We start from the raw sequence: 57,671 nt of genomic DNA on the forward strand, positions 1-57,671 counted from the left end.
AAATGGCTTGCATTCTCGATTTAATGAGTATAATCGTCGCGTCGTTAGGATTCGAGCTGGTAGTGCGGTTCTTCGCTGTCATTCCTCCCGAGTAACGATAAAGAGCCGGGCGCAAGCCCCAATCAATTAAATTTAGGAGTCCGTAATGGCAACTGGTACCGTCAAGTGGTTCAACGATGCAAAGGGTTTTGGTTTCATCACCCCCGATGAAGGCGGCGAAGATCTGTTCGCTCACTTCTCGGCTATTCAATCGAATGGTTTCAAGTCCCTGAAGGAAAACCAACGCGTTTCCTTCGAAGTGACCACCGGCCCGAAGGGCAAGCAAGCTTCGAACATCGTTCCGGCTGCTTAAGCTTTTCAAGCTGATAAAAAATCCCCGACACGTCGGGGATTTTTTTCGTCTGCAGCTTTCACAGTGTGAAGAAACAGACCTGAAAGAGACCTCAAAAAAATCCCCGCCCTCTTGCGAGAGGCGGGGATTTTCATTTCTGCTCAAGCAGAGCTGAATCAGATTTCTTCGTACAGCGGCAGCGTCAGGAACTCGGCGAAGGTCTCGGAGGTGGACATTTCTTCAAAGATCTTGGCCGCGCGGTCATAGGTCGGGCCATCACCTGCCACTTGCTTCACCTTGGCCAGCTCTTCCGGAATCATGGCGCGTACCATGTCGGCAGTGACCTTGCGACCGTCTTCCAGATTGCCCTTGGCACTGCGGATCCACTGCCACACCTGGGCACGGCTGATCTCGGCGGTAGCCGCATCTTCCATCAGGTTGTGGATGGGCACGCAGCCATTGCCGGCCAGCCAGGCGCCCAGGTAATGGATGCCGACGTTGATGTTGTAGCGCAGGCCGGCCTCGGTGATCGGAGTTTCCGGCTGGAAGTTGAGCAGGTCAGCGGCTTTCACTTCCACGTCCGGACGCTGCTTTTCGAACTGGTTGGGCTTGTCGCCCAGCACGGCCACGAATTCCTTCATGGAGGCTTCGACCAGGCCCGGGTGAGCCACCCAGCCGCCGTCGTAACCGTCGGTCGCATCGCGGCGCTTGTCGTTGATGATGCCCTGCATGGCGATGGCGTTCTTTTCCGGATCGTTCTTGATCGGGATCAGCGCGCTCATGCCGCCGATGGCCGGCGCGCCGCGCTTGTGGCAGGTCTTCAGCAGCAGCAGTGCGTAGGCGCGCATGAAGGGCGAGGTCATGGTGACCTTGGCGCGATCGGCCAGGCAGAAGTCCTTGTCGTTCTTGAACTTCTTGATGCAGGAGAAGATGTAGTCCCAACGACCGGCGTTCAGACCGGCGCTGTGCTCACGCAGTTCGTACAGGATTTCTTCCATCTCGAAGGCGGCGGTGATGGTTTCGATCAGCACGGTGGCCTTGATGGTGCCTTGCGGCAGGCCGATCTCGTTCTGCGCCATCACGAAGATGTCGTTCCACAGACGCGCTTCCAGATGCGATTCCATCTTCGGCAGGTAGAAGTAAGGACCGGCGCCGCGCGCCAGCTGTTCCTTGGCGTTGTGGAACAGGAACAGAGCGAAGTCGAAGATGCCGCCGGAGATGCGCTTGCCATCGATGGTGACGTGCTTCTCGTCCAGGTGCCAGCCACGCGGACGCACCACCAGGGTGGCGATCTTGTCGTTGAGCTTGTAGCTCTTGCCGTTCGATTCCAGCGAAATGGTGCGGCGGATCGCGTCGTAGAGGTTGATCTGTCCGCTGATCTGGTTGTCCCACACCGGCGAGTTGGAATCCTCGAAGTCGGTCATGTAGCTGTCGGCGCCCGAGTTGAAGGCGTTGATGACCATCTTGCGCTCGACCGGACCGGTGATTTCCACCCGGCGGCACTTCAGGGCTTCGGGGATGGGAGCGATCTTCCAGTCGCCGGTGCGGATGGATTCGGTTTCCTTCAGGAAGTCGGGGCGTTCGCCGGCATCCAGGCGCTTGACGCGCTCGGCACGGGCGGCCAGCAGTTCCTGGCGACGCGCTTCGAAGGCGCGCGAGAGCTTGGCGACCAGTGACAGGGCGTCAAAGGTCAGGACGTTCTCGTAACCCGGCTTGATCTCGCCGGAGATTTCCATGCCGGTGGGCAGCTTCAGTTGCGTCATGCTGGACTCCTCAAAAAGAAAAATGGACTGGTGAATCTTGTTTTCATGATTGTGCCTGAGACTATGCAGCTTTTTGCATCGCATCAGACACTTTATGTACGCAGTATATTTAAACCAAATCGATAGTAGTGAAAGCTTTTATCAATTTATCTTTGCGTTTTAGTCATAAGTGAGCAGATAATCGCCGCAGCACGTCGGCGCAGGGCCGGCGCGGCTTTGCCGCCCGTTTCCGGGTCTTTTGAAGAGGACAGCATGGACCAGTTCAAGCAGATTTCGACCTTTGCCGAGGTCGCCGCCCGTGGCAGCCTGTCGGCGGCGGCCCGTGCCGAGGGCATCGCCCCGGCCATGATAGGGCGGCGACTGGATGCGCTGGAGGAGCGCCTGGGCGTGAAGCTGTTGCAGCGAACCACGCGCAAGATCGTGCTCACCAACGAAGGCGCAGCCTTTCTGGAAGACTGCCAGCGCATCCTGGCTGACCTGGAAGATGCCGAATCGGCGGTGTCCGAACGCAGCGCGCGTGCCAGTGGTCAGTTGCTGATTTCGGCCCCGGCCGGGTTCGGTCGCCAGCACGTGGCCCCCCTGGTGCCCTCCTTTCTGGCAGAGCACCGCGATGTCACCCTCACGCTGAACCTCAATGACCGCATTGCCGACGTCATCGGGGAAGGCATCGACGTCGCCATCCGCATTGCCACCCTGACCGACTCCAACCTGGTGAGCGTGAAACTGGCCGAGAATCATCGGGTCATCGTCGCCGCTCCCTCCTACCTGCGCCGCCACGGCACCCCGCAGATCCCGGACGAACTGGTACGCCACAATTGCCTGGCCATGAGCAGCGAAGGCAGCCAGCGTGGCTGGACACTCAAGCAGTCCGGCAAGGTGAGCGTCTACAAGGTCGGGGGCAACATGGTCTGCAATGACGGTGAAGTGCTGCACAACTGGGCGCTGGCCGGACGCGGCCTGGCCTGGCGGTCGATGTGGGAAGTAGGCGCAGCCATCGAAGCTGGCGAGCTGGTGACGGTGCTGGACAAGTTTGCCGCTCCGGCACCATCGATCTACGCAGTGTTTGCGCAGCGACGCCACCTGCCCTTGCGCATCCGCACCTTCGTGGATTTTCTGCGTCATGCCTATGCGCAGCCGGATTACTGGAAGCAGCGTCGCTGAGGCTGCCGCAGCCGCAGCCGCAGAAAAGACAAAACGGCCCCCGCGGGGCCGTCCTGGCAAGTCCAGTCAGTGAGCTCAGTGCGGCAGCGTCGGGCCGGCCGGGGTCACGTCGATCTCCCGCCTGACCGGCGCCTCGCCTTCATTGACCCGGAACACGCTGACCATCTGCGCCAGCCGTCCCGCCTGGTTCTGCATCGAGGCAGCAGCAGCAGCTGCCTGCTCGACCAGGGCCGCATTCTGCTGGGTCACCTGATCCATCTGCGTAATGGCCAGGTTGATCTGCTCGATGCCGCTGGTCTGCTCGGCACTGGCTGCACTGATCTCGGCCACGATATCGGTAACGTGGCGCACGCTGCTGACCACTTCCTGCATGGTGGCACCGGCCTGCTCGACCAGGCGACTGCCGTCGCCGACCTTCGCGACCGAATCATTGATCAGCTCCTTGATCTCCTTGGCCGCCGAGGCCGAACGCTGGGCCAGCGAACGCACTTCCGAGGCCACCACGGCAAACCCGCGTCCCTGCTCACCGGCACGCGCTGCTTCCACGGCGGCATTGAGCGCAAGGATATTGGTCTGGAAGGCGATCCCGTCGATCACGCTGATAATGTCCACGATCTTGCGCGAAGAAGCATTGATGGCGCCCATGGTATCGACCACCTGACTGACCACGCCGCCACCCTGCTCGGCCACGCTGGAGGCCGATTGCGCCAGCTGGCTGGCCTGGCGCGCGTTGTCGGCGTTCTGGCGCACGGTGGAAATCAGCTCTTCCATGGCCGAGGCGGTTTCTTCCAGTGAACTGGCCTGCTGCTCGGTACGACTGGAGAGATCCAGATTGCCGGCGGCGATCTCGGCCGAGGCCGTGCTGATGGTATCGGTGCCGTTACGGACATTGGAGACGATGCTGCGCAGGCTGTCATTCATCTCCTTGAGCGATTGCAGCAGTTGGCCGGTCTCGTCGCGCGAATTGACCTGTACCTGGGTGGCCAGGTCGCCCTCGGCCACCTTGCGCGAGACCACCACCGCCGTCTGCAGCGGCCGGGTGATGCCCAGCGTGAGCAGACGCGCCAGCACGATGCCCAGGAGCAGGATCAGCCCCTCCAGCACCAGGATCAGGATGCGGCTCTGGACGGCGATGTGGTCGATTTCCTTGGCGGTCTCATCGATATCCAGGCGCTGGATATCCACCATGTCGCGCATCAGTTTCTGATAGGTCGCGGCCGCCGGGACGAAGACCTTGTCGAGCAGGCGCATGGCCTCCTCCACGTTGCCCGCGGCCTTGAGCTTGACGATCTCGTCGCGCGAAGACAGATAGACCTTGCGCTGCTCCCCGATTTTCTGGAACAGAGCCTTTTCCTCCGGGGTGACCAGCAAGGGTTCGACCTGTTTCTGGTACTCGGTGGAACTCTTGGTGGAGGCAGCGGCTTCCTCCGCGAAGTAGGTCGCCAGCGACGGGTCGCTGCTCTTGGCGATGGCCAGCGTGCGGCGGATACCCGCCGTCAGATTGGTATACCAGTCGCCCATGAGGCGCTCGGTCTTGATGGGGTCGCTCATCATCTCGCGCGTGGCGGACGCGACCTGCTCCAGTCGCCACAGGCTGATGCCCGCCACGATCGCGGAAAACGCCAGTATCACGGCAAAGCCCAGCGTGAGGCGTTTGCCAATGTTCATATTGCCAAGGATATTCATCTCTGCTCCATCCCCAGCGGAGCGTCCGGGCGGAGGCTCCGCAGTGTCATCTTGATTATTGTTGTCACCCCGGCAGTCCCCGACTGCCGTCCCTCAGCACTATGGCATGCGAGCGCAGGCAGGACAAGAAAGCTAAGCCTCGAACAGACGGGCAATGGCGGCTCTCTTCCTGCCTGAACGGAAAACCCGATAGTGCCCCCAGCAGACGGGAATTCAGCTTGCCTGCTCCAGCAAGCTGGCCATGGCGGCGGTAAATCGCGGGTCCGACAGCAGGCCGACATTGAAGCGCGACCACGGGACGCTGTGCTCGGGATCGACGTGGAAGATGCTGCCCGGCGCCAGCACCACATGATGCGCCATGAGGCCCCGGGCCAGTTGCCTGGCATCGGCAAAGCCGGGAAATCTCGCCCACAGGTACATCGATTGCTGGGGCGTACAAAACAGTTGTGCCCCAAGCTGCTGCAACTGATGGCCGGCCGCTTCGGTGGCCTGCGCCAGACGGTCGCGCAGGCGGGCGGTGTGGCGGCTGAAGTGGCCATCGGACAGGATCACGTCCAGCGTGCGCTCGCAGTATTCGGAACTGCTCATGTGCACCAGCATCTTGATATCGGCCAGGTCGCTGGCCAGATCCCGATGGCAGGCAATGAAGCCCACCCGCAGCGCCGCCGAGACCGACTTGGAAAAGCTGCCGATATAGAGCGTTCGGCGCAACTGGTCCAGCGTGGCCACGCGCGGTGCGGTGGCCGGTTTGAAGTCGGCGAAGGCATCGTTCTCCACGATCAGGGCATCGTAGCGGTCGGCCAGTTGCAGGATCTTGTGAGCCTTGTGGGGCGAGGTGTCCGAGGCCGTGGGATTGTGCCCCAGCGACTGGGTGAAGAACAGCAAGGGCTTGCCCGCCACCTGCAGTTCACGCTCCAGGGCCTCAATGTCCGGCCCGTCCGGGTGGCGCGGGATGCCGATGATGCGGGCACCGGAAAGCTTGAGCTTGCCGTACAACATGTAGTAGCCCGGTTCATCGACCAGCACCCGGTCCCCCGGGCCAATGAAGTTGCGGATCACGATATCGAGCGCCTGGTTGGCACCGTGGGTCAGCACGATCTGGCTGGTCGCGGCCTCGATCCCATGCTGCGCGAGCTTGTGCACCAGGTGCTGGCGCAGCGGCAGGTAGCCGAAGCGGCTGCCGTAGCCGAACAGCGCGCCCATGCCGGTGCGCACTACCTTCTGGTGGAACTTGTCCAGCCGCACGTCATGCAGCCATTCCACCGGCGGAAAGCCATCCCCCAGGCGCAGATGACCGGGGTCGTGCTTCAACTGCTCACGCATGAGCCAGACCACGTCCATGGCACGGCTGAGACTGCCCTCCTCCTCTTCCTTGGGGCGCGGCGGCGTGGCGCACACGAAGAAGCCCGAGCCGCGCCGGGGCTCGACCACGCCCTGCGCCGTCAACTCCTCGAAGACATTGACGATGGTGTTCTTGGCGCAGTCATGCTGCGCCGACAGCGCGCGGATCGACGGCAGACGGCTGCCGGGCGCATAGGCGCCCTCGGCGATCTGGCGGCGGATCAGTTCCACCAGTGTCCGGGTCAGGGTGAGGGTCTGGGCTGGGGCCATGGGTGATCGAATCTTGCTGCAATGCAAAGGGATTGTCCTGGGTACAGTTGCACCACTGTTGGCGCCAACTGTACCCATGCGCAATGGTACACCCTTGTTATTCTGCCAGCGCTGGAGAGGGCCGCTGCAAGCGGTGCCCTTTCACAAGCCTTCATATCACGACCAAAAGAGAGACAAGCGCATGCACAGTGACACCCACTCCGCCAGCGATTCGCGACTGCCCGGATTCCGCACCCTGACCCCGCCCCAACGCCTGGCCGAAATCGCCCGACTGGCCGGACTGGGAGAGGGCGAGCAAGCCTTGCTGGGCCAACCTGGCGGCCTGCCGCTGGGCACGGCCGATGGCATGATCGAGAACGTGGTCGGCACCTTCCAGCTGCCGCTGGGCGTGGCGGGCTACTTCCAGCTCAACGGCCGCGACGTGCTGGTGCCGATGGCCGTCGAGGAACCCTCGGTGGTGGCCGCTGCCTCCTTCATGGCCAAGCTGGTGCGCGCCTGCGGCGGCTTCCAGACCTCCAGCAGTACACCCCTCATGCGCGCCCAGATCCAGTTGCTCGGCGTGACCGATCCGCACGGAGCGCGGCTGGCCATCCTCAAGGACCGCCAGGCCATCATCGACATCGCCAACAGCCGTGACAAGTTGCTCAACGACCTGGGCGGCGGGTGCCGGGACATTGAAGTCCACGTCTTCCCGGATACACGGCGTGGCGCCATGGTGGTGACCCACCTGATCGTGGACGTGCGCGACGCCATGGGCGCCAATACCGTCAACACCATGGCCGAGGCGGTGGCCGGGCATATCGAGGAGATCACCGGCGGCAAGGTGCGGCTGCGCATCCTCTCCAACCTGGCCGACCTGCGCCTGGCGCGAGCCAGGGTGAAGGTTTCTGCAGAGGTCCTCGCCACCAGCGCTTATAGCGGCGAGGAGGTCATCGATGGCATCGTCGATGCGTATGAATTTGCTGCCGTCGACCCCTACCGCGCGGCCACCCACAACAAGGGCATCATGAACGGCATCGATCCGGTCATCGTCGCCACCGGCAATGACTGGCGCGCGGTGGAAGCCGGCGCCCACGCCTACGCCTGCCGTCATGGCCGCTACACTTCGCTGACGCACTGGGAAATTGCTGCCGATGGCGACCTGGTCGGCACCCTGGAGATTCCCATGCCGGTCGGTCTGGTAGGGGGCGCCACCAAGACCCATCCGGCGGCGCGCACCGCGCTCAAGATCCTGGGCGTGCAATCCGCACAGGAACTGGCCGAGGTCGCGGTGGCCGTGGGCCTGGCGCAGAACATGGCGGCCCTGCGCGCGCTGGCCACCGAAGGCATACAGCGCGGCCACATGGCCCTGCATGCACGCAACATCGCGCTGGCCGCCGGCGCCGAAGCGCACGAGATGGACTGGCTGGTCCAGCAGATGGTGGCGCGCCACGATGTGCGCGTGGATTACGCCAAATCCTTGCTGGCCGAACGCCGCGGCTGAAGCAATGACACAACTCAAGCAACTCAAGCAAATCAAGCAACTCAAGCAACTCAAGCAGCGACAAGCGCATGACCCCGAGCCGCCCAGCGGCCAATCAAGACGAGGAGACAAACGCATGATCCCATCGAGCAAGCTGCGCAAGCTGGCAGCCGCCTGTGCCATCGCAGGCATGTTTTCGGGCCCGGCCTGGGCCCAGGTATCCGATGACGTGGTACGCATCGGTTTCATCACCGACATGTCCGGCCCCTATGCCGACACCGACGGCCTGGGCGGACTGGAAGCGATCCGCATGGCGGTGGCCGACCATGGCGGCAAGGTGCTGGGCAAGCCCATCGAGATCCTCTCGGCGGACCACCAGAACAAGGCCGACATCGCTGCCACCCGCGCCCGCGAATGGGCCGACGAACGCGGCCTGGACATGCTCATCGGCGGCGTCAATTCGGCCACGGCCTTGTCGATGAACAAGGTGATGGCCGAGAAGAAGCGCGTCTACATCAACATCGGAGCCGGCACCGCGCGCCTGACCAACGAGGAATGCACCCCCTACACCGTGCACTACGAATATGACACCGTGGCCCTGGCCAAGGGTACGGCCAGCGCGGTGATCAAGCAGGGCGGGAAGTCCTGGTTCTTCCTGGTGGCGGACTATGCCTTCGGCCATTCGCTGGCCAATGACACCAGCGCGGTGGTCAAGGCCAGCGGCGGGACGGTGGTCGGTTCGATCAAGCATCCGCCGCAGTCCTCGGACCTGTCGTCCTTCCTGCTGCAGGCGCAGGCCTCCAAGGCACAGATTCTGGGTCTGGCCAATGCGGGCGAGGACACTGTCAATTCGATCAAGGCCGCCAAGGAATTCGGCGTGACCAAGACCATGAAGCTGGTGGGTCTGCTCATGGTCATCAACGATATCCACGCCCTGGGACTGGCCAATGCCGAGGGTCTGATGATGACCGACAGCTGGTACTGGGACAAGGACGAACCTTCGCGCAAGTTTGCCGAGCGTTTCTTCCAGAAGATGAAGAAAATGCCCAGTACCCACCAGGCGGCGGCCTATTCGGCCACCATGACCTATCTGAAGGCGGTGGAGGCGGTCGGCACCGATGATTCCACCAAGGTGATGGCGCAATTGAAGAAGGCCCGCATCGATGATTTCTACAACAAGGGCTATATCCGCGCCGATGGACGCAACATCCACGACATGTACCTGTACCAGGTGAAGTCACCGGCCGAGTCCAAGAAGCCCTGGGATTACCTGAAATTGCTGGAAACCATCCCAGGTGAACAAGCCTTCACCAGCGTGGCGGATTCCAAGTGCAGTCTGCTCAAGCAATGATGGCAAGGTGAAGTTTCAGAGCAAAACCTGCGGGCCCTGGCCGGCCGGCAGGTTCAGCAGTTGGAGGGCGGGACCTGCGGAGCGGGTCTCGCCCTTCATGCTTGATCTGCCGGGTGGACGACCTGGCGCTTCCTTGACGATCCGTGCGCTCTTTACATCAACGACTTGCCTTGACCGGGTCTTGCACCTACTCTTGCAAGCGCCCTGCTCGTCTGGCACATCGATCCGGATGCCTCAACGGTGACAGGGCACACAATATTGCACACGGTCATCCGTCAGCGCAGACACAGCGCCCGGCCATCGGTACATCGGTACCCGTGCGGCGACGAACCCGCTGACCAGCCGGTCAGATCCCTACGCCAAGGAGCCCCTTTGAGTCAGTCCCCTCCCCGCCCACCCGCCAGCACCGCCGCCCCGGCGGGTTTCACACGCTACCAGAAGACCGTGGTCGGGCTCCTGGCCTTTCTGCAATTTGCGGTCATTCTCGATTTCATGCTGATGTCACCGCTGGGTGCGGTGATCATGCCGGCCATGCAGATCACGCCGCAACAGTTCGGGCTGGTGGTCTCCGCCTACGCCTTCAGCGCCGGCGCCTCCGGCCTGCTCACGGCCGGCTTTGCCGATCGCTTTGATCGCAAGCGGCTGCTGCTGTTCTTCTATGGCGGTTTCGTGCTGGGTACGGTCTGGTGCGGCCTGGCGCAGAGTTTCGAAAGCCTGCTGCTCGCGCGCATCGTCACGGGCCTGTTCGGCGGCGTGATCGGCTCCATCACGCTGGCCATTGCCACCGACCTGTTTGCACCGCAGCTGCGCGGGCGCGTCATGGGGGTCATCCAGACTTCCTTTGCGGCCAGCCAGGTGCTGGGCATTCCGATCGGGCTCTATCTGTCCAATCGCTGGAACTGGCATGTGCCGTTCCTGGCCATGGCTGCTCTGGGCGCCGTGGGCGGCATCGTGGTCGGCGTCAAGATGCAGCCGGTGGATGGCCACCTCAAACTCAAGCAGGAGCACACGGCCTGGATGCACCTGTATCACACCCTCACCGAGCCCCGCTACCTGTTCGCCTTTGCCACCACTGCCCTGCTGATGACGGGCGGCTTCATGCTCATGCCCTTCAGCAGCGCCTATCTGGTCGGCAACCTGGGCATCGATCTGCACCACCTGCCCACGGTCTACCTGGTGACCGGACTGTGCACCATCGCCTTCGGTCCGCTCATCGGTCGGGCCGCCGACAAGGTCGGCAAGTTCCGGGTCTTCGTCTTCGGTGCCGTACTGTCCATCATCATGGTGCTGATCTACACGCACCTGGGGCCGGTCACGGTCCCCATGATCGTGCTGGTCAATGCGGTCTTGTTCCTGGGGATCTTTTCACGCATGATCCCGTTCCAGGCGCTGGTCGCCTCGGTGCCGGTGCCGCAGCAGCGCGGCTCCTTCAACGCCATCAGCGCATCGATCCAGCAACTCTCGGGCGGGGTGGCCTCGGTCGTGGCGGGCCATATCGTCACACTCGGCCCACAGGGCCAGTTGCAGCATTTTGATGTGGTGGGCTATGTCATCGTGGGAACCACGCTGCTGGCGTCAGCCCTGGTGTGGCGCCTGAACCGCGAGGTGCAGGCAGGTACTGTCAACGTGGCGGCCAGTGCGCCTGCCACGGGACGCTGAAGGCGCTCAGATCGCGCTGCGGCCGGCATAGCTGGCCAGGATGCGGATGATCTCGCGCCCCTGGACATCGATACGGCAATAGTGATCGACCAGTTGTCGGACGTCGTTATCGCTCTCCCGGGGCAGTACCTCGGGTTCGTTGCCGGTAAGCAGCCAGTTGATGTCGACCGCAAATTCGCGATAGAGCTGCAGCAACAGTTCTCCCCCGGGCATGGCCTTGCCGGCTTCCAGCCAGCTGATGTGACCGGTGGACGTATTGAGGCGCTGCCCCAGCTCACGCTGGCTCAGGCCATGTGCGAGCCGGATTTCCTTGATCCGCCCACCGATTTCTTCACTGTACATATGCTCTCCTCTGTACGGGCGAGCCCGTTTGCGCTGCCCGTATCCCCGTATGCCGGGCAGTTGCCCGCAGCGGCAAGCAGCCGCGGCGGGCCCACCTGGACCTTGGTCTTCAACCGCTCCTGCTCACCAGGAAATTGGCCACCGCCATCACCAGGGATTTGCCACGCTCCGAGGCGCGGACATAATCCCCGATCAACACCTTGACGTGGAAGCCATGACGGGGCGGCATCTCCTTCTCCAGCCCGGTCAGCAGCCAGTTGATGTTGACGTCGAACTCCCGGTGCAGCGAGCGCAAAAAGCGCCCGCCCGGCATGCTGTGCCCCAGTTCCACGCAGCTGATGTAGGCACCCGAAGTCCCCAGGCGGCTGGCGAAGTCGCGCTGGTTCAGGCCACTCAACATGCGCGTGGACTTGAGACGCTCACCGATGGCCTGCTTGCAGCACTGCATGGCATCCACCACGGGCGCTGCAGCGGGCGCTTCGGTCAGCGTCGACAGATCAGCAGGTTCATCCATCCTCAGCCTCCCAATGGAAATGCCGCACCGTGATCCCACTGCGGCAGCGGCCTGTCGTGCGCATGAGCCACATACAGATGCGCGGCGACACCGGAACCGGACTGGTTCAGGAAGTCGAACTGTTCACTCTGCATGAAGATCTGCTGAAGAGTCAGTACGCCATCACTGAACTCCAGGCGCCGGTTCGGGTTGACCAGCGCATCCAGCGCACCTTCCCGCAACAGGATCTGGCCGCCGCTGCGCAGCACCAGCAAGAGATCGATGCCCAGGCTGCGCACATCGCTGATGGTTTCGATGGAAATCTTGCGCAGGGCGGTGCCGGCCTGGGTCACATCCAGCGTATAGGTGGTCTTGCCGACCAGGGCGTCCTCGATGGAACTTGCGGCATCAGACATCGGGCCTCCTCACTCGGTCTTCTGGATGCGGATTTCCAGCCCTTCCGTGCCACTCTGGCGCGCCGCAGATACGGGTTCGATGCGCTGGCGGATACGGGCCGCCGGCACACCGATGGACAGCAGGTGATTGCGCACCGCCACCACGCGATAGAAGGCCATGCGGTTGGACTCCGACAAGCCCTCCACGGCCGCCGAAGAAATGGTGAAGTTCTGTTCCACGCCGGGGTTCCATTCGAAGTGCTTGACGAAGGTCTCGTTCATGCGCCTGGCTTCGTCCGGATTCAGGTCCACGGTGCCTGGACGGAAGCGCACGATCAGCACGCTGGGCCGCAAGGCAAACTGCTCCACGCCGGTGGGTAACGCTCCGGCCGTGCCGGTGGCGTTGAGCACGCGTTCGGAGGCTCCTTCCTTGGCCAGATCGGCTTCAGGCGTGGACTTCATGTTGTTGCCGCGTTCCTTCTGGTTGGGCTTCTCGACCTTGGCCAGGCCCGATGCCTTGAAACGCTGGTCGCTCTCGCGCAGCTTTTCCTTCAGCTCGGCCACGTCGGCCTTGTAGCGAACCTCGTTGTTGTTGAGCGTCTGGCGCATCTGCTCAATCTGGGCATGCAGCTCCTCGGCACTGGGGGTGACCGGGGTGAGCGCGTTGGGCCCCGGCAAGGCCTGGGGGAAAGGCTTGCCCGGCATTTCGATCTCGGTAGCCTTGCTGTCCTTGGCTTCGTCGCGCGCGCGCATGGAAAAATACATCACGGCCATGGCCAGGATGGCGATCAGAAGCAACAGGTACATGACCATGTTGACCATGGAATCGACGTAGCCTGGCCAGAAATTCTGCTCATCGGAATCTGCGGATTGCGCTGCCATTTTTTTCTCCTTCATCTGGTTTGAAAAACGCTGGACACGGCCTGCGGCCGGTCCGTCTGTGGGGCGCAGGCATCGGCCCCTCGAGGAGCCGATGCGCGTGCGTGTCAACGATCTCGGTCTAGGTCAGGGCCATCACACACCGAAGATCGTATGGGTATTACTTGGGTTGTAGGCCACGTTCTGCAGGTACAAGGTGTAACTGGTCGTCCCCGCCCCGGCTCCGTCCAGGTCCACCACCAGCTTGGTGGAACTGGTGCTGTAGGCGGAGGCCTTGACGAAGGTATCGAGGTTGTCCTTGGTGACGGACTGTGCGAATACCGTCACCTTGTCCTGTCCCAAGGTGAAGTCGGAAACCGTGGCCACCAGCCTGGAGGAGTCGCTGATGCCGAATCCGCCCAGCATCAACGTGTCCTTGCCCTGGCCGGTCTGCACCACGGTATTGATGCCACCGGAGGTGACGGACAAGGGAATCTGATCATCGCCGGCACCTCCGCTCAAGCTGTCCAGCTTCTGCGGCACCCAGTACCAGCCCAGCGTCTGGTTCTGGAGAATGGTGGTCTGGCCATTGTTGACACCGTTACTGATATTGGTGGCCGTGATGGTCAGGTCGTGGTACATGCCCGGCGCCAGGATGTTGGCCGGCGTGGTCAGCGAGAAGTCGCCCGCCATCACCTCGCTGAACGCGATCACCTTGCCGCCCATGCTCACCGAGATCAGGTAGCTGTCGCCGGAACCTGCGCCACCGACATTGCCGGAGAAGGTCAGATTCTGGTCCAGACGCATGAGGGTCACCGGACTGGCAGGCGTGTCCGCGATCACGGCGTACTTGCTCGCCGAGGCATTGATGGGCTGAGTATCCGGCGTTTCACCATTGACCCGCAGATTGCTCAGAACCGGTGCTACCGCATCGCCTGTGAGCGTGAGACGGATCTCATTGCCTGCCACCACATTGCCCGCCGTGTCGGTGAACTTGGGCGTGATCACATGCTCGCCGGCGCCCAGACTGCCAGCGACCGTCACCTCCAGTGTCGCTGCGGCATTGCCCACATCGGCCGCACCCAAGGTGCGGCTACCCAGCAACTTGTTGCCCTCGTACAGACCAATGACGTCACCAACGCTGGCCCTGGTGCCGTCATAGCGGACATTGACGGTCGGCTGCGAATTGGCGTTGTCCGTGGTGATCTGGTAAAGCAGACGGACATTGCCGATGTCGTAATTCTGCGCAGCGGTAGGGGTTGTGAAGGCGTATACATCCGTAAGGGCGCTATAGAAGCCACTCACGGCTTTGAGCAAGAGCTGCCTGCCATCGGGAGAAGCGAACGTGAAGTTTTCACCCTTCACATAGTCGCCGCCCTGGTGTGCCATGCTAAACATCGTATCCAAGCCAAACCCTCTCGGGAAAGAGAACACGCTGTTGTAGTGCTTGTCGGTCGTGTTCGCATCATTGGTAATAGGGACTCCACCCCATTCTGCGAAGAAGCCCTTGAGCGAAGAAACGAAGGTTGCCGCCGTCATCCCGGCCGGCAACAGGCTGGTGATATCCGCGCTCTCGCCGGAGTGCAGGTTGTGCTTGTTGGTGTCGCCCATGATGTCCGGAATGCTCAGCATCTTGTAGCTGATCTGCTTGTTGTTCACCAGCGTGCCGGTGATGCTGGCCGGTGCCGTCATGTCCACCGACAGTGTCACGCCAGTGTTGCTGCTGTTGCCCGCCACATCGGTGAGCGTGATGGTGGCACTGAGGTCACCTGCGCTCGGCGTGGCATTCTGGTACTGGATGGCCTTCAGGATGGCGCGCGTATCCAGTCCGCTCATGGGTACACCGGAGCTCTTGCTGATGATCAGTACCTGGGTGCTGCCGTCGTAGCCATAGCTCAAGTCGCTGACGCCGCCGATGCTCTTGCCGCTCACCGTAGCCAGGCTGGCATTGAGCGCCAGCGGCACGTCCAGGACCAACTTGTCCTTCTGCAGGTCCAATTGCGGGCCATCCAGCCGGATGCGGATGCTGCTGATGTCATTGGTCGGCCAGACCGCAATGTCGTGCGCGAACAGTCCTTCTCCCGCCGCCGCCCTGGCCGCCGTGAACGCCTTGCGCGAGCTCGTTTGCAGATTGACCAGGGTGGCATCGGCATCCAGCGTCGGTGCGTGGGTGTCGAAGAGGATGCCCGCCGTCGAGGCGTTACCGGTCTCGCCGGTGCTGGAAACCAGGCGGAAACTGGCCGTGCGCACCCCATCGTGGGTACTGCTGCCCCCCAGTTTGATGGCCTGCAAGACCGACTGCACCTCGCTACCGCTCCAGCTCGCACCGCCGGTCTTGCTCAGGGTCAGCGTACGGCTGGCACTGTCGTAGCCATAGCTCAGACCAGCCACGCCACCGACCGTCTTGCCGCCGCTGACGGGCAGGTCGGTATTGAGGGCCAGCGCCGTGTCGAGGATCAGACGATCGTTGAGTACATCCAGACCAGCCCCACCCAGCACCACCTTCACTGCGGTGACCTGGGTCGAAGTCGGTGCAGCCACGCTGGCATCGAAGGCGACACCGGCGGCCAGGCGAGTGGCGTCGGTGAGGTTCTGGCTGGAGCTGGACTGCAATCCGGGCGTGCTCGGATCCAGGTCCAGCAACAGACTGTCGCTGCCCACGTTGAGGGTGGCCTGCATGGAGGGACCAACCAGTCCGGCCTCGTCGCGCAGAGTGAAGGTGATCACCCGGCTGCCGGCGGTGGGGGTGAAGTTTTGCAGCTTGATGTTTTCCACCAGGGCCTCGACCTCGGCAGCGGTGAACGTGCCGCCTCGGGTCTTGGTGATGTTCATGGTCCGGGTGGCCGTGGTGTAGACATAACTGATGTCGGCCACGCCGCCCACGGTCTTGCCGCTCACCGGCGCCAGGTTGGCATCCAGCGCCACCAGAGCATCCATCAACAGCCGGTCATTGACCAGATCCAGACCACTGCCGCTGAAGACCACATCGATGGCCGAGGCCGTGGTCTTGGCAGGAGGCACGATGTTGGCGACGAAGGCTGTTCCCGAGCGCAATTCGCTGCTCGAGGCTTGCCGCTGCGCGCTGGACTGGATGCCGTCGGTGAGCGCATCCATGTCCAGCAAAGGCGGCGTGGCGGTATCGACCAGCACGCCGAGGCTGGCCTTGGGGCTGGTGTTGCCCGCCACATCGGTCTGCTCTGCCGTGTAGCTCCAGGCACTGTCACGCGCACCGTGGCTGCTGACCATGCTCACGCCGACCAGTGCGACTTCGTTGTCGCTGGCGTCGCCGTTCTGCAGGAGTTCGGCCTGCACCAGAGCTGCCGAGGTATCCAGGGCACTCCAGGTGCGCACGTTTTCCGGTTGACCGGCCAGCGTGACGCCGCCCGCTGCTTCGCGGTACCACTCGTCGGTCCCCGACTGATGCGAAATGAGGTAACCACCATCCTGGGCGGCCCAGACATACCAGGCCGAGGCGCCACTGCCCTGGGTGTAGACCGGCTTGGACAAGTCCAGCAAGCCCCTGCCGCTGAGCACGAAGTCGCCACTGAATGAATTGAGCAAGGCCGCCTGGTCGCTGGCCGAGAGCAGGCTGTAGGTGCCATTGGCGGTACTGTCGCTGCCGTCGATCTTTTGCAGCCCACTGACCTTCAGGGTGGATGCAAGATTGAGCGACCACGCCCCATCGGTGGCCGAGGCGGTGAGCGTGCCCAGCGCGGTACCGTCGCCACGCTTGACGACGACCTGCGCGCCCTTCTCCGCCACGCCGCTCAACACGAAGCTGCCCGAGGTGGTGATGCTGGCGCCGTCGGTCGTGGTACCGGCGGACGCGTTCAGGACGATGGTGGGTGCAACGGCCTTGCTATCGAGCGTGAACTCGACGGCATCGCTCTTGACGCTGCTGTTGCCGGCCACATCGGTCTGCCGCGCCACGACCTTCTTGGCACCATCGCCGGTGAGTTTGACGCTGGTGCCGGTGCCGTTGCTCCAGGTGCTGCCATCGTCGGTACTGTATTGCCAGGTGGCGCCGCTTTCCAGTCCGGTGATGTTGAGGGTGCCATCGCTGGTGATCTTGTCGGCGGCCGTGCCGGTATCGCTCGCCAGGGACAGCCCCAGCTTGGCGGGCACCGTCGTGTCGAGCGTGAAGGACACCGCATCGCTGGTCGGACCGGCATTATCGGCCTTGTCGATCTGGCGTACCACGAGGGACTTGAGCCCGTCGGTATTGCCGGCACCATCGACTGCGCCCTTGAGCTTGACATTGCTGCCGCTGCCATTGCTCCAGGTGCTGCCGTTGTCGAGGCTGTACTGCCAGCTCGCACCGGACTCCAGGCCGCTGACGTTGACGGTACCGTCGTTGGTGATCTTGTCCGAGGTCGAAGCGCCGCTATCCCTGGCCAGAGCTGCGGTGATCTTGGCCGGTGCCGTGGTGTCCAGCGTGAAGCTCAGGGCTGCGCTGGCCGCACCGACATTGCCGGCCACGTCAGTCTGACGCACCAGAACCTTCTTGGCACCATCGGTATTGCCGGCGCCATCGGCTGCCCCCTTGAGCTTGACGCTGCTGCCGCTGCCATCGACCCAGGTGGTGCCGTTGTCGATGCTGTACTGCCACTTGGCACCGCCTTCCAGGCCGGTGACGCTGACGGTGCCGTCATTGGTGATCTTGTCGCTGGGCGAGCTGCCGCTGTCGGTGGCCAGGGCCGCCGTGGGACTGGCCGGCGCGGTGCCGTCCAGCGTGAAGCTGAAGCTGTCGCTGGTCGCGCCCAGATTGCCGGCGGCATCGGTCTGCCGCACCTGGATGGTCTTGTTGCCATCACCGGTGAGCTTGACACTGCTGGCGCTGCCCGCGCGCCAGGTGACACCGCTGTCGGTACTGTATTGCCAGCTGGCGCCAGCCTCCAGACCATCGACCTTGACGGTACCGTCATTGGTGACCTTGTCGCTGGCGGAACTACCGTTGTCGGCCTGCAGGGACAAGGTGGGCTTGACGGGTGCCGTCGTGTCCAGGGTGAAGCTCAGCGTGTCGCTGTCGGGGCTGGGATTGCCTGCCGTGTCGGTCTGCCGCACCACCACATTGCGCAGGCCATCGGTATTGGCCCCGCCGTCAACGGCACCCTTGAGCTTGAAGCTGCTGCCGGTGCCATTGATCCACGTGCTCCCCCCATCGAGGCTGTATTGCCAGTTGGCACCAGCCTCGAGCTTGCCGACATTGACCGTGCCATCGTTGGTGAGCTTGTCGGTGCGGGAGCTGCCGCTGTCGACGGCCAGGGCAATGGTGGGACGATCAGGAGGCCCCCCGTCCAGCGTGAAGGTGAAGGCATCGCTGGTGGGCCCGACGTTGCCGGCCACGTCGCTCTGCCGCACCACGACGTTCTTGTCACCGTCACCGGCCAGCACGAAGCTCGAACCGCTGCCGCGCGACCAGTTCACGCCATTGTCCTCACTGTATTGCCAGCTGGCGTCAGCTTCCAGACCGGTGACGTTGATCGTGCCATCGCTGGTGATCTTGTCGTTGATGACATCGGTATCGCGGGCCAGCGACAGGGACAGCGTGCCAGGCAGCGTGCTGTCGAGCGTGAAGCTGTAGCTGGCGCTGGGGGCGCCGATATTGCCGGCCAGGTCGGTCTGGCGCACCACCACGCTCTTGACGCCATCGGTATTGCCGCTGCTGTCGGCCGCGCCCTTGATACGCACGCTGGAGCCGCTGCCCGCGGTCCAGGTGCTGCCGTTATTGAGGCTGTATTGCCACGTGGCACCGGCTTCCAGCGCGCCCACATTGAGGGTGCCATCATTGGTGATGCGGTCGGTCGGCGAGCTGCCGCTGTCGCGCGCCATGGCCAGAGTCAGCCTGGCGGGTGCGGTGGTATCAAGTGTGAAGTTCACTGCGTCGCTGCTGGCGCCAACGTTGCCAGCCACGTCAATCTGCCGCGCGATGATGCTCTTGCTTCCATCGGGCAAACCGCGCAGTCTGACGCTGGCACCGGAACCATTGGTCCAGGTGGCGCCGCTGTCGAGGCTGTATTGCCAGGCCGCACCGCTTTCCAGTCCATTGATGTTGAAGATGGCGTCATTGGTGACCTTGTCGCCTTGAACCCCGCTATCACTGGCCAGGACCAGATTCGGAGCAGCCGGCGCGGTGGTATCCAGGGTGAGGCTGAACTTGTCGCTGTTGGGGCTGGTATTGCCGGCGGCATCGGTCTGACGCACCAGCAGGTTCTTGGCCCCGTCACTGCCACTACCCCCTTCGGCGGCGCCCGCAAAGCGGAAGCTGGTGGCGCTGCCGTCGTTCCAGGTCACGCCATTGTCGAGGCTGTACTGCCAGCTGGCGCCGGCCTCCAGTTGGGCGACGTTGACCGTGCCTTCATTGGTGATGCGGTCAGTCCCATTGCCGCTGTCCTTGGCCAGACCCAGCGTCGGCTTGGCCGGCAAGCTGGTATCGAGCGTAAAGCTCAATACGTCGCTGATGGCACCGACATTGCCGGCCACATCGGTCTGGCGGACCACGACATTCTTGGTGCCATCGACATTGCCGGCACCATCGACGCTGCCCTTGATCTTGACACTGGTGCCGCTGCCGGCGCTCCAGGTGGTGCCGTTGTTCAGGCTGTACTGCCAGCTGGCGGCACTCTCCAGGCCAGCGATGTTGACCGTGCCATCCGAACTCAGGCGGTCGCTGGTGCTGCTGCCGGTATCGCGGGCCAGCGTTGCGCTGAGCTTGGCCGGTGCCACCGTATCGAGAGTCATGGCGAGGATCTGCTCGGCGCTGTTGTTGCCGGCGCGGTCGGTCTGGCGGACCTTGACGGTATGACTGCCTTCGCCGGTGACGGTGAAGCTGCCGCCGCTACCCGGCTGGTAGTCGCCGCTATCGATCTTGTAGGCCCAGCTGGCGCCGACTTCCAGGCCCGACACCAGCACCTTGCCATCGCTGGTGATGCGATCCCCGGCCGTGCCGGTATCGCGCGAGAGCGCGATGGACGAAGAAAAGACCGGCGGCGTGGTATCGATATTGACCGTATGGTTGACCTTGATCGAATCGATGCCCTTGACGGTATTGTGCGACTGGATGCCAATCACCTTGTCCACACCATTGGCGCCGTTGGCACCCAGCGCCAGCCAGTCGGCGTCGGTAAGGGTGTAACTCCAGTTCCAGACGCTGGTGCCGGTACCGGAGTCACGGGTGACGATACCGCTCTTCATGACGCTGCCATCCGGATAGAACAGCGTGACCGTATCATCCTTGCCGGCGGTGCCGGTCAGGGTGACGCCGGCGGTACGCTCGCCCAGATTGATGATGTCGTCGCCCGCCACCGTGTTCATGGCCGGTACGTTGGTGACCGTAAAGACCGCATCGGCCAGCTTGGCCCAGGAGTTGACGCTGCTGCCATCATCGGCCTGTCTGGCCAGCTGACTCTGAACCTTGGCCAGGTTGCCCGCATTCACACCGGAGATCTTCAGCGTCGCAAAGTCGTCCACCGTCAGCGGCTGGCTGTTGTCGCCCTGTACGGCCAGTCCGACCTTGGCTGCGAGGGTCGCCAGCGCGGCGATCTTGGCGGGGGTATTGACCTCGGTGGAGGAACGGCTGTCCACGATGGAACTGAGCAATTGCACGATGTTGCTGCTGGCGCCGGCGGCGCCACTGTCCAATGCCAGCAGGGCGGACAGGTCCACGCCCACATGATCGAAATCAACCTGTTTGGCCAGGTTGGCGTCACTGGTGTTGCTGGGCACGCCGTCGGCCTGCTTGAGCAGTTGCGCATAGCTGTTGACCAGTGACTGGATACCGGCCACAGAGTTGACATCCGTACCGTCGACACCGGCCGTGGCCAGCGCGGCCAGGATGCCGTCCTTGTTGGCATTGGCACCGACCTCGCTCACCCCGATCACGCCCAGTGCCTGGAAATCAGCCACCGTGGGGGCGTCGCCGCTATTGCTGTCGGCGTAGGCGACGATGCGATTGATGGCCGTGCGCGCGGCCGCTGCCACGCTCCGGATCTCGGCCACGGTATCGACATCGGCCACGGTGCGCGATTGCAGCGCCGCGACCACGGCATCGCTTTCCACCGCCGAAAGGCCACTGATGCCCAGCACCTTGAAGTCGGCCGTGCTCAAGACGTCGGCCGGCGAGATGAGGTCGCCGCTCTGCTGCGCCGCGATGTTGAGCACCTTGTTGGCGATGGTGGCCAGCGCGCTCAGGCTGGCCGGACTGTCCACTGCCGCCGCATTGGCCGCGCCGTCGACCAGCTGGTTCAACAGCTGCAGGTTGGACGCTGTGGCCAGCTTGTCGGTGAGGGTCTTGTCCAGCCCCACACGGACGTAATCCTGCGCCACCGGAAGATCGGCTGCCGCGGTGCTGATGCTGCCATCGGCCAGGGTCAGCAGTTTGGCATAGCTGTTGACGATGCCCTGCACCTGGTCGGGCGTGCCGGCCTGATCCGCGCCCACCGGGCCGGAAGCGAGCGCCTTGTTGGTGGCGCCGAGGATGCTGTCGGCCACCGCCTTGGGCGTGGACGGCAAGAGCACACCCATGTCGGCATAGTCCTGCGCCACCGGTGCGGGCTTGGTGTTGTCGCCAGCATAGTCGCGGATCTTGTCCTGGGCAGTGACGGCCTTGGAGACCAGGCCTTGCAGGCCCGGCAAGGTATTGATGGTGGAGAGCTTGTCGGCCGGCAGCTGCTGCAACTTGGCCAGCACCGCCGGCATGTCCTTGTCGTTCAGTCCGGTGACGCCCAGTTGCTCCAGGTCGGCGCGCGACGGCGCCGAACCGCCCGCACCGGCCGTGCTGTCGAGCACACGGGCGACGGTATTGGCCAGGGTCAGCACTTCCTCAGGGGTATCGATCCTGTCGGCCGTGAGACGGTCGATCACCGAATTGAGCAGCGAGAGGTAGTCGGTCTTGGCACTGGCGCGGCCCAGGCTGCTCAGGTCCGCCCCCAGCAGGCGATAGTCCTCCATGGCGGGCGCATTGGCCGACGTGTTGGCCACGCCATCGGCCAGCCCCAGCAACTTGTTGGCACTGTCGACGATGCCCTGCACCAGTTCGGCCGTGGCCGAACGGGTGCCGTTGACGGCACTGGTGGCCAGCGCCGAGAGGACGGCAAACAAGCCCTCCGGCATGGCATCCGGGCGATCCGGTGTGCCGGCGCCATACTTGCCGACACCATTCACGCCCATGTCGCTGAAGTCCTGGGCGACCGGGGTCACGCTATCGGAACCGGCCTGCGCCACGGCACCGGAGGTCTGCCGCTCGGCATAGGCCATGATCTTGGCCTGGGCCGCGCGAGCGGCCGAGGCGACCGACTTCAGTTCGGCCAGGGTATCAACCTGGGCCGGGGTACGCGACTTGAGCGCGGCCATGAAGGCCGACAGCGAAGCCGCATTCACGTCCGGCGCAGCGCCCGTACTGGAGAGTCCCAGCGTGGTCAGTTCGGCCAGCGTGATGCCGGCCGGTGCGTCGTCCGGCTTCACATCGGCATCGGCCTGGCGCATCACGCGGTTGACGATATCGACCAGGTTCAGCGCATTGATCTTGCCCAGATCCGACACCGAAGCAAAATTCGGACGGGCATTGAAGACCTCGTTGAGCAGCTTCAGGTTGGCCGGGGTATTGTTGATGGCCATGCCCAGCGCGCTGAATTCTTCATGGGTCAGAGGTGCACCTGCCTTGGGCGTGCCATCGGCATTGACCGCATCGGCCGCCGGACGGCTGGCGTCGGCCATGATGCTGCTGGCCGAGGCCAGGTTGCGCAACTTGGCGGCGGCGGTAGCCATGAGCTGGACCTGTGACAGGTTCAGTGCGGCCAGCGCATCGCTGCTCAGGGCCTTGAGGCCGCTGTTGATCAGGCCGACCGTCGAGGGGGTATTGCCATCGACCTGGGCCACCAGGTTCTTCACGCCCAGCGCAACGAAGTCGTTGGTCAGGGGCGGGGTCGACGTGGGGGTACCGGCCGCATAGGCGGCGACGCGGCCGGCAGTAGCTGCCAGCTCGGCGATCCTGGTCGGGGTCGATACCGTGCTCTTGTCAGCCGGCTGGGCGTCCAACGCCGTCACCAGCAGGCCAATGGTGCCGCGCGCCACCGCCATATCGGTCGCCGACAGGCCGCTGGCAGTGGGGTCGGGCAACCTGGCAGCCGGCACACCGATACGGATCAGTTCATCCCGCGTGATGGGGGACGCCAGGTTGCCAGCCGCGCCGTCGGCAGCCTGCAAGACATGCAGGTAAGCGTCCACGATGGCTTGCAGCTTGCTCTTGCTGTCCACCAGACCGGAGCTGGCCAAGGTCTTGACCGAGGCATTGATGCAGGCCAGCGTATCGGCAGTCACGCCGGTCACGCCTGCGCGGGCATAGTTGTCAACGGTAGGCGCCAGCACGCTGCCGACGGCCCCAAGTGCCGCATCGGTATTGGCGACGTTGTCGGCGTAGTTGCGGATGATCTTCAGATCCTTCAGCAAGCCATCCACCAGGACTTGCAGACGGGTGCTGCTGTCGATGCGGCTGACGTCCGTGCTGGCGACCAGCGCCTGCACATTGGCGAGGAAGGCTGCATCCAGGCCCTGCACGCCCAGATTGGTAAAGTCGTCCATGGTCAACAGCGCGGCCGCATCGGCGCTGCCGGCTGCGGCGATCATCTTGCCGGCAGACGCGTTGATGAGGTCGATGCGCGCGGGCGTGTCGACCTTGTCGCGGCTCAATGCGTCCAGAGCGGTGGCCAGCAGGCTGATGCGATGGCTGTTGGTGGCAGCGCTCACGCCTACCCCCAGACGCTCCAGTTCGGCTTCGGTGGGCACTGCTGCCGAGCCGATCGGATCGGGTTGGGCGCGGCTGCCGTCGGCGGCTGCCAATACCTTCAGGTAGGCGCTGGCAATGCCCTGCACCAGCGGCTGGGTATTGGCGTGGGCGCCGTCGACAACGGTGGTGGCCAGTGCCGCATTGACGGAGGCCAGGCTGGTACTGCTCACGCCAAACACACCCATGGCGGCGTAATCATCGACGGTCGGTACGCCCAGCGAGGCGCCGGTATTGTCCTGGGCATAGGCGCTGATCTTGGCCAGCGCATCCACGGCCTTCTGCGCCAGCGTGGAGAGCTCTGTCAGCGACTTGATCCGGCTGCCGTCGCTGCCGCTGGTGCCAATGGCGGCCAGGATGGCGCCCTGCTGGGCCGCCGTCCTGCTGCCGATATCCAGACCCAGCAGCTTGAGGTCGGCCACCGTGGGCATGGATGCGGCCGGCAGGCGGGCGGCACTGTCCATGAGCTTGTTGACGGTATCCATCAGGGCCTGCAGCTTGTCGGTCGTATCGACACTGGCCAGCGGCCTGGCATCGATGGCGCTGCCCAGCAGCGCTGCGCCGGAACCATCTGCATCATTGGTGGCGCTGGAGTTGCCCATCTTCAGACCCAGCGCTGCGTAGTCAGCGGCCAGCGGTAGTGCATTGGCTGCCGTGTTGGCACTGTCATCGGCCAGCGCGGCGATCTTGGCCACTGCTTCGGCGGCTTTTTGCAGTTGTGACTGATCCTTCACCTTGTCCACGCCCAGACGCGGCAATGCGCCATCCAGCAAACCCTTGTTCTGAAGATTCAGACCGGAAAGGCCGACGCTCGCATAGTCATCCAGGGTCGGCGCAGCCGTGCCGGCCACAGTCGCCGCAACGATGTGGGCATAGGCATCGACGATGCCCTTGAGCTTGGCCGGGTCGCCCGCCAGTGCAGCGGTGATGGCGGTGCTGGCCAGGGTGGTATTGATGGCGCCAAGATTGTCGCTCACCACCAGCGCGGTGCCATCGCTTCTGACCAGGCCCACGGCCAGGTAGTCGGCAGCCACGGGCTCAGGCTTGGAGGCATCGTCGGCGTAGGCACTGATCTTGGCCTGAGCCTTGATGGCCAGGTTGGCCACGGCTTGCACTTCGGCCAGGCTGTCCACGGCACTGGCGGCATGCGCCGAGACGGCGCTCAACACCGCTGCCGCAGCGGCATTGGAGGTGGCAGCAGGAGCCACGCCCAGCGCGATCAGGTCGGCGGCGGCCAGGCTGGTGGGCAGACGTTCGGCGGCAAAGACTTGCGCGGTGCCGGCCAGTGCCAGCAAGCCCTGGGCAGTGGCCAGCAAGGCTTCCAGCTTGGCGGGAGTATTCATGACGGCCTTGCTGGACTGCTGGTCCAGCGCGGTCTGCAACAGGTCCAGCGCGGCCGGACGGGTGGCGGCATCGACCGTCACCCCTACCCCGCTGAGCAAGGCGCTGAAGGCGGCGCGCGTGGTCGCGCTCAGGGCCGCGGTATCGGCTTTGCCGTTGACCAGGGCAAAGAGCCTGTCCCAGTTGTCGAGGATGGCCTGCAGCTTGGCCGGCGTATCGATCTGGGCAGCGCCGATGGCGACGGTCAGCAGGCTGGCCGAGGCACCGATGCCCTGATCGGCCTCGACGCTGGCCGGGACCCTCAGGCCCATGGCCTTGAAGTCCTCAGCGGTAGGACGACCGGCATCCTCCGGGAAACCGCCTGGTGCTGCGATCAGCTCGGCATAGACCTGAATCTTCTGGTAGGCCGTCACGGCGGTGGCCACGACGCTCTGGAGCTTGGCCAGGCTATTGACGTCGCTGCCGTTGTCGGCACCGGCACGGATGGCGTAGAGCGCAGCGGCCACGGCCGCCGGTTTCTGCGCACTCAGCAGCGCGCCATCGGCAGTGGTCAGGCCCAGCTGGTCCAGCTCGGTTGCACTCAGGCGCGGCGCGCCATCGTTGGCTTGCGCCTGCGCCAGGATCTTGTTGACCAGCACGCCCAGGGCGTCGATCTTGGCCGGGGTATTGACGGCCTCGGGCAGCTTGCCGCCGACCACGCCATCGAGCAGACCGATGGCGGCCGCCTCGGTGGACTTGCCGCTGGTGTTGGTCACGCCGTCGACGCTCGCACCGATGGCCTTGAACTGCGCAGCCGAGAGCGCGGAGCCGGTATCGGGCAAGGCACCGTTGGCACGAGCGAGAATGGCCAGGTAGGCATCGACCACCTGCTTCACATGCGCCGGGGTGTCGGCCTGAGCCGCGTTGATGGTGGCCGTGCGCAGGGCAGCGTTGACGGCCATGAGATTGTCGGCCGTCACCAGGGACGCTCGCACGCCCGTGGCATCGGCCACCGGGTTGACCAGGCCGATGCTGCGGTAATCCTCCACCGAGGGCATGGTGGCCGCATCGGTGGCCGAGACGGCATCGTCGGCGTACAGGCGGATCTTGGTCTGCGCCGCATCGGCGCGATTGACCAGGGCTTGCAGCTTGCTCAGGGTGTTGAGCTCGGAACCATCCTTCTTGCTGCCGGCGATGGCGGCCAGGATGGCCGACCAGTTTTGCGCACTGCCGTCGGCATTGTGTGCCACGCTGGCAAAGCTCACACCCAGCTTGCCCAGTTGCACGGCATCCAGCGGCGGGTTCGCCACGCCACCGGCGGCGGTGACCATGAGTGCCTGGATCAGGTCCAGCAGTTGCGCCAGCTTGTCGGGCAAGGCGATGCGATGGCCGGATTCATCGGTGCTGAGGCTGTCGAGCGTGTTGGCATCCACCGTATCGGCCAGCATGGCCACACCGGTCGCACCGGCATCGTCGAGCTTGCTCTTGGCCAGGCCCAGCGCCAGGAAATCGGCAGCCGTCGGCTTGGGCGAGGCGTCACCCGCGATGCCGTTGGCGGCATCGACCACGTGCTGGGCGGCGATGATCAGACCCTGCAGCTGGTCGGGCGTCTGCACCTGGGCGGCGGAGATGCTCACCGACTTCAGGGCGTCGTTGATGGCATTCAGATACGGTGTGCTGCTGCGGCTGCCATCGACCGGCAGTTGCAGACCCAGGGCATCGAAATCGGCTGCCGTGGGGACATCGCCGCCATCGTCACGGGCGAACTGGGTAATCTTGCGTTGAGACGCGATGGCGGCATCCATCATGGCTTGCAGCGTCGCCACGCTGAGTGCACCGCTGCCGTCATCATTGGTGGTCTGCAGCTTGTTGAGCAGGGACGCCAGACTGTTGCTGACCACGCCGGTCAGCCCCAGCGCACTGAGATCGGCCGGCTTGAGCGTGCTGACCACCGGCGGGTATTGCACCGGATAACGATCCGCCAGCGGCCCCACGGCGGCGACCTGCATGAGCTGGTCCACGGTCAGTGCGAGCCGGTTCAGTTCGGCGACGCTGTCGACCTTGCTGGTACTGTTCTGGGCGTGAACGACGCTGTTCATCAGCGCCAGTGCGCTGGCCGAGGTGGCGGCCACGGTATGCGGCAAGGCCACGCCGATGGCCTGGTAATCGGCGATGCTCGGTGCATCCGAGGACGTACCGCCGCCATTGACGTAGGCCAGCAGCCGGGCATAACTGTTGGCGATGGCACTCAATTGTTCGATGCTGGTGACACCACTGGCATCATGGGTGGCTGCTGTGTCGGCCGAGCTGGGCAGGCTGGTGGCTGGATCGATGCTATTGCCCTTGACCCGGACCGCATCCAGGAACGCACCCTGCACCGCGCTGCTGGTGATGGCGCTCAGGCCCAGCGCCTGCAGGCTCTTGACGCTCAGGCTGGTGGTGCTGCCACCCACGACCGGGTCGTCCTTGCTTTCGCGGGCGGTGCGGATCAGGTCGGCGGCGGTGGCCGCCAGCGCGGCCAGCTTGTCGGGAGTGGCCACGCCGTCGCGGCTCTGCGCGCCCACGACGCTGTTGAACAGGGCCAGCTTGTCGCGGTCCACACGATCCAGGGACTTGCTGCCGCCCACCGCGCTCACCTGCGTACCCATGCCGATGAGGGCGCTGCCAAGCGGTACGCCGATGGCCAGGTACTGCTCCGGCCGCAGTGCTGCGCCGGAGGCATCGCCGCTCTTGCCATCGGCAGCGGCGAGGATGGCGTTGTAGGCGTTGATGATGACCTTGAGCTTGGCACGCGTATCGACGTCGCCACGTTCCAGCGCGGCCACGGCGCCATTGATGCTGGCCAGATTGCGCACATCCACGGTGGCCGCGGCATCCCCGCGATCGACACCGGCGTCATGGTAGTTGGTGACCGTGGGGGCCGGGTTTTTGTCACTGTCCTCGGCGTACTTGATGATGATCATCAATGCTTCATTGACGCTGTTGACCAGGGTCTGGATCGGCGCCACCGCGTTCAGGGTGCCCATGCCTGCGCCTTGGATGCGGGTCAGGATCTGCTCCAGGTTGCCGTCGGCGGCGGTATCGACACCGCTCACGCCCAAGGCGCGGAAGCCGGCCTGCCAGCGCAGGCGGTCGTCGTCAGTCAAGACCGGCAAGGCGCTGCCTGCCGGCTGCGCAGCCAGGTGCAGCACCTGGTCCGCGGCCTGGCCGATCTGCTCGATCTCCGCCACGGTATCGACCTGCGAGCGGGCCTTGCGCTTGAAGACGTCGTCTGTCAGCTTCAGACGTGCCTCCTGTTCGGCAGCGCTGCCGGGCGCCACCGTCAGGCCCGGCAGATGCGCGCCGATGGCGCTGAAGTCCAGCAAGGAGGGATCACTGCCGGGAGTGGCGTCGGGCACCTTGTCTTCATTGCCGTAGGCGGCACCGCTGGCCGGCTCGGCTTCGTTGGCTTCGGCCAGGATGCGGGCATAGCCATCCACCAGTGCCTGCAACTTGCCCGGGCTGGCCAGCCTGGCATACTCGGCGCCATCCAGGGCGCTGGCGGCCGCCGTGGCCACGGTGGCATCGGTGATGCTCACGCCGGCCGCCTGCAAGGCCGCCAGCGCATTGCTGAACTGATCGACGGCCGCAGCATTGCCGGCCACGCCATCGGCCAGATGGCTGATTTTGACCAGCACGTCCACACTGGCCTGCAGGTTGGCCACGTCGGCGGCAGCAGCCGGCTTCATGGCGTCGAGCACGCTTTGCAGGTTGCTCAACAACAGCGCCTGGACGGCGGGATCAGCCGCCGTCAAACCGGTCACCCCCAGCGTGGAGAGCACGTTGGTACTGATCGCCTGCGCCTCAATACTGCTGCTGCCATCGGCCGGGATGGCCCCATCTGCCGCGGCCAGTACCAGCGCATAGGCGTCGGCAATGGCCGCCAGTTTGGAAGGAGGATTCACCTCTGCCGCGCCAATACTGACTGTCTGCAGCACGGAATTGATGGCCTTCACGGCCAGCTCGGGCGTGGCGCGCGGCATGTGTGCGGCCAGCTCCAGCCCCACGCTCTTGAAATCGGCCAGGGTCGGTGCGGCAGCCTTGGCCACGCCATCGGCATAGGCTTCGATCTTCAGTTGCGCCTTGTGGGCATTGTCGGCCAGGGCTTGCAACTTGAGGCCACCGGCTGGCAACGTGCCGATCACGCCGCTGCCGTCATCGGCCGTGGCGGCAATGGCGGCCAGCACCGCCGGGAAGGTATGGGACTGCAGGCCGGTGATGCCGACGTCAGCCAGTTCGGCCTGGGTCAGCAGTGTGTCGCTGATGCTGCCCGTGACTTGGGCAATCAGGTGCTGCGCCGTGGTGGCCAGGCGCGCCAATGCAGGCAGAGTATTGACGGCGGCCGGGTTGGCGTGGTCGACCAGGGTGTTGAGCACGCCCAGCAAGGGCGATGCACTGCCATCGGCGCCCGGTTGCAGGGCCGTGACCAGATCGGCGGGCAGGCCGACCCGTTGATAATCCTGCGGCTGCGGCAGGCTGGCCGCGTTGGCGGCCACGCCGTCGGCGGCAGACAGGATGCGGCCATAGGCATCGACGATGCCCTGCACCAGCGACGGCGTAGCGACCTCGGCCGCCCCCACCGGGGAACTGGCCAGGGCCGAGTTGATGGCCTCAAGCCTGTCGGCGCTCACGCCGCTCACGCCGATGGCGGCATAGTCGGCCAGCGTCGGTGCGGCACGGGTAGCATCATCGGCATAGGCATTGATCTTCAGTTGCGACTGCATGGCGCTATCGACCAGCGCCTGCAACTTGGGCAGGGTATTGGTGGCGCTGCCGTCATCGGCGCTGGCGATGACAGCCTGGGTGACCGAGGCTTGCAGGGCATCATCGAGATTGACCACGCCTAGCAGGAGCAGCTTGGCCTTCAGGTCGGCAGCCCGGTCAGCCGCCGTGTTGCCGGCCAGGCCGCTGTCGTCGCCTGCGGCCAGTGCCTGGACGGCATTGGCCGCCGCCACCAGCTGGCTCACGGCACTGACGGCGAACAGCTCGCGCGCGGTCTTGCCGATGAGGGCCGAATCGATCAAGGAACGGGTGTTCTCGTCACGCGGCGCGGTGGCGCCTATCGTGGCGAAATCCTTCAACAAGGGATCGCTGTGCAGACCACCTACATCGCCTGCCTGGCCGAGAATGCGGCCATACGCGTCAGCAATCTCCTGCAATTGCGCAGGCACGGCGACGCGCTTGCCGTCCACGCTCGGGGTGGCCAGCGAAGAATTGACGGCATTCTGATGCAGGTCATCGTCCACGCCGCGGATGCCCAGGGCGCGATAGTCGGCCATCTGCGGCAGGGCTTGTGCGACATCATCGGCGTAAGCGACGATGCGCGCCGAGGCCGCCAGCGCGCGGGCGGCGACGTCGGCCACCATGGCCGGCGAGCGCAGTTCGGCGCCGTCGTCGGCGGTCCCGGCGATGCCCGAGAGCACCACCGGCAGTTGCGCGGCACTCACCGGGACCGGCAGATGCAGTTCATTGAGTTCGTCGGCGCCGAGGACCATATTCTGGCCCGCCGCCAGCGCAATGACCCGTGCAGCGATGCTGGCCAGGGCCTGCAACTTGGCGACCGTATCCACCGTACTGCGGGCCGCACCGTCGAGCACCTGATTCAACAGGCTCACGGCATTGCCGCGAGCGGTGCCGCCATTGGGGAACAGGGTCTGCAGGGCCTGTACGCCGATGCGTGCGTAATCCTCGGCAGAGGGCAACTGCAAGGCATTGCCGGACACCCCATCGGCCGCCGCCAACACCACGTTATAGGATTGCACCAGCTCGCCCAGCTTCTTCCAGGAAGAGATGGGATCGGCCCCGACCGCCTTGACGGCGCTGTTGATGCTGGCCAGGTTGGCCGCCGTGACCTGGGTGGCACTGCTGCCGGTGAGCAGTGCGCTCTGGTAGTCGCTCAAGACCGGTTCGGTCTGCGTGGGACGCTCCGGATTGATGGGCAGGATGTCCCTGGCGTAGTTGAGGATGGTCTGCAGCGAGCCGATCTTGGCGGAGACCACCGCCTGCACTTCGGCCAGGGTATCGATGTCACCCACGACGCTGCCGTTGTCACGCAATAGCTGCGGCACGCTGTTGAGGCTGGCGGCAACTTCAGCGACGTTGTCGTCGCTGGCGCCGCTCACGCCCAGGCGGGTGAAGTCAGCCGCCGTCAGTGGCACGGCCAGGCTCTTGCCGGCCGGCAGCGCAGCCTGATCCGCCAGGCGCTGGGCTGCCTGGGCCAGTTCATTGATGCGCGCGATGGAGCCGACATCGGCTGCGCTCTTGGCGTCGATGGCGCCTCCCAGCAGACGTGCACCCACCGCCGACAAGGCCGGGCTCACGCCCAGCGCGGCGTAGTCCGCCGCACTCGGATAGGCCGACAGGTCGCTGTTGCCCGCCTTGCCGTCAGCCAGGGCCACCACTTTGTAGTAGGCGTTGACGCTCGCCTGGATGTCGCCGATGGAATCCGAAGCGCTCTGGGGCAGGGCCTTGAGGGCATCGTTGATGCGGGCCAGTTGCTCGCCATTGGTCACGCCGAGCACCCCCATGGCCTTGAAGTCGGCCAGGGTCGGCGCCGGGTTGGCGGGGTCATCGCCATAGACCGAAGCCTTGGCCACAGCCGCATCGGCTGCACGGATGGCGCTGTCCACCAGGGCCTTGAGCGAGACGGCATCGCTGACCTTGTCGGCGTCGGCGGTGGCGGCCACGGCATTGAGGATGGCCGGGACATACTCCTTGTCCACCGGGGCGGCCATGATGCCGTCCAGGCGCGTGCTGCCGTCGGCATTGATCAGGGCACTGCGGGCCTGGGCCAGGGCATTGTCTTCTGCGTTCTGCAAGCGTATCAGCGTGGTCTGCGCGGCGGCCAGCACGGCTTGCTTGGCCGACTTGGTGGTAGCGTCGGCGGCGTCGAAGGCGGCCTGGGCGGTGGTCACGGCAGCCTGGGCATCGTTGACGGCCTTCTCGCTGTTGGCCAGCAGGACCGTATGCTGGATCAGACCGGTGGTGTCGACCACGAAGCGCTGAGTGGACTCGCTGAAATTGCCGGCTGCATCGATCTGGCGCAGATTCAGTTGCGCCTTGCCGTTGCCGGTGAGGGTATCGCCGTTGAGCAGCAGGCGGTCGCCGCTTTTGAGGGCATACCAGCTGCCCGCGGTGATGTCCTCGGTGGTGCCGCCCGCGCGCAGCAACTGCAAGGTGCGGGCATCGGTACCTTTACCGGCCACCAGCCGGAAATGCAGCTCCGTGCCCGCTTCCTGTCCGCCTTGCGGCAGCAGTTGCGCTCCGCGCTGGCTGCTCACACCATCGTTGCTGGCCAGACCATCATCCTTGCCGGCTTCGAACTGCAGGGCCGGCTGGGGCGGCGTAACGGTATCGAGGTTGAATTGCAGAACTTCGGTGGCGGTAGAGGCATTGCCATAGCCGCCCGTGTAGGAAGACCCGACCAGCACCACCCGTACCTTGACCCAGTTGCTGCCGTTGGCGCTGACCACATCGCTGGCGGTGTAATCCACCTGCCCTGCTGCGTTGGTGCCGGACTGGACCAGCTTGCCGGCTTCCTTCCAGACGCCGAAGACAGGATGCCCGCTGGCATCCAGGCTGGTGGCCACGGCGAACTGCAGGCGCTCGTCGCCGGCCAGCGCCTTGGTCAGGCGCACCAGCAGGCTGCCATCGCGGGTGATCTTGTCGGTGTTGCCCTGAGCCGCCGGCATGCGCAGCGGATCGTCACCGGCGCGGCCGTTGTAGCTGCTGTCATTGAGCAGCAACGGGCCCGGCAAGGCGAAGCCGGTCATGCCGGTCGGGGTGGTCAGGTCAACACGCACGTCCTCTTTCTGCCAGACCGTGTAGTTGGTCCGGTTGTTGTAGCCATCGGTGACGGTGACCTCGGCGACCACGGGCTGGGAACGGTCCAGCAGCAGCAACTGCTGGGTGGTATCGTCGTCGGACTGCAGCACGGCCTGGCCGCTGTCGTCAGCACGTGTGGCCGGCAGGCTGATGCGCAGGTCGCGGCCCAGCGTGTCCTTGCCGTCGAGCGCCACGCTGACGGTGGCATAGGGCGGGGTCTTCACGCTCAGGCCGCCTTCGAGGAAGTCGCCCTGATCCAGTTGCAGGGTGGAGCCCACCGGCGCGCTCTGCCATAGCTCGGGATTGCTCATGACCGCCTGCTTGATGTAGAGCGTGGGTTCGGCAATGGCCACGTGGTTCTCTTGCAGGTAGGTGGCGATGGTGGAGCCACCGGGCAGTTTCTGCAGGCTGTCATAGCGCGCCTGGGCCGAGGCCACGGCGTCGGCGCTGCTGTCGGGGTTGTTGATGATATTGAGCAGCGGTTCGCTGAACAGTTGTGCCTGCAACAGGTTCGACGACGCCAGCGACTGACCGCGCGCATTGGTCGCCCATTTCAGGGCGGTATTGCTGTCGTCGACGAATTGCAGGGTGTTGGCCAGCTTCTGGAGGACGTCGGCCTGGGTCGGATAGGCCTTGCCATCGAGTTGCACCAGGTTGGCAATGGCCTTGAGCGCGGCCCCGTAGTTGTAGGCTTCGGTACTGATTCCGGGATTGAAGCCAGGGTTGGCGATGATCTGACCGCTGCCGTTCTGGGTGACCGTGGGGACGACTTCACCGCCAATGGCATCGACCTTGAAGAAGCCCCCGACGGCATTGTTGATCGCGGCGATGCGCTGGGCCGTCAGGTCGGCTGCCTCGGCGGGATTGGTCATGCCGGCGTCCAGACCGGCCTTGATGACGGCCAGTTCGGTCAGGGCAGTGACGTTGACGGTCTGGTTGGCACCGGTGGCCGTGACCAGGGCGCGCAGGGGGCTGCTGCCCAGGTCGGTCAGCTTGAGTGTGGCTTCGTCGGCGTAGTTGTCGGGCAGACCGGGGGTATTGTCGCGAATGACGATGAGCACCGTGCCGCGATAGGCCGGCTGGTTGAGCACCAGAGAATAGCGGCCATCGATCACCTGGGCGGCCTCGCTCAGGGCATGGCCGTGGTCGTCATAGGCGATGGCGGTGGCATTGTTGAGCGGGCCCAGCATGGCCGCCCCCGAGAGGGTGGGCTTGACGTCGCTCTGGCTGGACGCGCCCTGCCCTGCCGCCGCGCCACTGCCACTCGCGCTGGCCGCGCTGGCCGCGCCGGCCGCTCCACCGCCGCCACCGCCACCGGCAGCAGCCAGCAGGGCCAGAGCGCCTGCGGCGATCGGCCATTGCACGCCCCAGTTCTTTTCGTGCTGGGAATTGACCTCGACATCAGCCAGCTGCTGCTGGCTGTCGGGCGATTTGACGGGACTGAATTCAGGCGTGGCGGTATTGCCGGCCACGCCGCTGGTGGCCACCGCCGCTTGCGGGGCCTTCTCTCCTTCTTCGACGATGATGGGCTTGTCGGCCTCGTCCTCCTGGGTCCTGGCTTTGTCGGTCTTGGCGTTGTTCTGGTTGTAGCGCGTGATTTCCTTGGAACTGACGGTCAGATTCGCCTCGGGGGAAACGTTGATCTGATCGATCTGCTGGAACATGCGCCCCAGCTGCAATTGCCCGTCGGCGAAATGCAGCTGGGTATCCGGTGCGCTCAGCGCCTGCATGGCGCCGCCGCTGAGGATGATGCGCTCGCCATTGGCCAGCACGATCAAGAGGTCAACATCCAGTGCTCGGACATCCTTGATGGAACGGATGGAGACCTTCTTGAAGAACTGCGCGGCTTCGGACAGCTTGAGGACGGTGGTAGTCATGGTAATTTCCCTCTCTTATTTATTTTGGTGTTTGGTATGGATGGTCTTTGCTTCGGGATCAGGTCATGCGAACGTCAACCGGGCAGCACGCCGCCGGTCGTGTACTTCAATTCAAACAAGTTGTAGTGCGCACGGTTGGGGTCGCCGAGGCTGGAAGCGTTGGCACTGCTGTAGACACCACCAGAGGCTGAAGTAGCCCAGACGTAGTGCGCGCTGCTGCCATTGGCGGTGGCCGTCCAGAAGTCCTGGGCCAGCACGTCATCGGCAGCGCTGTTGCCGTAGCTGCCCTTGACGCCGGTCGCGCTGCCCCAGGCAGCACTACCCAAGGCGAGCTTGCCCCACAGATCGCTGTCGCTGCCCAGCAGCGTGGCGCGGACCTGACCGTTCTGCCCCGGCACGGTGAGACCGCCGCTGGCATCGAGGTTGGTGATGTAGGTAGTCGCATCGCGCTGGTCGATCGCGTCATCGCCATTGACATCCAGGAGGTAGAGGCTGCGGTCCTTGTCCACCAGGATCAATTTGGGGCTATTGGCCGGCGCCGTGACGCCCGTGAAGGACAACGGAATCGCGTTGAAACGGGAAGGCAGCTCCGGGCTGATGCCCGTGCTTGAGAGAATTGTTTCTCTATGGCCGCGATCATCGTTGAAGTTCAGCTCGGCCTTGATCTCACCCTTGCCCAACAGATCGGAGGTAACGACCAGCGTTGAGGAATCGCTACCCTTGTAGTGATCTCTGGAGATCTCTTGGCTATTCCCGTCAGTGCCTACCAAATACCACTTGTAACTGTAGGCACTGTTCACCGTACCGTCCGGATCGGTGATCTGCCCACGCGAGGCCGTCAGCACCGTTCCCACCTTGCCAATGCCTGTGACGGTGACCTCGCCACTGGCTGGCATGTTGTTCGGAGCGTTGCCGACGGTCAGGGCGTTGCTGGTGAGGTTTTCGGAGTAGCCGTCGTTATCAACGTAGGTGACATGGACCTTGATCTGCTTTCCATAGTCAGTATCCTGAACCAGATAGCTCCTCTCAGTTTCGTTGAGCCGCGTCTCTCCATCGACTATCCATTCATAGTGAACATTGCCGGGACCATTTCCGTCCACGATGCTGGCCTCAACTCTCTGACCCAACTGAAGCTTCTCAGTGTTAGCAATGGGTTCACCTTGGGCATCATAGGTGGCGATAGTGACATCGCCCATCTGCTGACGCGGCCAGACTTTCATGCTGTCGCCTGGTTGGGAATACTTTTCTTGGTTGCCTGCCTGATCGACAAACTCGCCGACTAAGTGAATAAGTTTGTTCTTATCCAACACAGCCTCGGTGACCACGAAGTCGAGCGGGTTGAGGATATTATTCTGAGGTATCGATGCGCTGTCCCGCCACTTAAAGCTCTGCTCATAACCGGCGGGGAGGCCGTCGTCATCGGTCACGATGACCCGGACATGATCCCCGTAATTCAAACGCCTGTCGGCAGGTCCGATCTCCTTGTCGTTGACCATGATGACCACTTTTGCCGGAGCATTCGGCCCGGTCACCGCAGCGGTATCACTCGACGCTACGACCTCGTTCCCCCCGGCCCCATCCGTATACCCGGCCGAGACCTTGATGGTCTTGCCCTTGTCCGTCTCCCTCACCTGGTAGCTGGCCGTGTTGTTGCCAGGCACCGGGGTACCGTTCACGGTCCATCTGTAGGTAACGAGGCCGGTGGGATTGCCATCCGGATCGCTCACCGTGGCTAGCAAGGTTTCGCCCACTTGCGGGGCGTTGGCGTTGGCGTTGCGCATGCCGGAAAGCTGAACACTGCCGGGGCGATTGAAGGGGATGGCGAAGCGGTCACTCCCCGCGCCCGTGTTGTTTGCCGCATCCGTATAGGAACCAGCCTTGACCTCCACGCTGGCGCCAGACGACGTGACATTGTCGGGCGTGAAGATGGCCGTGCGCGTGGAGCCCGTCCCGGTGACGGAATCGATTTGGCCGCCGACGACAGTGATGTCGTCCTTCGTGAAATCCTTCACGTTTTCACTGAAGGTGAACAGCAGCTCCACCGGCTGTCCCGAGCGCGCCACCGTGTCCGGTTTGAGTGCCACCTGCACCGTGGGGGCGATATGATCCCAGGTCATGGTCAGCCCGGTGCCGTCCTGTTTGACGACATCCACCGCACTGCTGTCCTGGCCGGCATAGGTCTGGACTGCCTTGAAATTGCGGTAGGTCCCATTGAGCGCGGCGGTGTTGATGTTCACCTTGCTGGCGACCAGCAGACCCTGGCCTACCACCACCCCGGCGGTGATCATCGCGCCGTTGCTGTCGGTCAGGTCGGCCATGAATTTCACGGTCGCGCCGCCGACCCTGCCACCGGTGATGTCGAATGACAAGGTGGTCTCCGCCGTCGGATCAGTGGGCGTGTTCTGGCTGGCCTGCACGCGGGTCAAGGGGGGCAACGGCGCGTTGTTGAAGACCTCGAGACCACCAATGGCGGCTGCCGAGGCTGTGCCGAAGGTACCGGAAGCGGTTTGCAGGACTACCTTGATGTCGGCATAGGTGGCGTTGGGCAGCGCACTGGCGGTGTTGACTTCGACGAAATGACCGCTTTTGTTCGCTTCCGAGACATTGATACCCGTCTTGTACTGAATCACCGAGTCCGGACCGATGGTCTTGCGGCCCAGTTCCACATCACCGCTATCAAAGCGGTTATTTCCATTCACATCGCGGAACAGCACGGCCACCTCGCCGTCGTTGCCGCCCATGAAATCGAAGCGCGGCTGCTGGATGCTGGTGCGGTAGTCACGCGCTTGCGTTCCCCTGGCTTTGGCATCGTTGGCCTGGTTCTGGTAGTCGCCGTACTGCTTATCGCTCAGGGAGTCCTGGATATCGTCGAAGGCCAGATTGGTCGGCGTTGCAGAAGGCGCGGTCGTATCGATCTGGAAGCTGCCGCTGGTGCTGGTCTTGCCCAGCCGCAGCGGTTCGCTGGCGTTGCCGTTGGCGCTCGTCTGCTTGACCACCACGTTGCTGTAGATGCCATCGGTCAGTGCCGCACCGCTCATGGCCACGGTCTGCGCAGCCCCGGTGGCAACGAAGTCCAGCAAGGTGAGTTCGGCCCCCTTGCTGGTGGCCGTAACAACCACGCGCGCGCCCTTGGTCAGCCCCTCGAAGTGGAAGCTGGGCCGGGTCACGTTGGTCAGACCGTCGGCGGCGGTGCCGGCATCGCTGGCGGCATCAAGCTGGAAGGCGGTTGGCTGGGGCGGTCGCAGAGCATCGACGTTGATGGGCCGGACATCGATATTGGTGCCGGCCTGGGTCGGCACGACGGTGCCCAGGTCATTGCCGGCCAGGTCCTTGGCAGTGGTGGTGAAGCGGTCGACCTTGAGCCCGCTGAAAGTCTCGCCGGCCTGCACCGTGTAGCGGCCGAGCAGTTGCGTGGGATCGCTGGAATCCACCTCCAGCGTGGCGGTGCCGCCGTTGTTGAGCGTCACGGCAAGCTTGCCACCGGCGCGCAGCGGTTCGCTCACCTTGGCCTTGAGCGACAACGTGTCGCCGATGATGAGCATCTTGTCGGCCGTGGCACTGAAACTGACTACGCTGGGGGCGTTGTTGTCCACCTTCAGCGACGTGTTGACGGGCAAGGCAGCATGGCGAAGATCGGCGATGTTGCCGGCCACGTCGCTGAGGACAGCATTTTTCGGATCCAGGCTGCTGGCCACCACGGCCACGCCGGTATCGGCCCTGTCATTGGGAACGATGGTGTAGACGAAACTGAAGGCGCGACCGGTAGTGCTGCTGCCATTGGGCTGATAGGTGGCCTGCCGCTGTTCCTGACCGACCTGCAGGGTCAGCGTCGGCAGGCCGGCAGCCGTATCAATACGCACGTCTTCATTGAATCGGACCAGGGCGGTGATTTTGTCCCCGGCGCGATAAGCGCCAGGGGAACTACCATCGGCGGCTGTCGCGCTGAGTTCAATGCTGTTGACGACCGGTGCAGTGCTGTCGACCTTGAAGCCCGGATTGGGTGGCGTGGCCAGATTGCCGATGGTGGCGCTGTTGCCGGAAAGGTCGGTAATGCGCGCATTCTGCAATGACAGCGCCGCCGCGGGAATGACGACACCTGCCGCATCGTTGTCGCCATTGGTCAGTGTGTAGGTGAAGAGCAAGGTCTTCTTGTCCGCATCCGGGGACTTGAAGGTGGCGGTACGGATGTTGTCCCCCACCTTCAGGGCCAGGGTCGGTGCCGGGGCTGATCCGGTAGCGGTATCGATCCTGATCTCTTCGGAGAAGCGCACGGCGGCAGTCAGTTCCGCGCCGGTCTTGTAGATGCCCGCTGCGGCCTCCGCCGGGGTACCGGCCGACAGGATCTTCACCTCCTCGACGGTCGGGATGATGGTATCGACCTTGACGTCGGCATTTTCCGTCTTGGCCGGGGCCGTCAGAACCGCCAGGTTGCCTGCCAGGTCGGAGATGCGTCCGCCGGCCAGCCTGATGCCATCCGCCGGCAGGGCGATACCTGCTGCCGCATGGTCCCCGGCGACGATGGTGTAATCGAAGAGCACCGTCTTCTTGCCGTCAACGCCCTCCTCCTGCCAGCTGAACACTGCCGCGCGCAGGACTCCACCGACGTCAATATCCACCGTGGGCCTGCCCGTGACCGAGACGGCTTCATTGAACGTGACCTTGACTGTCACGGTGTCGCCCACGTGGAAATAGGAGGCCGTGGATGAATTGCCGGGGGCGACCTTGCCGGTCACCACGCGCTCCATCACTTGCGGTGGCGTCACATCGATGACCTGGGTGACCAGATCGGGCTTGTTCAGGGTCTGGTTGCCAAGCGCATCGCGCAGCACGGAACCGCCGACGGAACTGGCATTAGCGATCAAGCCCAGGGTGATGTTGCCACCGGCGGGGGGAGTGGTCGGCATGACCGTCACTTTGTACTTCAGCGCGTCGATTCGGGTGACGCTCGCTATCGTACCGTTAGTGGCACTGAAGTTCCTGGCGTCCATATCGCCCCAAATGGGCCCGACAGGTTCGCTCAGCGTGACAGTAAAGCTGACCGGCGCGCTTCCCATGACGGGCCCGTCCACATCGCGGGTGGCCGTGATCTGTGGTCCCAGGGTATCGATGGCCTGGGTGGCAATCGTCTTGCCGGTCTCGATCAGGTTGCCGGCGTTGTCGCTCAAGGGATTGGCGAGGCCGGCCTTGAGGCTCAATTCAACGTTGCCTGCTGCCACATCCTTGTCGGGCTGAATGATGACGCGGTAAGTATTGGCCGTGGTGCTCACTGGCTCGACGCGCGTGACGCTGCCCCCGGTCGCCTCAAAATGCTCCTTCGTGGGGATGGTCTTGAGTCCTTCACTGAATTGGATGGTGAAGTAGAACGGGACATTGGTCGGGCCGTTGGTCGGCACGTCACTGCTAGGCTGTCTGCCAATATTGAACGCACCGACCACCGTTGCCGCCGGTGCCTCGGTATCCATCTTGAACGCCAGTGCTGAACTGACCGCGCTGCTGTTGCCGGCAGGGTCGGTGGCGGAGGCGGAGACAGTCAGGTCGCCCTGCCCCAGTTTGTTCAGATCCGCGTCGGTGAAGCCGATGCTCTGGGCCGCGCCGACGCCGGTCACGGTCTTGCTCAGCACCTCCACGTCACCTCTCTTGAAGCTCAGACGGACCTGGCTGCCGCTTTCGGCGCTCAGGCTCAGGCCCTCGGTGGTGGCGGTGCCGCGACCGAACTTCCCGGACGCAGGTGCCGCCTTCACATCGGCCGGAAGGTCAATGACCGGCACGAGAGGCGCGATGGTGTCGATCTTGACTTCCTGACCGTCGCGCGGCTTCGCACCAGCGACAACGACGTTGCTGCCGGCAATGTCTTCCAGCACGCTGTCCTGATTGATGAAGGTACGGGCAGTGAAAACACCGGTATTGCCGTCGTCGATATTCTGGGCCACCGTGTACGTGAATCTGAGCGTATCGGTTCCCAGACCGTCGAAGTAAGTGGCCTTGCCAATCTGGTCAGGCTGTGAGCCGGCCCCGTTGGCAATCAGATCGACGAAAAGGTTGGAAGTGGTCTTTCCGACCTTCAGGAAGACCGGACGATCAAACTTCACCGAGACTTCGATCACTTCAGCCTGGCGATAGAAGCCCGAGGCTGGCTTGGCACTGGTGACGTCGAGCACCAGCTTTTTCGACGCTTCCTGGTCGATGGGCGGAAGATAGGTCAGGTCAACGGACTTGCTCGGGCTGCGATTGCCCGCCTGGTCAATGATGGTGGTATAGACCTTGTTGACGCCATCCTGGAGCTCACCTCCACTCAGTGCCACGGTGGCGCCATTGGTGGAAGGCCCGGAACCGGGGAGGATCCCGACCACCGCCGTGCCAAGCTTTTGCGAGAGGCCTTCGTCGCTCCAGACCTCGATCACCGAGCCAAGCGAGCCGCCTTGTACCAGCAGCGAAGGTTTTTTGATGGAGGTGATATTGTCGGACCTGCTTTCGTTATTGGTATTGACCCCTCTGTCGCGGCCAGTGTCGCTGGCGGCGTCCAATTTGACCAGGACAGGTGCGTCGGGGGCGGTCATGTCCAGCGTAAAGCTGGCATTGCCACCGGCCCCCATCGGGAACGTCAGCGGCACCATGGCGCTGACGTTGCCGGCTTTGTCGGTGATCTGTGCAAACAGGCTTATCGGCAGACCATCTGCCGCCGCAGGCGCTTTCGCAGCGGAGGTCAGTCTTTCCACGATCCCCGCCACGTAGCTCTGCTCCGTGAACCTCGCATTGCCATTGCCATCCAGCACGGCATTGGCGAGGACGGCATTCGTGAGGTTAGGGGCGGAGACCAGCAACCTGACACTGGCGCCCTCGTCGCCCTTCAAATCGGATTGGTTCACATGGACGGTGAACTTCTGCTTGATATTATTGGTCACCACGGAATTGGCGGACTGCGGACTATTGCTGACACTGACGCCGGCAATCGCATTGAGCTCGCCGTCCACGGGAATCCTGTCCGGCTGACGGAAGCCGTCGTTGCCGACGCCAAGAAGGACAGCGCTCAGTTCGAGCGTCGGATTGGCTGGACGGATGGTATCGACCGTATAGGGGGACACCACCCTGGTCGACTCCACGCCCAGGGACTGGGCAATCTCGCCCGATATCGCCCGGCCCGGCAAATCCGACCATTTTCCGGCGTTATCAGAAACAAACAGCGTAGCGCCACCATCGGCAAAGATGGTGGTACCCGGCGGGAACTGCAGCGCGTTCTCGGGAATCTCGAGCTTGCCATCCAGCCCCTGGGTGCTCTCCCCGTCCTTGTTGGACAGCGTCAGCGAAAAATTCAGTACGTCGCTGGTCGAGCCCAGGAGATTCTGGACGCTTGCCTTGAAGGGCTTTCCAGCGATCGTCACGTTCAGCGTGGGTGCATGGTCCCAGGAAATCCTGGTCGACAGCGTCACCGCAATACGGATGGTATTGGCCGAGCTGACATCGCCGCCATTGAAGATGTTGCCAGGAGGTGCGCTCTCCACGACGACAGGTGTATTCCCCAGGCTGATACGGGCGCCCGCCGAGGCAAAGCCCAGAGCACTGCCGGTGGCACGCAGCTGGTACTGGGTCGTGACGGCCTGGGCGACATCGTAGTAGCTGGTTTGGGTCGCCGGGTCCGTCTTGACCGGCAGCAGGAAGACGCTGGCGTCAGACGAAGACGACTGCGCAGCGCGAGCGCCGTTGGTGGAGTTGTACTTGGCGGGATCGTCCAGGTGCGTAGGCACGACCAGGTTGAAGTAACCGCCGCCCTTGTTGGCGACATTACCGGCGGTGCTGCCGACCTGATCCACATCCTTCTTCGTGAGAACGTAATCATAGATGAAGGGTTTTGCATCCTGGACCGGGCTGCCATTGCCATCCAGCTTGATGAACTCGATGCGCAGCGAGTCGCCTTCCTTGGCCGAGTCGGCGGTGTTGACCTTCAGGGTCAGGCCATCGGCAAAGTTGGACGCGCCGAGGGTGACATCCGCACCCGGGGTCGGCGTCAGTCCGCCGGCTACCTTTTCCTTTTGCGTATCGATGGTGATGTACGGGATCTGGGCCCCTTCGGCGCCAGTGCCCGTGACGGCGGAAGCCTGATACAAGCGAGCCGCGCCTTCATCCAGACCCACCTGGGCCGAGCCGCTGCCGTCGGCCTTGTTGAGCTGGATGCTGCGGATCTTGTCCAGGTTCAGGACGGGCTTGCCGTCCTGCAGTTCGAAGGCCTGGGCCAGCACATTCAGGGCGGCACCCAGCGCCTGGTCGCCGTCTACGCCGGCGTCGTGCTGGGCTTGGGCCATGCCGGCCAGCACGCCCAGGGCCAGGCCATAGTTCTGGCTGTCCGTGGTCTTGACAGGACTGCCCCCACCGGCCAGGAAGCTCGGCAGCACGTGGACCAGATCGCCGGAGCTGATGCCGAAGGCCTTCGCCACGGCGGCATGGACGGCCTCGATGGTCGCCGCCGACAAGTCCTGACCGATGTGCTGAGCGGCCAGGGTGGTGAGCGGGTTGACCGTGACCTGTTGGTCCGAGGCCAGGCCGCCGATCAGGGCAATCAGGGGGGTGCTGCCCAAGGTCATCAGGCCGCCGACTTCATCACGGTGGTCGGCACCGCTGCCGTTATCGCTGAGGACGACCCGCAGCATGTCCTGGGCGCTGACCTGGCTCTTGTCGACCTTGATGCTCATGCGGCCGAAACGGTCCACCGTGGTGGTGTCGGCCACGTCCTGCCAGTTTCTGCCATCCCACTTCTGCACAGCCGCGCGCACCGTGGCCGTTGATTCGAACTTGCCGGCGGCGGGGGTGACCGTGAGGGTCCAGGCATTGCTGGGTGGCGCCGGGGTCGAACCGGTATCGCCACCGGCCGCGCCGGTTCCCGCAGGCGCGGCGCTGCTGCCGCCACCGCCGACGGCCAGTCCCAGCAAGGCCAGCGCGCCGCCACCGAGGGCGACCGGCAGTTTCCAGTCCTTGCCGAACAGGCTTTCCAGCCAGTCCGGGCCGGCCTTGGAGGGCGTGCTCGGCAAGGGCGCGGCCTGCCGCAGCAGTTCTTCACCCACACTCACCGGCGCGTCCAGATTGCCGCCGCTGCCAGCGCTGGAGCCGCCGGAACCGGCATCGCCGGCCTGGGCCAGCAGCAAGCGCGACTCATCGCCGCTGACGTCGGCCGGTTTGTCCTGGTCCGTTTCGTCATCCCCGCCCTTGCTCCGGCGCACCGACATGGCGGCCTCGGCACTGGCCAGCGACTGCTCGGCCGTGCCGTCATCAGACACGAGGGGCAGTTCCGAGAGCGTCTGCTCGCCTGCGACAGCTGGCTGGTCCTGGTCGTGCTGCGGGCCCTGCTTGTGCGGTTTGGCGGACTTGCCTGCGGCTACTGCGGACGGATGCCGGGCCGACGGCATGATCAACGGTACCGGGGCAGTGCCCAATTGCTTGTTGCTGATCGGGTTGGTTCCAGCCTTGTTTTGATCATTGCTCATACGTAGCGTGCTTTCTCTGGTCTAAAGAGTGAGTGTTGAAGGAAATAAGTGACGAAATCGGCGCGCCAGACAGGCCAGGGCCAACCTCAAGTTGGCCCTGGCGGCTACTGCTGCTTAAGAACTGGCGCCCACGACGGTGCCGGGATCGCTATCGGACTGCGGTATCGGCTGCGGGTCTTGCTCGATCTTCTGGGCGAATGCCTGAAGATCGGGGATGGCCCATTGCTGCTGCGGTTGCGCCCTGCTGGCGAGATTGAGATCAAGCTTGTCGATGCGGGCGATGATCTCGATGAGTTGCGGCTGCAGTTGCTGGCCTTGCTGCAACAACTGCGCGCCGACCGTTTCCACGGCCACCTGGGTGCCGCTGGTGCCGGTCAGGATGCTGTTGAAGACCTGGCCGTGTTCGCGTTGCTCGCGCAGGGTGGCGTCGATCAGCTCGGCGAGCTGGCGCAGATCCTGGCCCAGGCCGCTGCGCAGGTTCTCGGCGTGTTCGCGCATGGCGTGGCGGGACAGTTCGGCATCCTCGTTGGCAGCGGCGATCAGATCGCTGAGCTTGCGCGACACGCTGCGCTGATCGTCGTTCACTTCGGTCTGGCCGACGGCGATGCCGGCCAGGTGCGTTTCCATGGCGCGTACGCTGGCCAGCAGGCCCTGGTGCGCCTGCTGGGTGTCTTCGAACTTGTGTACCAGGGCAGCCAGGCGCTGTTCCATGGTGGCGGCGATCTGTTCCAGTTGCGGACGGTCCTGGGCCTGGGCGGCGGTGCGCTTCTCCAGGGTTTCCAGACACTTGACCAGCGGCTCGCTGGCCTGGCGCATGCGGGAAGAGGCCAGCAGGATGGCTTCGGTCTGCTGGTGCATCTCGCTGCGGATGGCGCGGATTTCCTGCAGCTGGGCATGGCCATCGGCGGAGCTGCCGACGGACTGGCGCTCCTCGGCCTGGGCGGCTGCCGGCTGGCAGATGGCGTCGGCCACACTCAGGTAGGCGGCTTCGGCGCGGGCGCACAGCACGCGTTGCAGCCTGCGCGTGGCCAGCAGTTGGACGTTGTTGACGATGGAACCGCCCAGACCCAGCAGCGAGGCCACGAAGGCGTCACCCATGCCGGCCAGCGGGCCGCTCATCTTCTGGAAGAACTGCGCCATCATGTCGCTGCCTGCCGTGCCGGCCACGCCGAACAAGCCGATCAGGGCGGCCACTTCCTTGAGCGTGACGATCAGGCCGAGGAAGGTACCGAACAGGCCCAGGCCGATCAGGGTATTGGCGATGTACTGGACCAGCGTGGTACGACGCTGGATGTTTTGCTTGAAGTTGTCGGCCTGATGTTGCAGGCGCGCCGCATCGTGGACCTGGACTTCCCCATCCTCGCGCTGCAACTGCTGGAACAGTGCGCGCACCTCCAGCCCGGCGGAGGCATGGTGGAGACTGTCGTTCAGGTTGGCCAGCTTGGCCTGGCGATCCTGGCCCTTGGCGGAGCGGAAGCGCTGCACCAGCTGCGTGAGGTAATTGCCTTCGGCCAGAAAGCGCCAGGTCTGCCAGATCGTGAGCAGCTGGCCGCTCACCGTCACGACGATGAGCAGGACCACGAAGTACGGGTTGGCAACGTGCTCCATGAGCTGCATGACGCGCTTGAAGAGCAAGGCGTTGACCAGCACGTACATGAAGAAGACCGCCAGCGTGCCCACCCAAGGTAGCAGGTAGGCCGGGTCGGGAGCGGATTGCTTGGGCAGAGAGATGGGTTTCATGGAATTTTCCTTGTAGTAGGGGTAGGGGGGCAATCGAGGGCGCTTATCGCTCTCCCATCGATTCCTGCAAAGTCTTGGCGATAGGCTTGACCAAGAAGGAGAGGACGGTACGGGTATTGGCCTTGATTTCGACGGTCGCGGTCATGCCAGGCTTGACGTGGATGGCCCTGGCTTTGCTGCCCTTGAAGACGGCCTCGTCCAGGGCGATATGAACACGGTAGTAAGGCACGGCGCCCTGGCGTGTTTCGTCCAGCAGGGTATCGGGGCTGACGTAGACGACATGGCCGTTGAGGGTGCCGTAGATGGAATAGTCGTAGGCATCCAGCTTGACGTTGGCCTGCTGGCCGTGCTTGACGTAGGCGGAGTCGGCGGTGGACACCTTGGCCTCGACGATGAGGTTGTCCGTGGGCAGGATTTCCATGACCACATCACCGGCGCGGACCACGCCGCCGATGGTGGTGAGCTTGATGTTCTTGACCACGCCATCGGCCGGCGCCCGCAGTTCGGTGTGTTCCAGCACCTGGGTACGGTCTTCCAGCTGTTCGCGCTGGGTGTTGAGGTCTTCCTGGACCTTGGTCATGTCCACCAGCGCTTCCTGGAAATACTTGTTGCGCTTGTTGTTGATCTGCGCCCGGATGTCAGCCACATTGCGCTGTAGCCGCAGCACGTCGGCGCGGCCGACGTCGCCGGTCTTCTCCAGGTTGCGGTTCATCTCCAGTTCCTGCGAGGCCAGGCCGAGCATGTCATTCAAGGCTTGCAGATCCTGGTCGATCAGGGTCTTGCGCTTGATGTACAGGTCCTTCTGGTTGGCGATGTATTCCTTGTAGTCCAGCAGGTCGGAATCAAACACCAGGGGCTGGCCGTACACTTCGGCCCGCAGGCGCGCCAGGCTGATCCGCAGCGCGGCCACCTTGGCGCGACTGTCGTTGAGGGAAGTCTGGATGCGGTCCTGTTCCAGCACCATCAGCAGTTGGCCCTGCTTGACGGATTCGCCCTCCTTGACCAGGATCTGCTTGACCGGCCCGCCATCGGGCGCCTGTACCGACTGGGTACGGGAAACGGCGATCACCTGCCCCTGCGCGCGGGTCACCTGATCGATGGGGCTCAATGCAGCCCAGACCAGCAGCAGCACGACACTGAACATGGACAGGCGCAGCATCCAGCGCGCCGATACCAACGGGTTGTGGTTGTGGGATTTGATTGGATTCATCTTTGATGTCATGGTCATGGCGGGCCTCAGGCAACGGTGACGGCGTTGGTGCCAGGCGTTTCGCCACGCAGGCGGGCGAGGACGGCATCACGCGGACCGTCGAGCACGACGCGGTTGCCGACCACCACGATGACGCGGTCCACCATGGGCAGGAAGGCTGGCTTGTGGGTCACCACCACGAGGGTGCGACCGCCGCTGATTTCTTCATTGAGCACACCCAGGCAGTGACGCTCCAGGTCTTCATCCATGGACGCGGTCGGCTCGTCGAGCAGGAAGATGTCGGGCCGACACAGCAGCAGCCGGGTAAATGCCACCAGCTGGCGCTGCCCGCCGGAGAGGCCGCGTCCGCCCTCCTGGATTGGCAGATCCAGTCCCTTGGGATGGGCGGAGACCAGACGCAGCAGGCCGGTACGCTCCATGACCTGGCGCAGCGCTTCGTCGCCGGGATCGGGCAGACCGATGAGCAGGTTCTCGCGCAGGGTGCCGACGAACAGACGGTGATCCTGCTGGAGGTAGCCGATATGCTGGTTCAGTGTCAGGCGATTGATGTTGGCCATGTCCAGGCCATCGATGAGGATGCGCCCCTGCTGCGGGCGGTACAGGCCCGACAGCAGTCGCAGGATGGTGGACTTGCCGGCACCGATCGGCCCCAGGATGGCAACGCGCTCGCCGGCCTTGATGCTGAGCTGGTCGATGCTCATGGCATTGAGCATGCTGCCGGCATAGGTGAATTTGACTTCTTCCACGCGGAACTCCCCGCGCAGGCTGTCAGGCGTGAGCTGGCGCTCACCGCCCTGGTCGGTTTGCAGCGCATAGATCTTTTCCAGGCCGGCCAGGGTGGCCTTGGTGTGGGCGCGCTGCACCATCAGCCCAGGGATCATCGCCACCGGCGCCAGGATGCGGCCGCCCAGGATGGAACAGGCAATGAGCGCACCCATGGTGATCTGGCCGTTGATGACCAGGAAGGAGCCGACGATGACGGTGGTGGAATAGCTCAGTTGCTGCAACATGGCGGCGATGTAACCGGCATGGTCGCCAATGGCGCGCATGGCCATGTCGCTGCGGATGGATTCGGCGCTCACATCGATCCAGCGCGAGAGGAACTTCCAGCCCCCGGAACCGGACTTGATGGTTTCCACCCCTTCCACCGTCTCCACCAGCAGGCCGGTCTTGAGGTTGGAGGCGGCGGCGCTCTTGTCGGCCAGGCGCACCACCTTGCGGTTGGAGAGGTAGCCGATGCCGATGGCAGTCAGCCCGAACAGGGTCGGCACCAGCGCCATCCACGGACTGGCGATGAAGGCGATCACCAGGACGAACAGCAATCCCAGCGGCAGGTCCACCAGCGTAAAGAGCGTCTGCGAGGTGTAGAAGGAACGGATCTGCTCATAGCCGCGCAGCTGACCGGCCAGGCTGCCCACCGAGCCGGGCAGCTGGTCCACCCGCACTGACAGCAGGCGTTCGAAGAGGGCCTGCGAGAGCTTGGCATCGAGGCCGGACACGACGTTGTCCATGATGTGCGAGCGCGCGAACTTCATGCCCAGCTCGAAGAGGATGGCCAGCGAAACGCCGATGGCCAGCACGATCAGCGTGGCCACGCCGTGGGTGGGAATGACGCGGTCGTAGACCTGCATGGAGAAGATCGACGCCCCCAGGGCGATGATGCTCATGACCACCGAGGCGATGACCACTTCGAGGATGACGGGACGGAACTCGGCCAGCGCCTCCTTGAAGACACGCTCGAAACCGTGCTGTTCTTCCTTGCTGCTCAGGGCGGCAAAATCGAACTTGTAGGCGCCCTCTTCCAGGTCACTGTCGCTGATGAGGGCATGCCCTTCTTCACTGATGAAGATCCAGCGACCGTCGGGACGCTGGTCGACGATGACGCCCCAGCCACGCTCGCCGACCACGCCCAGCATGGGCAGCTGGGCACGCTCGGGCTTGTCCAGATGCTGTGCCTTGGGCAGACTCAGGGCGGCACACAGGCCATTGATATCCATTTCGGCCGCAGCATTTTTTCCCATCGCGCTGGCAATGGCGGCATTGAGTCGTACGCTGTCGATGACCACACCGTGACGCCGCGCGGCGGTCGTCACGGCCCATGCAAGGGAAGATGCCAGCTCGCTCATGGGGAGACCCCCGGCAGGGCGGCAATGCAGCCAGCTTGCGACTGGGCGTGAGCGTTGCCCGTTGCGGCGCAGGCTGGATGCGGCAATCTGGGACAGGAATGGATGTGCTTTCTCATGGCGATTCGTTTGGTTTGGTATCAGCGGCGACGATCGGCCTTCCTTCACCGGAAGGACTGTCGAAGACGCCTCGTTTCAGGACGGACTCGGCTTGATCGACAGTGAGAGCGAAAAGCAGGAGGAAACCCCTCAGGCGATGCGTCGCGTAATGCCAGAGAAAACCCGGATGACGTCATCAATGGTGTTTCGCCGCGCTAGCGGAAGGGGGCGAAACCGAGGGAGATCACGTCCGGAATCAGGCGCTGCGGCAGATCGTCAATGAGGCTAATGATCTTTGAAAATATAGAAATTTTTAATTGTCCTTTAGTTCATCCGGGACATATTTTCCATTCTCAAAAAACTAAGTAAATGACGAATCTTGTCAAATCGAATTGATGCCCTTCCATGAGAGGCATGAATTGGAGAATGTGTGCAAGTGAAGAGAAATATTTTCTGCTCTTGCGTGACAATCAAAGCAATCCGCAAGATCAGTGGAAATCCTCTTCACAAAAGGCTTTCAAGAAGAGAACTCCCCCCGAATCATCTTCAACCCGAGGGGAGCTTGATGCCATTCGCCACCAAATAATCCGACAAAAAGTCAGCGTTGGTGACAGCGTCTCCGCTAGACCATGAACAGCGACGCGTAGGTGACTTTATCTAACATTTCCTTCCAGAATAATTGTCCTATGGTGCTGGCGATATGAATTTTTAAAAAGGAAAGGAAAACTTCGGAGATCGGGGCAGCACATGTCTGAAAAAAACGTCGCAGAAGAGTGTAAAAAACCAGTGCGGAGTCAGCCAAAGCAGCGCCTGCGAAGATCATCGTCAGGTTGCAGGGATCAAGGATGGCGCCATGCCTTCTGCCGTTTCAACGTGGACCTCATCGGTGGCGGAAGTACACTGCGCGGTGGATGCAGGCTGGGCAGGCAACAACGCCAATGCACCCTGCGACATGCTGCAATAGCGGGAAAATTCACCAGCCAGCATGGGTCGCGCGTAATACCAGCCCTGGGCATAGGGGACCCCGGCCTGTTCCAGATAGCACGCCTGTGCCGCCGTTTCCACGCCCTCGGCCACGATGGCCAGCCGGAGCTTGTGGGCCAGGTCGATGATGCAGCCCAGTACCGGATGCGGCGGGGTATCGCTGCCGATGCCGGTGACGAAGCTGCGATCCAGCTTGAGGACATCGCAGGGCAGTTCGTGCAGATAGCGCAGGCAGGAATAACCGGTGCCGAAATCGTCCAGCGCGATGACATGCCCTCTGCAACGCGCCTCGGACAAGGTCATGCGGCTGGCCCGGGTTTCCATGCTGCTGCCCTCGGTAATCTCCAGCCAGAGCTGGGCGGGCGCCACGCCGGTGGCGGCCAGACCAGCATCGAGCACCTTCAGTATCCTGCCGCTGTTGACATCCTGGGCCGGGATGTTGATGGCCAGATGCAGCTGCGGATGAGCGCGCAGCGTCGGGGCCATGTCGTTGAGGGACTGTGCCAGCACCAGATCGGTGATGGCATCGAGGTAACCGTGCCGTTGCGCGGCCGGCAGGAAGTGATCGGGAGCGAGCAGCGCCCCATTCTCGCGCTGCCAGCGCACCAGGACTTCGGCGCCGGCGCAGCGACCGTCGGCCAGCACCACGATGGGCTGGTAGACGACGATGAATTCCTCGCGCTGGATGGCGCGCCTGAACTGCGCTTTGGTGATCATGGTCCTCCCGGCTGCAGACGCGCTGCGGTATCTCTTCAGGTCACCGCCGGCGCGCAGGATGATGTTCAGCGCACCTGATCCAGTCCATACGCCCACAATTGCAGCTTGCGACCGTTGGCAATGATCATGGCCGTGACGTCAGCCTTTTGCAGGTCGGTTTGTACCACCTCACGCGCGGCATTCATCACGTCCAGCCAGGAGCGTCGGCCGGAGAGATACTGGCGAGTGTAGGAGGCCAGCACCTCCTCGGACGACAGCGCCACGTCCTCCAGGTTGCGCGAGCGCGCCTCGGCCTGCTGATATTCGGTATAGGTGGCGGCGATCTGCGAAATCAGTTCCAGCCGGGCGGCATCCACCGCCAGCACGGCCGACTCGTAGCGTCCCTGGGCAGCCGCCACTTCGGAGCCCAGCGACAGGCCGGCGCCCAGCTGCATCTGCATGCCGATGAAGGCGCGGTTGGCATCGGGGGTGTGGGCGACGCTGAAGTTGCCGCGCTGGTGTTCCAGGCGGGCGTAGACTTCAGGCCAGTAGGAAGCGCTACGGATCCGGATGGCCGATTCCTGCACCTTGGCATCGGCACGCAGCCGCTTGAGCAGCGGACTGCTCTGGAGCATGCTATCGGTGAGCACAGGCAGCTCCTCGCTGATGGACAGCTTCACCACATCGGCGCGCAGTTCCTCGTCGCGCAAGGGCAGGCCGACCAGTTGCTCCAGTTGCAGCCGGGCCGACTGGCGGCTGGCCTTGGCGCCCAGCAGGTCGGTCAGCGCCTGGTCGCGGCGCCCCCGCACCAGGGTCACGTCCACGCGCGCGGCAGCGCCTTCCTTCTCGCGGCGCTGGCTTTGTGCGAGGAAGTCCTCCAGCGCCTTCAGGTTCTTCTGGTTGGCCTCGGCCGCCAGGTCCGAGCGCACCCACAGGCTGTATTGCGAAATGACCTGTTCGGCCAGGCGGAAGCGCTGCTCACGCAGGGCTTCCTCGGCCGACGTGCGGTTGTGACCGGCCTGCTCCAGCTGTGCCGTCAGGCGGCCACCGGACCACAGCGTCTGTTGCAGGCGCAGGATGACGACGGTGTCGTCGCCACCGTAGGACACGTCCCGCTTGCTGGTCGCGCCAGCGCGTTCGACCGACATCGAGGGCGTGGGGAAGAATTGCCATCTGGCCGAGGAGATGCTCTCGCCGGCGGCGTCGACGGCGCGCTGGCGGGCCACGGCAGCGGGATTGTTGAAGGCGGCCTGCTGCACCAGCTCACCCAGGGTGACGGCCCCGGCAGGCAGGCTCAGCACCGCCAGCGAGGCCGCCAGTACGGCCGTGAAGCGGCGGGTGCCGCGCTGCATGACCGAGGTCCGGAAAGACTGCGGGCCGCGCGCGCGGCCAGGGGAAAGAGTGTCGTTCATCTGCGCTCATGTTGGGTTGCTCTCGTCCGCTGCGGACCCTCGCGGAAATCCGACTGACACGGCAGCCGCACGGGCGGGAAACGAGAATAGGCTTTGGATGATCGCGGAAACGACAGGAGCGACTAATTGTCCCTTGGTGCAGAATGCTTCATATCGCCTCGAAAAACTTCGAGGAATGGAATGAAGATCAAGATGCGCGCCGCACGGACGCGGCCCGGCGCGATTGCCAGGTCCGGTGCAGCGGCGTGATGCCGCTGTCTTTCCGGCGGATTCAGGAGGAGAACGAGGCGACTGCCAGGGCTGCGCGCAGCAGGGTCATCACTTCGTCCCAATCTCCTGCGCGCTGCTGGCGGAACAGCCGGGCGGTGGGATACCAGGGCGAGTCATGGCGTTGCAGGAACCAGCGCCAGTCCGCGGCATACGGCAGCGCGATCCAGACCGGTAAGCCCAGTGCACCGGCCAGGTGGGCGGCGGCCGTATCGACGCTGATGACCAGATCCATGCAGGAGAGTGCCGCCGCTGTATCGGCGAAGTCACGGATGCCCTCCCCTACGGCATGCCATTGCGGCCCGGCCTGCTGCAGCCATTGCGCATCCTCGGGGCGCAGGTCGGGCTGGATCACGAACAAGGACACCCTCTCGCGCGCCTTCTCCAGCGCGGCAAAGCGGGCCAGCGCGATGGACCGGCGGGCATCATTGAGGTTGCCCGGATTGCCCGAGCAGACGATGCCCACGCGCACCTGTCCCGGCACACGCGGGGCCAGGCCGTCCAGATGCCGTTCCCACTGCGCTTTCAGGGCGATATGAACATTCAGGTAGGGTACCGGTGCCGGGATATTGTCCATCGTCGTATTGCACACCAGCGGCAGGCTCATCAGCGGCAGCTGGTAGTCCACCGGGGGCAGGGCGCTGCCGGAGGCGACCAGTTCAATGCGCGCGGCCAGGGGCAGCTGCTGCATCAGGGTGAACAAACTTTCCGGAATCTCCAACACCACCTCGGCCCCGGCCTCGACCATCTGCTGCACATAGCGGCTGAACTGGATGGTATCGCCCTGCCCCTGCTCAGCCCACAGCAGGATGCGCTTGCCGGCCAGCGAACTGCCGCCGTTCCAGGGTGGGATGGCGGCGTGGCGGTAAGGATCGGCGCCGCGCCCTTCCCAGCGCCATTCGTAGAGCGGCCAGGCTTCTTGCAGCCGACCCAGCACCAGCAGCGACAGCGCCAGGTTGACGTGGGCATCGGCGTCGGCGGCGTTCATGCGCAGGGCGCGACAAAAGCTGTCGATGGCTTCCTCGTGCTCGCGCAGGCGCGCCAGTGTGGTGCCACGGCTGACGTGGGCATCCACCAGATCGGGGTCGAGGATCAGGGCCTGGTCGTAGTAACGCAGGGCTTCCTGGTACTCCCCCGAGGCATGTTCGATCAACCCCGCATCCAGCCAGTATTGTGCCCGCTGATCGAAGCGCAGCAGTACCTGGCGCAGACATTGGCGGGCGGCTTCCCACTGGCGCAAGCGCTCGTGCAGGCGGGCCTTGCGGTGCCAGGTATCGGGCACATCGGGATTGCGCTGCAGCGCCTCTTCCAGCAAGGCCAGGGCCTGGACATCGTTCTTGCCGGAGGGCGACATGCCCAGCAAGGCGGCGGAAGCGGCAACGAAGAACTCGGGGCGTTCATGCCCGGCTTCGATCAGGTCGCGATACAGCAGGAAGGCATCTTCATGACGTCCCTGCTCGTAGAAGGCACGGCCCAGGCGATAGCGCAGGGCAAGGGCCTGCTCGCTGTCGGGGTCCACCAGCGGCAGGGCCTGCTGCCAGGCCAGGGCGGCTTCCTCGAAGCGCCCCTGGGCGGCCACGACACTGCCCAGCAGTTGCAGCGCATCGGCGTGCCGGGGATGGCTCTCCAGCAGGGAGAACAGCAGGCGCTCGGCAGCGGGATAGTCGTCCTGGTGGAAATGGTCGAGGGCGAGGCGCAGGGTATCGGTGGCGTTCATGGCGGGCGGGATGAGACAGAGCCGCGTATTGTCTCATCCCTGCCCGGCCACCGGGTCAGTGCTTGAACACCAGCACCGGATCGGCGCGATAGAGGGCCGGATACATCTTCTGCAGATTGTTGATCTTGGGCAGATCGTTGTAGGCGATGTAGGGCTGGTCGGGATACAGGGTGGCGTAGTCCTGGTGGTAATCCTCGGCGCGATAGAAGCCTTGCAGCGGTGCCACCTGGGTCACGATGGGGGCGCTGAAGACCTTGGCGGCGTTGATCTGGGCAATGTAGGCCTGGGTTGCCTGGGCCTGATCGTTGCTGGAGGTGAAAATGGCCGAGCGGTATTGCGTACCATGATCCGGCCCCTGGCGATTGAGCTGGGTCGGGTCATGCGCCACGGAAAAATAGATCTGCAGGATCTGGCCGTAGGAAATCTTGCGCGGATCATAGGTCACCTGTACCGCTTCGGCATGACCGGTGGTCCCCGAACTGACCATGGGATAGGTGGCCGAATCCGCCTTGCCACCGGCATAGCCGGAGACCGCCTGCAAGACTCCCCGGGTATGCTGGAACACCCCCTGCACACCCCAGAAACAGCCACCGGCCAGCACCACGGTGGCGCTGCTGGCGGTGGACGGCAGCACGGCCTTGCCGCTGGGTGCGGGAACGGCCACGGCTGCTTCGGCGGCCAAGGTGGAAGCACAGGCCAGCGCCAGGCAAAGGCCGGCAGCTGAGGCCAGGACGGCAGGTTTGAACAGAGACATGGCAGGACTCCCAGAAGACGATCCGGAAAATCGGATCAAACGATCAGTTCAGATAAGGGAAACAGGAAGATTTCAGCGTCGCACGGGCTGTCCCGGCGCGCTCGATACCCGGTTCAGCCGCCACAGCAGGCGCAGTGCGAGCATCACCCCGACCAGCACCGCAAACAACAGCGGCTGAGCGATCAGGTTCTTGCCGGCCTTGTCCCACCAGTAATGCAGCACGCCCAGCGGCACGATCAGGTAGATCAGACGATGCAGGACCTGCCAGCGTTTGCCGCCCAGGCGCCGCACCATGCCGTTGGTACTGGTGATGGCCAGCGGGATGGACAGCAGCAGAGCCAGTACACCGACGGTGATGAAGGGGCGTTTGACGATGTCCTTCCAGATCTCGCCCAGGTCGAAGAAGTGATCGAACCAGACGAAGGTCGTGAAGTGCAGGCACAGATACAGAAACGCCATCAGCCCCAGCATGCGCCGCATGCGCACCAGCCAGTTCAAGCCGGTGATCTTGCGCAGGGGCGTGACGGCCAGGGTGATGCAGAACAGGTACAGGGTCCAGTCCCCGGTGCTGTGAGTGATGAATTCCAGCGGGTTGGCACCCAGCCCGCCGCTCAAGCCCAGCGCGACCAGCCGCCCCAGCGGGACGAAGGCCAGTGCCAGGAACAGCCACCACAGTAGCGTGACGGTGCGGGGCTTCAAGGTGCGCAAGGCGACGGGGGCAAGCTGCATGGACGGTCCCGGCCTCAGAAGAACTTGCGCAGGTCCATGCCGGTGTACAGGCTGGCCACGTCGTTGTATCCGTTGAACATCAGCGTCTTGCGCTTGGGTGCGAAGAAGCCGTCCTCACCGATGCGCCGCTCGGTGGCCTGCGACCAGCGCGGGTGGTCGACGTTGGGGTTGACGTTGGAATAGAAACCATATTCCTGCGGTGCGTAGAGGTTCCAGGCGGTCTTGGGCTCGTCCTTGACGAAACGGATCTTGACGATGGACTTGGCCGACTTGAAACCGTATTTCCAGGGCACGATGATGCGCACCGGTGCCCCGTTCTGATTGGGCAGCACTTCGCCGTACATGCCCAGGGTCAGCAGGGTCAACGGGTGATTGGCCTCGTCCATGCGCAAACCTTCACGATACGGCCAGTTCAGGATGGGCGTGGACAGGCCGGGCATCTGCTTCTTGTCGGCCAGGGTGACGAATTCGACGTACTTGGCATTGCCGGTCGGCTCGGCCTTCTTGATCAGGGCCGAGAGCGAATAGCCGATCCAGGGAATCACCATCGACCAGCCTTCCACGCAACGCATGCGATAGATGCGCTCTTCCAGCGGCGCCAGCTTGGTGAGGGCGTCCAGATCCAGCGTCATGGGCTTCTTGACCTCGCCTTCGATGTCGACGGTCCAGGGGCTGGTCTTGAGGGTGCCGGCATTCTTGGCCGGATCGGCCTTGTCGGTGCCGAATTCGTAGTAATTGTTGTAGCTGGTGGCGTCCTTGTAGGCGGTCTGCTTGTCCATGACCGCATAGGCGTTGTTGAGATGGGCCGGCAGTTTCCGGCCCTGCTGCGCCAACGCCTGCGGCAGCGCGCCCATGCCGCCGGCCAGTGCGGCGCCGGCCGCCACGCGCGCCATGAAGCTGCGGCGCGACAGGTAGAGATCACGCGGGGTGATCTCGGAGGCGGTCGGGATGTCAATCTGGTCGGGACGGATCTTGATCAGCATGGTGCACTCCGAAAAAAAAGAGATGAATGCAAAGCGGCGACAAGGTCTGGACCTTGCCGGGGAAAGTCATGGTAAAACCCCGGCGGTGACGCGCGGGTGTCGATTTGATGACAATTTTGTCATGAAGAAAAATCCCTCCATTGCTAGAATCGAGTGCATTTTCCAGCCATTCTCCCCGATCCCGGTCGCCTTTGCAGCGGCCTTTCCCCTGACTTTCACGGTTTCCCCACAGCATGGCCATCCTGGTAATCGAAGACGACCCCAAGACCGGTGACTATCTGCGCAAAGGCTTGCGCGAATCCGGCTATGCCGTCGACCTGGCCCGCACCGGCAGCGACGGCCTGCACATGGCGCTGGAGCAGGACTACGACCTGGTGGTGCTGGACGTGATGCTGCCGGGCCTGAATGGCTGGCAGGTCATGAGCGCGCTGCGCAGCAAGCGCGATCTGCCGGTGCTGTTCCTGACGGCCAAGGACCAGGTGGAAGACCGTATCCGCGGTCTGCAACTGGGCGCCGACGACTATCTGGTCAA

General features: G+C 63.8%; 25 protein-coding genes (1 of these 25 running past the window's edge). 6 read left to right on the forward strand and 19 right to left on the reverse strand.

The annotated features are described in order from the left end of the window. The first annotated feature begins 145 nt into the window (after window positions 1-145). Complete coding sequence (locus ACODSZ_RS16785; RefSeq protein ID WP_006464465.1) at window positions 146-352, forward strand: cold-shock protein; 207 nt, start codon at window positions 146-148, stop codon at window positions 350-352. Between the two features lie 155 nt (window positions 353-507). Here the strand turns inward: ACODSZ_RS16785 and aceB are convergent, their stop codons facing one another. Beyond that, entirely contained in the window at window positions 508-2,094 is a 1,587-nt protein-coding gene (gene aceB, locus ACODSZ_RS16790) for a malate synthase A (protein ID WP_488928087.1), read from the reverse strand. 252 nt (window positions 2,095-2,346) lie between these two features. Between aceB and ACODSZ_RS16795 the strand changes: the two genes are divergently transcribed. Further along, complete coding sequence (locus ACODSZ_RS16795; protein ID WP_488928088.1) at window positions 2,347-3,255, forward strand: LysR family transcriptional regulator; 909 nt, start codon at window positions 2,347-2,349, stop codon at window positions 3,253-3,255. 75 nt (window positions 3,256-3,330) lie between these two features. On the opposite strand, the gene ACODSZ_RS16800 is transcribed toward ACODSZ_RS16795, so the two are convergent. Together ACODSZ_RS16800 and ACODSZ_RS16805 are read right to left on the reverse strand one after the other, a co-directional pair. Then, window positions 3,331-4,941: a methyl-accepting chemotaxis protein gene (locus tag ACODSZ_RS16800; protein WP_175344357.1), complete on the reverse strand. Its 1,611-nt coding sequence runs from the start codon at window positions 4,939-4,941 to the stop codon at window positions 3,331-3,333. A 213-nt stretch (window positions 4,942-5,154) separates the two neighbouring features. Then, window positions 5,155-6,552, reverse strand: a complete 1,398-nt coding sequence (locus tag ACODSZ_RS16805; RefSeq protein WP_175344358.1) for an aminotransferase-like domain-containing protein — start codon at window positions 6,550-6,552, stop codon at window positions 5,155-5,157. Between the two features lie 181 nt (window positions 6,553-6,733). Here ACODSZ_RS16805 and ACODSZ_RS16810 point away from each other — a divergent pair, with 181 nt between their 5' ends. The 3 genes from ACODSZ_RS16810 to ACODSZ_RS16820 all read left to right on the forward strand — a co-directional run bounded on the left by ACODSZ_RS16810 (window position 6,734) and on the right by ACODSZ_RS16820 (window position 11,024). After that, window positions 6,734-8,035, forward strand: a complete 1,302-nt coding sequence (locus ACODSZ_RS16810; protein ID WP_488928089.1) for a hydroxymethylglutaryl-CoA reductase, degradative — start codon at window positions 6,734-6,736, stop codon at window positions 8,033-8,035. A 115-nt stretch (window positions 8,036-8,150) separates the two neighbouring features. Beyond that, window positions 8,151-9,365: an ABC transporter substrate-binding protein gene (locus tag ACODSZ_RS16815; protein WP_175344360.1), complete on the forward strand. Its 1,215-nt coding sequence runs from the start codon at window positions 8,151-8,153 to the stop codon at window positions 9,363-9,365. A gap of 372 nt (window positions 9,366-9,737) precedes the next feature. Continuing rightward, window positions 9,738-11,024 (forward strand): MFS transporter, encoded by a 1,287-nt coding sequence (locus ACODSZ_RS16820; protein WP_488928090.1) that lies wholly within the window; start codon window positions 9,738-9,740, stop codon window positions 11,022-11,024. Window positions 11,025-11,030: 6 nt separating this feature from the next. Here the strand turns inward: ACODSZ_RS16820 and ACODSZ_RS16825 are convergent, their stop codons facing one another. The 16 genes from ACODSZ_RS16825 to ACODSZ_RS16900 form a co-directional block, all read right to left on the reverse strand. Further along, window positions 11,031-11,366, reverse strand: coding sequence for a helix-turn-helix domain-containing protein (locus ACODSZ_RS16825; protein ID WP_488928091.1), 336 nt, complete (start codon window positions 11,364-11,366; stop codon window positions 11,031-11,033). Window positions 11,367-11,475: 109 nt separating this feature from the next. Further along, complete coding sequence (locus tag ACODSZ_RS16830; RefSeq protein WP_249777060.1) at window positions 11,476-11,880, reverse strand: helix-turn-helix domain-containing protein; 405 nt, start codon at window positions 11,878-11,880, stop codon at window positions 11,476-11,478. 2 nt (window positions 11,881-11,882) lie between these two features. After that, on the reverse strand, window positions 11,883-12,275 hold the full coding sequence (locus ACODSZ_RS16835; protein ID WP_008330140.1) for a hypothetical protein: 393 nt from the start codon (window positions 12,273-12,275) through the stop codon (window positions 11,883-11,885). A 9-nt stretch (window positions 12,276-12,284) separates the two neighbouring features. Beyond that, window positions 12,285-13,136, reverse strand: a complete 852-nt coding sequence (locus ACODSZ_RS16840; protein WP_175344978.1) for a vesicle formation protein — start codon at window positions 13,134-13,136, stop codon at window positions 12,285-12,287. Between the two features lie 132 nt (window positions 13,137-13,268). Continuing rightward, window positions 13,269-34,952, reverse strand: coding sequence for an Ig-like domain-containing protein (locus tag ACODSZ_RS16845; RefSeq protein WP_488928092.1), 21,684 nt, complete (start codon window positions 34,950-34,952; stop codon window positions 13,269-13,271). Between the two features lie 74 nt (window positions 34,953-35,026). Continuing rightward, entirely contained in the window at window positions 35,027-44,425 is a 9,399-nt protein-coding gene (locus ACODSZ_RS16850; protein ID WP_488928093.1) for an Ig-like domain-containing protein, read from the reverse strand. A 114-nt stretch (window positions 44,426-44,539) separates the two neighbouring features. Continuing rightward, a complete protein-coding gene (locus ACODSZ_RS16855) occupies window positions 44,540-46,165 on the reverse strand; it encodes a centriolin protein (RefSeq protein ID WP_488928094.1) in 1,626 nt (541 codons plus the stop codon). A gap of 43 nt (window positions 46,166-46,208) precedes the next feature. Continuing rightward, entirely contained in the window at window positions 46,209-47,375 is a 1,167-nt protein-coding gene (locus tag ACODSZ_RS16860; protein ID WP_488928095.1) for a beta-barrel domain-containing protein, read from the reverse strand. Between the two features lie 26 nt (window positions 47,376-47,401). Beyond that, window positions 47,402-49,501 (reverse strand): ATP-binding cassette domain-containing protein, encoded by a 2,100-nt coding sequence (locus ACODSZ_RS16865; RefSeq protein WP_488928096.1) that lies wholly within the window; start codon window positions 49,499-49,501, stop codon window positions 47,402-47,404. Between the two features lie 921 nt (window positions 49,502-50,422). After that, window positions 50,423-51,298 (reverse strand): EAL domain-containing protein, encoded by an 876-nt coding sequence (locus ACODSZ_RS16870; RefSeq protein WP_488928097.1) that lies wholly within the window; start codon window positions 51,296-51,298, stop codon window positions 50,423-50,425. Between the two features lie 65 nt (window positions 51,299-51,363). Beyond that, on the reverse strand, window positions 51,364-52,689 hold the full coding sequence (locus ACODSZ_RS16875; RefSeq protein ID WP_488928098.1) for a TolC family protein: 1,326 nt from the start codon (window positions 52,687-52,689) through the stop codon (window positions 51,364-51,366). A gap of 271 nt (window positions 52,690-52,960) precedes the next feature. Further along, window positions 52,961-54,673: a tetratricopeptide repeat protein gene (locus ACODSZ_RS16880; RefSeq protein WP_488928099.1), complete on the reverse strand. Its 1,713-nt coding sequence runs from the start codon at window positions 54,671-54,673 to the stop codon at window positions 52,961-52,963. Between the two features lie 55 nt (window positions 54,674-54,728). Then, window positions 54,729-55,427 (reverse strand): peptide-methionine (S)-S-oxide reductase MsrA, encoded by a 699-nt coding sequence (gene msrA, locus ACODSZ_RS16885; RefSeq protein WP_175344974.1) that lies wholly within the window; start codon window positions 55,425-55,427, stop codon window positions 54,729-54,731. Window positions 55,428-55,499: 72 nt separating this feature from the next. Continuing rightward, the gene (msrQ, locus tag ACODSZ_RS16890) at window positions 55,500-56,156 is read right to left on the reverse strand and encodes a protein-methionine-sulfoxide reductase heme-binding subunit MsrQ (RefSeq protein WP_175344973.1); all 657 of its coding nucleotides are present in this window, start codon (window positions 56,154-56,156) and stop codon (window positions 55,500-55,502) included. A gap of 14 nt (window positions 56,157-56,170) precedes the next feature. Then, entirely contained in the window at window positions 56,171-57,139 is a 969-nt protein-coding gene (msrP, locus tag ACODSZ_RS16895) for a protein-methionine-sulfoxide reductase catalytic subunit MsrP (protein ID WP_488928100.1), read from the reverse strand. Beyond that, window positions 57,108-57,374 (reverse strand): hypothetical protein, encoded by a 267-nt coding sequence (locus ACODSZ_RS16900; RefSeq protein ID WP_488928101.1) that lies wholly within the window; start codon window positions 57,372-57,374, stop codon window positions 57,108-57,110. The genes msrP and ACODSZ_RS16900 overlap by 32 nt, the downstream gene beginning before the upstream one ends. Here ACODSZ_RS16900 and ACODSZ_RS16905 point away from each other — a divergent pair. Beyond that, window positions 57,373-57,671, forward strand: the 5' portion of a protein-coding gene (locus ACODSZ_RS16905) for a heavy metal response regulator transcription factor (RefSeq protein WP_488928102.1). It continues 373 nt past the right edge of the window; only the first 299 of its 672 coding nucleotides appear in the window; its start codon is at window positions 57,373-57,375; its stop codon lies beyond the right edge, outside the window. The genes ACODSZ_RS16900 and ACODSZ_RS16905 overlap by 2 nt on opposite strands.

The sequence above is a fragment of the Herbaspirillum sp. FG34 genome, assembly GCF_057809315.1.

Coding starts and splice junctions, on each gene's coding strand:
- ACODSZ_RS16785 (WP_006464465.1), top strand. CDS start 146: ATGGCAACTGGTACCGTCAAGTGGTTCAACGATGCAAAGGGTTTTGGT.
- aceB (WP_488928087.1), bottom strand. CDS start 2,094: ATGACGCAACTGAAGCTGCCCACCGGCATGGAAATCTCCGGCGAGATC.
- ACODSZ_RS16795 (WP_488928088.1), top strand. CDS start 2,347: ATGGACCAGTTCAAGCAGATTTCGACCTTTGCCGAGGTCGCCGCCCGT.
- ACODSZ_RS16800 (WP_175344357.1), bottom strand. CDS start 4,941: ATGAATATCCTTGGCAATATGAACATTGGCAAACGCCTCACGCTGGGC.
- ACODSZ_RS16805 (WP_175344358.1), bottom strand. CDS start 6,552: ATGGCCCCAGCCCAGACCCTCACCCTGACCCGGACACTGGTGGAACTG.
- ACODSZ_RS16810 (WP_488928089.1), top strand. CDS start 6,734: ATGCACAGTGACACCCACTCCGCCAGCGATTCGCGACTGCCCGGATTC.
- ACODSZ_RS16815 (WP_175344360.1), top strand. CDS start 8,151: ATGATCCCATCGAGCAAGCTGCGCAAGCTGGCAGCCGCCTGTGCCATC.
- ACODSZ_RS16825 (WP_488928091.1), bottom strand. CDS start 11,366: ATGTACAGTGAAGAAATCGGTGGGCGGATCAAGGAAATCCGGCTCGCA.
- ACODSZ_RS16830 (WP_249777060.1), bottom strand. CDS start 11,880: ATGGATGAACCTGCTGATCTGTCGACGCTGACCGAAGCGCCCGCTGCA.
- ACODSZ_RS16835 (WP_008330140.1), bottom strand. CDS start 12,275: ATGTCTGATGCCGCAAGTTCCATCGAGGACGCCCTGGTCGGCAAGACC.
- ACODSZ_RS16840 (WP_175344978.1), bottom strand. CDS start 13,136: ATGGCAGCGCAATCCGCAGATTCCGATGAGCAGAATTTCTGGCCAGGC.
- ACODSZ_RS16845 (WP_488928092.1), bottom strand. CDS start 34,952: ATGACTACCACCGTCCTCAAGCTGTCCGAAGCCGCGCAGTTCTTCAAG.
- ACODSZ_RS16850 (WP_488928093.1), bottom strand. CDS start 44,425: ATGAGCAATGATCAAAACAAGGCTGGAACCAACCCGATCAGCAACAAG.
- ACODSZ_RS16855 (WP_488928094.1), bottom strand. CDS start 46,165: ATGAAACCCATCTCTCTGCCCAAGCAATCCGCTCCCGACCCGGCCTAC.
- ACODSZ_RS16860 (WP_488928095.1), bottom strand. CDS start 47,375: ATGAATCCAATCAAATCCCACAACCACAACCCGTTGGTATCGGCGCGC.
- ACODSZ_RS16865 (WP_488928096.1), bottom strand. CDS start 49,501: ATGAGCGAGCTGGCATCTTCCCTTGCATGGGCCGTGACGACCGCCGCG.
- ACODSZ_RS16870 (WP_488928097.1), bottom strand. CDS start 51,298: ATGATCACCAAAGCGCAGTTCAGGCGCGCCATCCAGCGCGAGGAATTC.
- ACODSZ_RS16875 (WP_488928098.1), bottom strand. CDS start 52,689: ATGAACGACACTCTTTCCCCTGGCCGCGCGCGCGGCCCGCAGTCTTTC.
- ACODSZ_RS16880 (WP_488928099.1), bottom strand. CDS start 54,673: ATGAACGCCACCGATACCCTGCGCCTCGCCCTCGACCATTTCCACCAG.
- msrA (WP_175344974.1), bottom strand. CDS start 55,427: ATGTCTCTGTTCAAACCTGCCGTCCTGGCCTCAGCTGCCGGCCTTTGC.
- msrQ (WP_175344973.1), bottom strand. CDS start 56,156: ATGCAGCTTGCCCCCGTCGCCTTGCGCACCTTGAAGCCCCGCACCGTC.
- msrP (WP_488928100.1), bottom strand. CDS start 57,139: ATGCTGATCAAGATCCGTCCCGACCAGATTGACATCCCGACCGCCTCC.
- ACODSZ_RS16900 (WP_488928101.1), bottom strand. CDS start 57,374: ATGCTGTGGGGAAACCGTGAAAGTCAGGGGAAAGGCCGCTGCAAAGGC.